The sequence below is a fragment of the Pseudomonas corrugata genome (assembly GCF_050920615.1).
GTDB lineage: Bacteria > Pseudomonadota > Gammaproteobacteria > Pseudomonadales > Pseudomonadaceae > Aquipseudomonas > Aquipseudomonas corrugata.
Genome location: NZ_CP130434.1, coordinates 1 through 57,374 on the forward strand (window position 1 = coordinate 1; position 57,374 = coordinate 57,374).

Genomic DNA, 57,374 nt, shown 5'->3' on the forward strand with positions numbered 1-57,374 from the left:
ATGTCCCGACTCAACCCCCGGCAGCAAGAAGCCGTGAACTATGTCGGCGGCCCTCTTTTGGTGCTCGCCGGTGCTGGCTCCGGCAAGACCAGTGTGATCACCCGCAAGATCGCGCACCTGATCCAGAACTGTGGCATCCGCGCCCAGTACATCGTCGCCATGACCTTTACCAACAAAGCCGCCCGGGAAATGAAAGAACGGGTCGGCGGTCTGCTGCGCGCCGGCGAAGGCCGTGGTCTGACGGTCTGCACCTTCCACAACCTGGGCCTGAACATCATCCGCAAGGAACACGTGCGACTGGGCTACAAGCCGGGCTTCTCGATTTTTGACGAGACCGACGTCAAGGCCCTGATGACCGACATCATGCAGAAGGAGTACGCGGGCGACGACGGCGTCGACGAGATCAAGAACATGATCGGTGCCTGGAAAAACGACCTGGTGCTGCCCGCCGAAGCCCTGGAAAACGCCCGCAATCCCAAGGAACAGACCGCCGCCATCGTCTACACCCATTACCAGCGCACGCTCAAAGCGTTCAATGCGGTGGACTTCGACGACCTGATCCTGCTGCCGGTCAAGCTGTTCCAGGAACACGCCGACATCCTCGAGAAATGGCAGAACAAGGTTCGCTACCTGCTGGTGGACGAATACCAGGACACCAACGCCAGCCAGTACCTGCTGGTGAAACTGCTCATCGGCAAGCGCAACCAGTTCACCGTGGTCGGCGACGACGACCAGTCGATCTACGCCTGGCGTGGCGCGCGACCGGAAAACCTGATGCTGCTCAAGGAAGACTACCCGTCGCTCAAAGTGGTGATGCTGGAGCAGAACTACCGCTCTACCAGCCGCATCCTGCGCTGTGCCAACGTGCTGATTTCCAACAACCCCCACGAGTTCGAAAAGCAGCTCTGGAGCGAGATGGGCCACGGCGACGAGATCCGCGTGATCCGCTGCCGCAACGAAGACGCCGAAGCGGAGCGCGTGGCCATGGAAATCCTCAGCCTGCACCTGCGCACCGACCGGCCATACAGCGATTTTGCGATCCTGTACCGCGGCAACTACCAGGCCAAGCTGATCGAGTTGAAACTGCAGCATCACCAGGTCCCCTATCGTCTGTCAGGGGGTAACAGCTTCTTCGGCCGTCAGGAAGTGAAGGACCTGATGGCCTATTTCCGCCTGATCGTGAACCCGGACGACGACAACGCGTTCCTGCGGGTGATCAACGTTCCACGCCGGGAAATCGGCTCGACCACGCTGGAAAAACTCGGCAACTACGCCACCGAGCGCAAGATCTCGATGTACGCTGCCACCGACGAAATCGGCCTGGGCGAACACCTGGACAGCCGTTTCACCGACCGCCTGGCGCGCTTCAAGCGCTTCATGGACCGCGTCCGCGAGCAGTGCGCCGGGGAAGATCCGATCGCGGCCCTGCGCAGCATGGTCATGGACATCGACTACGAGAACTGGCTGCGCACCAACAGCTCCAGCGACAAGGCCGCCGACTACCGCATGGGCAACGTCTGGTTCCTGATCGAAGCCTTGAAGAACACCCTGGAAAAAGACGAAGACGGTGAAATGACCGTCGAGGACGCTATCGGCAAACTCGTACTGCGGGACATGCTCGAGCGTCAGCAAGAAGAGGAAGACGGTGCCGAAGGCGTGCAGATGATGACGCTGCACGCGTCCAAGGGTCTGGAATTCCCTTACGTGTTCATCATGGGCATGGAAGAGGAAATCCTGCCGCACCGTTCCAGCATCGAGGCCGACACCATCGAAGAAGAACGGCGCCTGGCCTATGTAGGTATTACCCGGGCCCGCCAGACGCTGGCCTTCACCTTCGCCGCAAAGCGCAAGCAATACGGTGAAGTGATCGACTGCGCGCCGAGTCGCTTTCTCGATGAGCTGCCGCCGGACGACTTGGCCTGGGAAGGCAACGACGACACCCCGACTGAAGTAAAAGCCGTTCGCGGCAACAGCGCTTTGGCCGATATACGAGCGATGCTAAAGCGCTAGAATCGACTACTTTTTCCCGCCTTCAGAGCCCTTGAGGCGTTATCAGAGGAGGCTTCATGGAAGCCCTGCATCAGAAAATCCGCGAGCAAGGCATCGTCCTTTCCGACCAGGTCCTGAAAGTCGACGCGTTCCTGAACCACCAGATCGATCCGCAGTTGATGAAACAGATCGGCGACGAGTTCGCCGCGCTGTTCAAGGACTCGGGCATCACCAAGATCGTCACCATCGAAGCCTCAGGCATCGCCCCGGCCATCATGACCGGCCTGAACCTTGGCGTGCCGGTGATTTTCGCCCGTAAGCAGCAATCCCTGACCCTGACGGAAAACCTGCTGTCGGCGACCGTGTATTCGTTCACCAAGAAGACCGAGAGCACCGTAGCCATCAGCCCTCGTCACCTGACCAGCAGTGATCGGGTACTGATCATCGATGACTTCCTGGCCAACGGCAAAGCCTCCCAGGCGCTGATTTCCATCATCAAACAGGCCGGCGCCACCGTGGCCGGGCTGGGGATCGTGATCGAGAAGTCGTTCCAGGGTGGCCGCTCGGAACTCGATGCCCAGGGCTATCGTGTCGAGTCCCTGGCGCGGGTGAAATCCCTGGCCGGTGGGGTAGTGACCTTCATCGACTGACCGCACAGACCCCCTTGTGGGTTAGGTTGATTGTTGTTGCGCCGTGGCCTTGAGACCCGCCAGCAACAAGCGCTGGAACAGATCTTCCTTCAGCCCCTCCGTGTTCGCCAGTTGCATCCGCTCCAGATGCTCGGGATACAGGGAGGGCTCCGGGGCATCCAGCGCAGCCTTGCCCAACTCGAGCATTTCGGTGAGCTTGAACTTGCTCTTGAGCCAGTTCAGCGCCCGCAACAGGTCCCGCTCCACCCCATCGAAGTCCGCGCCCAGCGGATACTCCGGAAACAGATGCGGATGCCGTGCCTGGATCGCCCGCAAGCGCTCCGAGGTGTTATCGGCGAAGCGTGGATCGAGGCGGAAATCCTTCGGTAGCTTCCCGGCATCCTGCGCCTGCTCGATCAGCCCCGGCTGGAAGCGTGAATCGCTGATGTTCAGCAACGCTTCGATCACCGCGGCATCGGTCTTGCCCCGCAGGTCGGCGATGCCGTACTCGGTGACCACAATGTCCCGCAGGTGCCGGGGAATCGTGCAGTGGCCATACTCCCAGACAATATTCGAGCTGATCTCGCCCCCGGATTCGCGCCAACTGCGCAGCAGCAAAATGGAACGGGCGCCTTCCAGCGCATGTCCCTGGGCGACGAAGTTGTACTGCCCGCCCACACCGCTGAGCACCCGCCCGTCTTCCAGCTGATCGGACACCCCGGCGCCCATCAGTGTCATGGTGAACACAGTGTTGATGAAGCGGGCATCGAGACGCTGCAAACGCTTGAGGCGCTCCTGACCATACAATTCGTTGATGTAGCTGATACGGGTCATGTTGAATTCGAGCCGACGGTTCTGCGGCAACTCGTGCAGGCGCTGGTAGAAACTGCGCGGACCGAGAAAGAAGCCGCCATGGACACAGACGCCGTCGGGCTGGGCCGCCTCGTCGAGCGTACCCGCGTTGGCCTGCTCTTGCGTCGGCTCATCGGGGTAGACCTTGCGCCGGATGATCCCGGCCTCCGCGAGCGCCAGCAAACCGTTGACGAACATTTCACTGCAACCGTACAGCCCCTTGGCAAACGGCTCGAGCCCACCCTCGTGCTCGATCAGTTGCGCCCACTGGCTGAGGTTCAGGTCCGCCAGTAGCGCCTGGTACCCGGCATTATCGGCCTGACGCGCCAACAGCGCCGCTGTCAGCGCATCGCCCATGGAACCAATACCAATCTGCAAGGTGCCCCCGTCACGCACCAGGCTGCTGGCGTGCAGGCCGATGAAATGGTCCTGGAACCCCACCGGCATGTTCGGTGTGGAAAACAGAGTGTGACTGTCCTTCTCGTCGATCAACAGATCGAAATCGTCAATGCCGATTTCCGCGTCCCCCGGCATGTAGGGCAGATCACTGTGAACCTGGCCGACTATCAAGATGGTTTCCCCAGCGGCTCGCCGCTTCTCGATCATCGGCAACAGGTCGAGGGTGATGTCGGGGTTGCAACTCAGGCTGAGGCGATCCGGGTATTGAGGGTCGCTCGCCACCAGTTGCGCGATCAGGTTCAGGCCGGCGGCGTTGATGTCCCGGGCAGCATGGCTGTAGTTGCTACTGACGTAGTTCTGCTGGGCCGAAGCACTGTGCAGCAGGCTACCTGGCTGCATGAAGAACTGCTCGACCCGGATGTTGAACGGCAGGCTGTCCCGTTGCAGATCGGCCAGATAATCGAGTTCCGGATAGTCGCCGAAAACCCGTTCGATAAAAGGCTCCAGAAAGCGCTTCTGCAAACCATCACCCATGTTCGGCCGGCCCAGGCTCAGGGCTGTATAGAGGGTCAGTTGTCGTTCGGGCAATTGGGCGATGCGCCGGTACAGCGCGTTGACAAACAGATTGGGCTTGCCCAACCCCAAGGGGATGCCAAGGTGGATATGCGCCGGCAGACGTTCGAGGACGTCATCCACCGCCTGCTCGATTGAACACAATTGCACCATCCTACCCTCCGGGTCGTTCCGAGAATGTGGGTTGGACCGAGCATGCCGGGTCTTGGTTGCGATGAACAGCCCTGAGTGGTCGTTTCCAAGGCGCAAAAAAGCCGCTCGTAAGCGGCTCTTTCGAAGGATGCTGGCTTTACTTCAGGCCAGACATCTTTTGGATGGCGCCCTTGAGCTCTTCATCCGAGCAATCTGCGCAAGTACCTTTAGGCGGCATGGAATTAATACCGGTAATGGCTTTCGCAAGAATGCCATCCAAACCGCCTTGATGGTCAGCGCGATCTTTCCAGGCTGCTGTGTCGCCTATTTTTGGAGCCCCCAGCAGACCGGTGCCATGGCAAGCGTTACAGTGTTTTGCAATTATCTCATCGGGCGTTTTCTTACCACCACCGCCCGCAGCAACGGCGACTTCCATGCCCTTGCATTCCTGCCCCTGAACGCAAACCTGGCCGACCGGCTCAAGGCGCTTGGCGATTTCGTCGTTGGTTGCCGCTTGGGCACTGACTGCCCAAAGGGCCAATACGGTTGCTGGTGCAGCCAGCATTTTCATAATTAGGTTCACGCGTACACCCTCATGGTGGCTAGTCACGCCTGCGGCCACGGTTGCAGGCGGGCGCAAGTATAGCGGTAAGCCTGTCACACTGAAACAACCCTAAAGTCACAAGGGTCTTGTTCATGGTCACAGCTTCCCCCCTGGCCGCCGTTGCCCGTGCGGGCTTGGCGCCTCTTCCTTAGAAATTGGCCGGTGTGGCTGCGCTGATCAGTCGCGCCGGCACATCGAACGGATTACGGAAACGGTGTGGCTTGGTGCTTTCGAAATAGTAGCTGTCACCGGCTTCGAGCACGAACGTTTCGGCGCCGACGACCAGTTCCAGTCGCCCTTCCACCAGAATCCCGGTTTCCTCGCCTTCATGGGTGAGCATCTCGTCACCGGTATCGGCACCAGGCGGGTAGATTTCATTCAGGAAGGCAATCGCCCGGCTCGGGTGTGCCCTGCCCACCAGCTTCATGGTCACGGCGCCGTCGGAGATATCGATCAGTTCGTTGGCTTTGTAGACGATCTGGGTCGGTTTCTCCTGGAGGATTTCTTCGGAGAAAAACTCGACCATGGACATGGGGATGCCGCCAAGGACCTTGCGCAGCGAGCTGATCGAGGGGCTGACGCTGTTTTTCTCGATCATCGAAATGGTGCTGTTGGTGACGCCCGCACGCTTGGCGAGTTCACGCTGGGAAAGGCCTTTGAGTTTACGAATGGCTTGCAGTCGTTCACCGACGTCCAATGCTGGAACCTCCAGGGGATCAGGTTGTGTGGAAAATGAGCGTTATCATGGCGACAGCGTTCAGTATTTACAACACTTTGACCCGAATCCTGTGCGGTGAAGCGACCTTCGGTCGATCCTATTGTGCGTCAGCCCGCGGAATAGAGCCGTGGCACCCGACGCAGGTTGCAGAAAATCTGATAGGGAATGGTGCCGGCAGCTTTCGCCACATCGCTGGCAAGCACATGTCTGCCCCACAATTCAACGGTGGAACCGAGGCCGGCATGGGGGATATTCGTCAGGTCGACGCACAGCATGTCCATCGACACGCGCCCGACCAATTGGCTGCGTTGGCCGTCCACCAGCACTGGCGTACCGCTCGGTGCCTGGCGCGGGTAGCCGTCGGCGTAGCCCATGGCAACCACCCCGACCCGGGTCGTCTGCGTGGTGACGAAATGGGCGCCATACCCCACCGGCTCGCCGGCGGGCAGTTCGCGCACACAGATGATCTTCGATTCCAGGGTCATCACCGGCTGCAGGCGCGAGGCGGTGGCGTTGGCTTCATCGAAAGGCGTCGCGCCATACAGCATGATGCCCGGACGAACCCAGTCGCTCGGCATCTGTGGCCAGCCCAATACCGCCGGGGAGTTACGCAGGCTGGTCTCGGCCGTCAATCCCTGGCAGGCGGCTTCAAACACTTCCAACTGCCGGGTGCTGGAAGGGTCGTGCAACTCATCGGCACGGGCAAAGTGGCTCATCAGCACGATTTTCGCGACTTTGCCGCTGGCCAGCAGACGACGATAGGCGGCCTGATAGTCCTGCGGATGCAGACCAACCCGGTGCATCCCCGAGTCCAGCTTGAGCCAGACCGTGATCGGCTTGCTCAACGTCACTCTTTCAATGGCTTCGAGCTGCCACAACGAATGCACGACGCACCAGAAATCGTGCTCGACGATCAACGACAGCTCATCCGCTTCGAAAAACCCTTCCAGCAACAACACTGGCGCACGGATACCGCCGGCCCGCAGTTCCAGGGCCTCTTCGATACACGCCACGGCAAATCCGTCCGCGGTGTCCTGCAAAGCCTCGGCGCAACGTACAGCGCCATGCCCGTAGGCATCGGCCTTGATCACCGCAAGGGCCCTGGCCCCCGTGACTTCGCGAGCCAGTTGGTAATTGTGACGCAGGGCTTGAAGATCGATCAGGGCACGGGCAGGACGCATGACGGCACGCTTCTAGGCAGACATGAAAAAACCGACGCCGGCTGATGGCGTGAACCACCAACAGCGCCGGGAGAGGGATCGTTTCGACAGCTTTTAAGGCAGCGCGGCCACGACTGACAGCTCCACCAGGATTTCCGGCTCGCACAGCTTGGCTTCTACCGTTGCGCGGGCCGGGGCTACCCCATTGGGCAACCACTTGTCCCAGATTGCGTTCATGCCCGCAAAATCGGCCTCGATGTCTTTCAGATAGATCGTGACCGACAGCAACCGGCTCTTGTCGGTCCCGGCCTGGTCCAGTAAACGCTCGATATTGGCCAGGGTTTCGCGGGTCTGTTGCTCGATACCGGCACTCATGTCGTCGCCGACTTGCCCGGCCAGGTAGACGGTGCCGTTGTGCACGACCACCTGGCTCATGCGGTCATTGGTGAGCTGGCGCTGGATTGACATGTTTTGCAGACTCCTGGTGTTTGCTGCCATAACGGGAAATATCGAGACCTTCGGCGCTGATCTGCGGCTTTTTCTTCGCCATCAGGTCCGCCAGCAAGCGGCCGGAACCACAGGCCATGGTCCAGCCGAGGGTGCCATGGCCGGTATTCAGGAACAGATTCTTGAACGGGGTGGCGCCGACGATCGGCGTGCCATCCGGCGTGGTAGGCCGCAAGCCGGTCCAGAAACTCGCCTGAGTCAGATCGCCGCCCTGAGGATAAAGGTCGTTGACGATCATCTCCAGGGTTTCACGGCGACGCGGATTGAGCGACAGGTCAAAACCGGCGATTTCCGCCATGCCGCCCACACGGATGCGGTTATCGAAACGGGTGATCGCGACCTTGTAGGTTTCGTCGAGAATGGTCGAGGTTGGCGCCATCGCCGGGTTAGTGATCGGCACGGTCAGGGAATAGCCCTTGAGTGGATACACCGGGGCACGGATACCAAGGGGCTTGAGCAGTTGCGGCGAATAGCTGCCCAGGGCCAGGACGTAGCGGTCGGCGGTTTCCAGCTTGCCATCGATCCAGACGCCGTTGATGCGGTCACCGGCCTGGTCCAGGCGCTGGATGTCCTGGCCGAAGCGGAACTCCACACCCAGTTTCACGGCCATTTCCGCCAAACGCGTGGTAAACATCTGGCAGTCGCCGGTCTGGTCGTTGGGCAGACGCAATGCGCCGGCCAGGATGTCGGTGACATTCGCCAGAGCCGGCTCGACCCGTGCGATGCCTTCGCGGTCGAGCACTTCGAACGGCACACCGGACTCCTTCAGCACGGCGATATCCTTGGCCGCGCCGTCGAGCTGTGCCTGGGTACGGAACAGTTGTGTAGTGCCCAGGCTCCGGCCTTCGTAGGCAATACCGGTTTCGGCGCGCAGTTCATCGAGGCAGTCACGACTGTACTCGGACAAACGAACCATGCGCTCCTTGTTGATGGCGTAGCGACTGGCGGTGCAGTTGCGCAGCATCTGCGCCATCCACAGGTACTGGTCGATGTCGGCGGTTGCCTTTATGGCCAGCGGTGCGTGACGCTGCAACAGCCATTTGATGGCCTTGAGCGGCACTCCCGGCGCGGCCCACGGCGAGGCATAACCCGGCGATACCTGGCCGGCGTTGGCGAAACTGGTTTCCATGGCAGGCGCTGGCTGACGGTCGACCACCACCACTTCGAACCCGGCACGGGCCAGATAGTAAGCACTGACGGTACCGATGACGCCGCTACCCAAGACCAGAACACGCATGTTGTCGCCCTCATCGCGGAGAACCGCTGACGTTTGTGTTGTACAAAACTGTAATGAGCGAAGTGTAAGAAAGAATAGGCAGTGCTTTTCACTATATAAATGCCTATATTTGGCGAGAATTCTCGGCAAAAACCCTTTTCACGGAGGCGCATCCCCTGTGCGTACCAATACCCAGACCAAGCGCGAGCTGGACAAGATCGACCGCAACATCCTGCGCATCCTCCAGGCGGACGGGCGGATCTCCTTCACCGAATTGGGGGAAAAGGTCGGTCTCTCCACAACGCCTTGCACCGAGCGGGTACGACGCCTGGAGCGCGAAGGAATCATCATGGGCTATAACGCCCGGCTCAACCCGCAACATCTGAAGGGCAGCCTGTTGGTGTTTGTCGAGATCAGCCTCGATTACAAATCCGGCGACACCTTCGAAGAATTCCGGCGAGCCGTGTTGAAACTGCCTCACGTGCTGGAATGCCATCTGGTGTCGGGAGATTTCGACTACCTGGTCAAAGCACGGATTTCCGAGATGGCCTCATACCGCAAGCTGTTGGGCGACATCCTGCTCAAACTGCCCCACGTGCGGGAGTCCAAGAGCTACATCGTGATGGAAGAGGTGAAAGAGAGCCTGAACCTGCCGGTTCCGGATTGAACCGCCTTCGCGAGCAAGCCCGCTCCCACATTAGATCGTTCCCACGCTCTGCGTGGGAATACAGCCAGGGACGCTCCGCGCTCCGGAAAAGCCGAACGCGCAGCGTCCGATGAGGCATTCCCACGCGGAGCGTGGGAACGATCTCGCTAGACCAACACCTGCCGATTAGCAGCCATGTACTCATGAATCTGCTTCTCGACCCGGGGATGGATCAACTCCACCGGTCGCCGCCCATTGGGGCACGGCAATGTCGCGGTGGTGCCGAACAACCGGCAGATCAGGGGCCGCTCGTCATACACGGTGCAACCGTTCGGCCCCAGGTGGACGCAATCGAGTGTTTCCAGGGCAGCGTCCTGCTCGGCGCGGGTCTTGCGCGGCAGGCGGGCCATCTCCTCGGGTGACGTGGTCACCGGTCCGCAGCAGTCATGGCACCCTGGTACACACTCGAACGAGGGAATCTGCTGGCGCAGCGTGCGGATTTTCTGACTGTTGCAGCTCATCGAGGCGGTTACCTGGGGAATTGATCCGGATTCTGCCCTAAAAGCCCTGCACCAGACAGCGCCAGCCGACCACTGTTGCTCACCGAGGAATCCGCGGCTTATGCTCCGTAAAATTTCTCAAACACAATAATCAGGATTACGCACATGAACGCCCGTGTTCAGCAACCTGGCCCGAGCCACGCGCACGCCGCCTCCTACTACGCCGCCAGCAGCCTGCCGCAACCGGACCATCCGCTGCTGCAAGGCGAGCTGCTGGCGGATGTCTGCGTGGTGGGTGGTGGGTTCTCGGGGCTGAACACGGCCATCGAACTGGCCGAACGCGGCATGAGCGTCGTGTTGTTGGAGGCACACAAGATAGGCTGGGGTGCCAGCGGGCGTAACGGCGGCCAGTTGATCCGCGGTGTCGGTCACGGCCTGGATCAGTTCGCCCCGGTCATCGGCACCGAGGGCGTCCGCCAGATGAAGCTCATGGGCCTTGAGGCAGTGGAAATCGTCCGACAGCGCGTCGAGCGTTTCCAGATCGCCTGCGACCTCACTTGGGGTTATTGCGACCTCGCCAACAAACCCGCCGACCTGCAAGGCTTCGCCGAGGACGCCGAAGAACTGCGCAGTCTGGGCTATCGTCACCCGACCCGGCTGCTGCAAGCCCATGAGATGCACAGCGTAGTGGGCTCGGACCGTTATGTCGGCGGCCTGATCGACATGGGCTCCGGGCATCTTCACCCACTGAACCTGGCCCTGGGCGAGGCCGATGCCGCGCAGCGACTGGGGGTCAGGCTGTTCGAGCAATCGGCGGTCACCCGGATCGATTACGGCCCTGAAGTGAAGGTGCACACCCAACACGGCTCGGTTCGCGCCAAGACCCTGGTGCTCGGTTGCAATGCCTATCTCAACGGACTCAACAAGGAACTCAGCGGCAAGGTACTGCCGGCCGGCAGCTACATCATCGCCACCGAGCCTTTGAGCCAGATTCAGGCCCAGTCATTGTTGCCACAGAACATGGCGGTCTGCGACCAGAGAGTGGCGCTGGATTATTACCGGCTTTCGGCGGATCGACGCTTGCTGTTCGGCGGGGCTTGTCATTATTCGGGCCGCGATCCACAGGACATCGCCGCTTATATGCGTCCGAAGATGCTCAAGGTCTTCCCGCAGTTGGCACAGGTGAAGATCGACTATCAATGGGGTGGAATGATCGGCATCGGCGCCAACCGCCTGCCGCAGATCGGCCGGCTCAAGGACCAGCCCAACGTGTACTTCGCCCAGGCCTATTCCGGCCACGGTGTGAACGCCACCCACCTGGCCGGCAAGCTGTTGGCCGAAGCCATCACCGGGCAGCAAGGCGGCGGGTTCGATCTGTTCGCCCAGGTCCCGCACATCACCTTCCCCGGCGGCCAGCACTTGCGCTCGCCGCTGCTGGCGCTGGGGATGTTGTGGCACAGATTGAAAGAGCTGGTCTGATCCGAATGACACTGTAGGTAAGCCTGGTGCTGTTTTTGTGGCGAGGGGATGAATCCCCTCGCCACGGATCAACTGCGCCAGAACGGCTTGAGGGCCTCCTCCCGCGCCTGCTGCGGATCCATCCCGATATCACGCAACTGTTCGGGTGTCAGCTCCAGCAAGACTCGACGTGTATGCAGACGATGCCAGAACAGGCCCCAGCGGCCCAGACAGGCAGGGGCATTTCCAAAGCTTGCGCCTCGAAGTTCCTTTTCCTGCCCTGCCTCCAGTTCCTGACTGTGTAGCGTCAGCCGCACATCGCTCAAGCCGTTCATTTCGTCGCTCCTGTTTACTTGGGTAGCCAGAGGTTTCATGATGCGCGGACGGCAAGAATCGATACAGATTCAACACCTGTATTTTATTTGCATACAGTTAAGGTATTTTTGCCACTGAATGCTGCTTTTATCGGCCAACTGTATTGGTTAACTGCTGTCCAACCTATCGAGAGCACGCCATGACCCTCTACGTGAACCTCGCCGAATTGCTCGGCACTCGCATCGAGCAGGGTTTCTATCGCCCCGGCGACCGGCTGCCGTCGGTGCGGGCATTGAGCACGGAACACGGCGTCAGCCTGAGTACGGTACAGCAGGCCTATCGCGTGCTGGAGGACAACGGGTTGGCAATGCCGAAGCCCAAATCCGGCTACTTCGTCCCGGTCAGCCGCGAACTTCCAGACCTGCCGGCGATAGGCCGTCCGGCCCAGCGCCCAGTGGATATTTCACAATGGGACCAGGTGCTGGAGCTGATACGCGCCGTGCCACGCAAAGATGTGGTGCAACTGGGGCGCGGCATGCCGGACATCCACTCGCCCACCATGAAACCGCTGCTGCGCAGCCTGGCGCAGATCAGTCGTCGGCAGGACATGCCCGGCCTGTATTACGACAACATCTACGGCAACCTCGCGTTGCGCGAACAGATTGCCCGCCTGTTGCTGGATTCAGGCTGCCAGCTGGGAGCCAACGACCTGATTGTCACTACCGGCTGCCACGAAGCGTTATCAGTCAGCATTCGCGCCACCTGTGAACAAGGCGACATCGTCGCGGTGGACTCGCCCAGCTTCCATGGCGCCATGCAAACCCTCAAGGGGCTGGGCATGAAGGCCATGGAAATCCCCACCGACCCACTCACCGGCATCAGCCTGGAGGCATTGGAACTGGCGTTGGAGCAATGGCCGATCAAGGCCATACAGTTGACGCCCAGCTGTAACAACCCGCTGGGCTACATCATGCCGGAAGCGAACAAACGAGCGCTGTTGACCCTGGCACAGCGCTTTGACGTGGCAATCATCGAAGACGATGTGTATGGGGATTTGGCCTACACCTACCCACGACCACGCACAATCAAATCCTTCGATGAAGATGGCCGCGTCCTGCTTTGCAGTTCTTTCTCCAAGACCCTGGCGCCGGGCCTGCGAGTGGGCTGGGTTGCGCCGGGCCGGTACTTGGAGCGGGCGCTGCACATGAAGTACATCAGCACCGGCTCCACCGCGCCGCAGCCGCAGATTGCTATCGCGGAGTTTCTCAAGAATGGGCATTTCGAACCCCATTTGCGGCGGATGCGCGCACATTACCAGCGCAATCGCGACATGATGATCGACTGGGTCAGCCGATACTTTCCGTCGGGCACCCGCGCCAGCCGCCCCCGGGGCAGCTTCATGCTGTGGGTCGAACTGCCCGAAGGTTTCGATACGCTGAAGCTCAACCGGGTCTTGCATGATCAAGGTGTACAGGTCGCGGTCGGCAGCATTTTTTCGGCATCGGGAAAGTACCGTAACTGCCTGCGGATGAACTACGCTGCCAAGCCAACGGCACAGATCGAGGACGCCGTGCGTAAGGTCGGAGCCGCCGCTATCGCGCTGTTGAACGAAACCTGGGACGACGGCGTCTGAATGCTAGGCTCGGTACGAAAAGCCTAAGCGGGAAGCAGCACCCGACAGCCAATCAACGCCAACAAGCGGAACGATCCTACGTGAGATCCAAACCGATCCTGCCTGCGCTACTGCTTGTCGCCTCACTGTTGGGAGGCTGTGCCAGCGTTGATATTACCCGCGAGCCGTCCCAGGCACTGCCGGCTTCCGAATCTTCATTCGGACGCTCGGTCCAGGCCCAGGCCGCACCGCACGAAGGGCGCTCGGGATTCCGCCTGCTCTCCGACAGCACCGATGCCTTCACCGCCCGGGCCGAGCTGATTCGCAACGCGCAAAGCAGCCTGGACTTGCAGTACTACATCGTTCACGACGGCATCAGCACCCGGATGCTGGTGGATGAATTGCTCAAGGCCGCCGACCGGGGCGTGCGCGTGCGGATTCTGCTGGACGACACCACCAGCGATGGCCAGGACCAGATCATTTCGACCCTCGGCGCCCACCCGCAAATCCAGATCCGCCTGTTCAATCCGTTGCACCTGGGACGCGCCACCGGGGTGACCCGCGGCCTCGGCCGACTGTTCAACCTTTCGCTGCAACACCGGCGAATGCACAACAAGCTATGGCTGGCGGACAACAGCATGGCCATTGTCGGTGGGCGCAACCTGGGAGATGAGTACTTCGATGCCGAACCTCACCTGAACTTCACGGATATCGACGTGCTCGGCGTCGGCCCGGTGGCCGAACAGTTGGGACACAGTTTCGACCAGTATTGGAACAGCGCCCTGAGCAAGCCCATCGAACAGTTCCTGTCCCATCGGCCCAGCGCCAAGGACTTGGCCAACAGCCGCCTGCGCCTGCAAGAATCCCTGGAGCAGACACAAAAGGAAAATCACGCCTTGTACCGGCAGTTGACCACCTACCGGACCCAGCCGCGCCTGGATATCTGGCGCAACGAGTTGGTCTGGGCCTGGAACCAGGCGCTCTGGGATGCACCGAGCAAAGTACTGGCCGAGGACGAGCCGGATCCACAGCTGTTGCTGACCACGCAACTGGGCCCTGAACTGGCGGGCGTCAGCAAGGAACTGATCATGATTTCGGCTTACTTCGTGCCGGGCCAGCCCGGACTGGTGTATCTGACCAGCCGCGCCGATGCCGGCGTGTCGGTGAGCCTGCTGACCAACTCCCTGGAGGCTACAGACGTGCCGGCGGTACACGGCGGCTACGCGCCCTATCGCAAAGCACTGCTGCAACACGGTGTACGGCTGTTCGAGTTGCGGCGCCAGCCCGGGGATACGGGAGGCAGCGGCCCTCACCTGTTCTACAGCAAGTCCTATGGTGAATCGGACTCGAGCCTGCACAGCAAGGCGATCATTTTTGATCGACAGAAATCGTTCATCGGCTCATTCAATTTCGATCCACGCTCAGTGCTGTGGAACACTGAGGTTGGCGTCTTGGTGGACAGTCCCGAACTCGCTGGACAGGTCCGTGACCTGGCCCTGCAGGGCATGGCACCGGCCCTGAGCTACCAGGCACGACTGGAGGATGGAAAGCTCGTCTGGAGAACCGAAGACAACGGCAAACTCCATGACCTGGATCGCGAGCCAGGTAGCTGGTGGCGCCGGTTCAATGCCTGGTTTGCGACGACTGTCGGGTTGGAAAAAATGTTGTAGGGCTGCCCCTCGCCACAAAAGCTCCTCGCCATAGGTGTTTCAGGGTTTTCAGGCAGACTGCGTAGCACCGAACGCACCTTGGCGCAGCAACAGAATCACCAGCCCGAACGCCCCCGCAGCCATGAACAACGGCAACGCATGCCCACTGATCCATTGGCTGCCCGCTCCCGCCACCAAGGGACCGATCAGGCAACCGATTCCCCACAGCTGTGCAATATGGGCGTTGGCCCGCACCAGCGCATCGTCGCGGTAACGCTCACCGATCAGGATCAGCGACAAGGTGAACAAACCACCCGCGCTTGCGCCAAACAGCACCCACAGCGGCCAGATCAGTACAGTATCGATCAGCAGCGGGACTGCCAGGCTCGACAAGGTCAGCACCACCGCGCAGCCCGTGAGCAAGGCCCTTCGAGACCAGTGATCGGCCAGGGCACCGATGGGCAGCTGCAGCAAGGCATCACCGACCACCACGGTACTGACCATCGCCAGCGCAATGTCGGCACTGAAGCCCTGGCGCAGGCAATACACCGGCAGCAATGTCAGGATCATCGCCTCGAAAGCCGCGAACAACGACACCGCCCAGGCGATTGCCGGCAAACCTCGGCAAAATGCCCACAAATCGCCAAAAGTGACGCTACTGGCTTCACTGCTAGGTGCACCGCTACGCCCGAGCAACAGCAACGGCGCGACCACCAGCAGACCGACCCCCACCCAGAACCCATAGTCATGAACGGTACCCAGCGCACCGAGCAACAACGGGCCGGACAACTGGCTCAGCGCATAACTGGCGCCATACAGCGCCACCAGCCGCCCGCGCCATTGTTCGACCACCAGTTGATTGATCCAGCTCTCACCGAGGATGAACACCAGGGTCAGGACCACCCCGATCACCAGCCGCAGCACCAGCCAGACCGGATAACTGGGCAGCAGCGCCAGCAACCCGATGGACACTGCCCCGCCCCAAAGGCACAGGCGCATCAAGTTCGCCGTCCCAAACCGCGCCGCCAGGCGGCTCGACACCTTGGCCCCGAGCAACACCCCAACGGCGGGCATGGCCGCCATCACGCCAATGGCGAACGAGCCATAACCCCAGCCCTCCAGGCGCAGCGACACCAGCGGCATGCTTACCCCCAGGGCAAGACCGACGCTCAGGACAGAGGCCAACACGGCGAAATAAGTCGCCCAACGCATTTCCACGCTCCTGTGGGTCGTCATCGATTATGGGCATCCCTCAAACAATGTGGGAGCGAGCCCGCTCGCGAAGCGGCGCAACATTCAACAAAGCTGTCGACTGTCATACCGTTATCGCGAGCAGGCTCGCTCCCACAGGGATCAGCGCTGTGCTGTTACAGCTTGATCCAGGTCGACTTCAGCTCGGTGTATTTGTCGAAGGCATGCAGCGACTTGTCGCGGCCATTACCCGACTGCTTGAAGCCGCCGAACGGCGCGGTCATGTCGCCGCCATCGTACTGGTTCACCCACACGCTGCCGGCGCGCAAGGCCTTGGCGGTCAGGTGGGCCTTGGAGATGTCCCGGGTCCATACCGCTGCCGCCAGGCCATATGGCGTGTCGTTGGCAATCTGGATGGCTTCTTCGGCGGTATCGAAGGCAATCACCGACAACACCGGACCGAAAATCTCTTCCTGGGCAATTTTCATGGCATTGCTCACACCGTCGAAAATCGTCGGCTCGACATACGTACCACCGGTTTCCTCGAGGATCCGCTTGCCACCGGCCACCAGCTTGGCGCCGTCGCTGTGACCGGCTTCGATGTAGGACAGCACGGTATTCATCTGCTGGGTGTCCACCAGGGCACCAACATTCGTCGCCGGATCCAGCGGGTTGCCTGGCTTCCAGCCCTTGAGGGCTTCGATCACCAGCGGCAGGAAGGTGTCCTTGATGGAGCGCTCCACCAGCAGTCGCGAGCCGGCAGTGCAGACTTCGCCCTGGTTGAACGCAATGGCGCTGGCCGCGGCTTCGGCGGCTGCTTGCAGGTCCGGGGCGTCGGCGAAGACGATGTTCGGGCTCTTGCCGCCGGCTTCCAGCCAGATGCGTTTCATGTTGGATTCGCCGGAGTAGATCATCAGTTGCTTGGCGATCTTGGTGGAGCCGGTGAATACCAGCGTGTCGACATCCATGTGCAGCGCCAGGGCCTTGCCGACGGTGTGGCCGTAGCCTGGCAGCACGTTGAGCACGCCTTTCGGAATTCCGGCTTCGACGGCCAGTGCGGCGATGCGGATGGCAGTCAGCGGGGATTTTTCCGACGGCTTGAGTATCACCGAGTTACCGGTGGACAGTGCCGGACCGAGCTTCCAGCAGGCCATCAACAGCGGAAAGTTCCATGGCACGATAGCGCCCACCACACCTACGGGCTCGCGGGTGACCAAGCCCAACTGGTCGTGCGGGGTCGACGCCACTTCGTCGTAGAGCTTGTCGATGGCTTCACCACTCCAGCTCAACGCCTGTGCCGCGCCGGGCACATCGATGTTCAGGGAGTCACTGATCGGCTTGCCCATGTCCAGGGTTTCGAGCAGGGCCAGCTCTTCGACGTGCTGCTTGAGCAGGCCGGCGAAACGAATCATGGTCGCTTTGCGTTTGCTCGGCGCCAGGCGCGACCAGGCACCCGAGTTGAAGACCGCACGCGCGTTTTCGACGGCACGCTGGGCGTCGGCAGCATCGCAACTGGCGACCTTGCCCAACAGGCGGCCATCGACCGGGCTGAGGCAATCGAAGGTTTCGCCGGACACCGCATCGGTGTATTCGCCGTTGATGAAGGCGCGGCCTTCGATAGTCAGATCGCGGGCGCGTTGTTCCCAGTCGGCACGAGTCAGGGTGGTCATGCGAGTGTCCTCCTCTTATTGGGGTATGAGCGTCGCAGGGATGCGCCCACTCAGGAATTCTGCCCGGCCAGCCGGTTTTCGCGCATGTTTTCGGCACAGGGCACCCGCCACCCTAAACCAGCCGCCCCTCAAGTTTCAATATATTTGACACAAGGCCAACAAACAGCCTTGCGATGTTCGTTTTAATAAACATAGACTCGAGCCTTCCAAGCAATTACCGGGGGGATTACGGACATGAGCATCCAGGACATCGTCGACTTCGGCCAAGCCAGCACCGTCGCCGATCGCTATCGCCCGGACCCGGCCAAGGTTCTCAAAGGCGATCCCGAACAAGCCGTGTACAACCACTACAACAGTCCCTGCGGGCAGATGAATGCCGGCGTCTGGGAGGGCGCGGTCGGCCAGTGGACGGTCAACTACACCGAGCATGAATATTGCGAGATCGTCCAGGGGGTTTCCGTGTTGCGGGACAACGAGGGTAATGCCAAGACATTGCGCGCAGGCGACCGCTTCGTGATTCCAGCGGGCTTCAAGGGCACCTGGGAAGTGCTGGAGCCGTGCCGCAAGATCTATGTGGTGTTTGAGCACAAGGCTTGAGTTTTCATTGGCCGGGCTGGCCCCATCGCGAGCAGGCTCGCACACAGGGATTGGACCAGGGCTGGAAGCCAGCCACAAAAAAGGCCCGTATCTCGCGATACGGGCCTTTTTCGTAAAGAGGGAAAAATCAATTACTTGATTTTGCCTTCCTTGTAGATCACGTGCTTGCGAACAACCGGATCATATTTCTTGATCTCGATTTTGTCCGGGGTAGTACGCTTGTTCTTGTCGGTAGTGTAGAAGTGACCAGTACCGGCGCTCGAGATCAAACGAATCAATTCACGCATGATTAGCTCCCTTAAACCTTGCCATCGCGACGAAGTTCGGCCAGCACGACACTGATGCCACGCTTGTCGATGATACGCATGCCCTTGGCAGATACGCGCAGACGCACAAAACGTTTCTCTTCTTCAACCCAGAAGCGGTGATGCTGCAGGTTCGGCAGGAAACGACGACGGGTTTTGTTGTTTGCGTGGGAAATGTTATTCCCAGTCACCGGACCCTTACCGGTAACTTGACAGACTCTAGACATGCCTCAGCCCTCTAAAACCACATGCCCAACCCGGCATGGGTTGGCCGCTTAATCTCTCAGTCATTTGGCGCCAGGCGCCGCGTTTCTTTAAGGGTCTTACCGGCTACACCTACAGTGAAGGAACCGGGCCCCTAGAAAAGAGCGCTGCTTTATACCAGAAAGACCTCAGTGCAACAACAGCCCGTGTGATTTGTCTTTACCTGGAATCCTCGGACAACCGCGCCGAACGGCTGCGGCAAAGGCTGGCGATGGCTATGACCGCTCGTCGCGGCACGCCGGCTTTTTTCGACGCTGACAGGTTTTAACGCTCGATACGCTGGAGCAGCGTGCCGGAAAAAGCAAAAAGGGGATAGTCATTTGGCAACGAGCCCACTAGGGTAGGCCTTTTCCAGACTGCACTCGCAGATGGGCCTTCGACCTGACAAGGAAACCGATCATGCGCCTCGCTGCCCTCTCACTGTTGCTCGCACCTCTGCTGATCAGCCCTTTGGCCCAGGCCGCCGCCCTGAGCGTCTGCACCGAGGCCAGCCCGGAGGGGTTCGATGTCGTCCAATACAATTCGCTGACAACCACCAACGCCTCCGCCGACGTGTTGATGAACCGACTGGTGGATTTCGACACCGCCAGCGGCAAGGTAGTCCCGAGCCTGGCCGAGCGCTGGGACGTCTCGCCTGATGGACTGACCTACGTGTTCCAGCTGCGTCCAAAGGTCAAGTTTCACCAGACCGAATATTTCACGCCGCACCGTGACCTGACGGCCGAAGACGTGAAGTTCAGCTTCGAGCGCATGCTGGACCCTGCCAACCCCTGGCATAAAGTCGCCCAGAGCGGCTTCCCTCACGCCCAATCCATGCAACTGCCGGCGCTGATCAAGAAAATAGACGCCCTGGACCCGCTGACCGTGCGCTTTACCCTCGATCACGCGGACTCCACTTTCCTGGCCACCCTGAGCATGGGATTCGCCTCGATCTATTCGGCCGAATACGCCGATCAGTTGATGAAGGCCGGCACGCCGGAAAAACTCAACAACCAGCCCATCGGCACCGGCCCCTTCATCTTCAACCGGTTCCAGAAGGACGCCTCGATTCGCTACAAGGCCAACAACGACTATTTTGCCGGCAAACCCCAGGTCGATCAGTTGATCTTCGCCATCACACCGGATGCGAACGTGCGCCTGCAGAAACTGCGGCGCAACGAATGCCAGATCGCCCTGTCGCCCAAGCCGCTGGATGTGCAGGCCGCCCGGCAGGAACCGACCCTGAAGGTTGAGCAGACCGACGCCTTCATGACTGCTTTCGTGGCAATCAACAGCCAGCATCCGCCTCTGGACAAACCCGAGGTACGCCAGGCCATCAACCTCGCCTTCGACAAGGCCAGCTACCTCAAGACCGTCTTCGAAGGCACCGCCGAAGCGGCCAACGGCCCCTACCCGCCAAACACCTGGAGCTACGCCAAGAACCTGCCCGGCTATGCCCATGACCCGGCCAAGGCCCGCGAGCTGCTGGCCAAGGCCGGCTTGAAAGAGGGTTTCCAGACCACAATCTGGACCCGCCCTTCCGGCAGCCTGCTGAACCCCAACCCCAGCCTCGGCGCGCAACTGTTGCAATCCGACCTGGCGGAAGTGGGCATCCAGGCGGAAATCCGGGTGATCGAATGGGGGGAGCTGATCCGTCGCGCCAAGGCCGGCGAGCATGACCTGCTATTCATGGGCTGGGCTGGCGACAACGGCGATCCGGACAACTTCCTCACGCCACAGTTTTCCTGCGCGGCGGTCAAGTCCGGCACCAACTTCGCGCGTTATTGTAATCAAGACCTGGACAAGCTGATCAGCGCCGGCAAGACCACCGGCGAACAGGGTGTGCGCACCAAGCTTTACGAACAGGCACAAGCACAGATCCGGCAACAGGCCCTGTGGCTGCCGCTGGCGCACCCGACCGCGTTCGCCCTGGTTCGCAAGGACCTGCAGGGTTATGCGGTCAGCCCGTTTGGGCGCCAGGATTATTCGAAGGTCAGCCTCAAGTAATGCGGTGAACCTTGTGGGAGCGAGCCTGCTCGCGATTGCGGCGTGTCAGAACAGACAATGTCACTGACGAACCGCTATCGCGAGCAGGCTCGCTCCCACAAAGGATTTCTCTGGGCACCAGATTTCGCTCACATCCACCCATACTCCGCCATCGACAGCGGCTCCCCATCACCAACGATGAAGTGATCGAGCACCCGCACATCAATCAGCTCCAGCGCCTCTTGCAGTCGCTCGGTGAGCAACCGGTCGGCCTGGCTGGGCTCGGTGTTGCCGGAAGGATGGTTGTGGCACAGGATCAGCGCGGCGGCGTTGTGGGCCAGGGCGCGCTTGACCACTTGCCGGGGATGAACGCTGGCATTGTCGATGGAGCCGCGAAACAGCGTTTCGAAACCCAGCACCTGATGCCTGGAATTGAGAAACAGACAGCCAAACACTTCATGGGGCTCGTGGCGCAGCATCGACTTCAGGTACTCACGGACGACCCCCGGGCTTTCCAGCGTCGTTCTTTGCCGCGCCCGCTCGGCCAGATGCCGCCGGCTCATTTCTTGGGCCGCCTGCAACTGCGCAAATTTCGCCGGGCCCAACCCCATATGGCTGCTGAACGTGATCTGGTCGGCTTCAAGCAGCGCGCGCAGGCTGCCAAATTGAGTCAGCAGTTGTCGCGCCAGATCGACCGCGCTTTTGCCCGACACGCCGGTTCGCAAGAAAATCGCCAGTAATTCTGCGTCCGAAAGACTTCCCGCCCCCGATGCCAGCAACCTCTCCCGTGGACGCTCGGCCACGGGCCAATCCCGAATACTCATAGGCTCTCCCTGATAGTGGGCACCGCTGTTCCATAGCGGTCGCTGTGATATCGTAGCCCATCTTTTTTTGCAGGCGATTTGCACCCCGGCAGGCTGCTGTCGAGAGGTTCGTCCTGCATTGACCACTGAAATCCAAAGGCAGGCTTATGCAGCGGCTGTATCGGAAACGCATCGTTCTGGGCGTCGGCGGCGGCATTGCCGCCTACAAGAGCGCCGAGCTGGTTCGCCGACTCATCGACCAGGGCGCGGAAGTGCGGGTCGTCATGACCCGTGGCGGCAGTGAATTCATTACCCCGCTGACCATGCAGGCCCTGTCCGGGCACCCGGTCCACCTGGATCTGCTCGACCCGGCGGCCGAAGCCGCCATGGGCCATATCGAACTGGCCAAGTGGGCCGACCTGGTGCTGATCGCCCCGGCCACGGCCGACCTGATTGCCCGCCTGGCCCAGGGCATCGCCAATGACCTGCTGACCACCCTGGTGCTCGCCACCGACGCCGTGGTTGCTGTCGCACCGGCCATGAATCAGGCCATGTGGCGCGATCCGGCCACCCAGGCCAATCTGCAGCTGCTTGAAAGCCGCGACCTGAAAGTCTTTGGCCCGGCCTCCGGCAGCCAGGCCTGCGGCGATGTCGGCATGGGCCGCATGCTCGAAGCCACCGACCTGGCCCAATGTGCCGCCGACTGCTTCCAGCGCCACGCCCTGACCGGCAAACACGTGCTGATCACCGCCGGACCGACCCAGGAAAACATCGACCCGGTGCGCTACATCACCAACCACAGCTCCGGGAAAATGGGCTTCGCCCTGGCCGAGGCCGCGGTGGAAGCTGGCGCGCGGGTAACATTGATCACCGGCCCGGTGCACCTGCCGACGCCGGATCGGGTGACCCGCATTGACGTGGTCAGCGCCCGGGACATGCTCGCGGCCTGCGAAGCAGCCATCCCCTGCGACCTGTTCATCGCCTCGGCGGCGGTAGCGGACTACCGCCCTGAAGTCATCGCCCCGCAAAAACTGAAGAAAGACCCTACGAGCGGCGACGGCCTGTTATTACAAATGGTCCGTAACCCGGATATCCTTGCCACCATCGCCACCCGTTCCGACCGTCCCTTCAGTGTCGGCTTCGCCGCCGAAACCGAGAACCTGCTCGATTACGCCGCGCGCAAACTCAAGGACAAGAATCTGGACTTGATCGTTGCCAACGACGTCGCCAACCCGAGCATCGGCTTCAACAGCGAAGAAAACGCCTGCAGCGTGATCGACCGCCAGTTGCACGCCACCCTTTTCGCCCAGACCAGCAAGGGCAAGATCGCCCGCCAACTGATCACTTTCATCGCCGAACGGCTGAACCAGGTTTAATTTTCCATGCACGCTCTACAAGCCAAGATCCTCGACCCCCGCATCGGCAATGAATTCCCGCTGCCGCAATACGCCACACCGGGCTCCGCCGGTCTCGACCTGCGGGCCATGCTCAAGCAGGACACCGTTCTGGAGCCGGGCCAGACACTGCTGATCCCCACCGGCCTGTCGGTGTACATCGGCGACCCGGGCCTGGCCGCGCTGATCCTGCCGCGTTCGGGCCTGGGTCATAAGCACGGTATCGTGCTGGGCAACCTGGTGGGCTTGATCGACTCCGACTACCAGGGCGAGCTGATGGTGTCGTGCTGGAACCGTGGTCATACGACATTCAACATCGCGGTGGGCGAACGCATCGCCCAGCTGGTGCTGGTACCGGTGGTCCAGGCCCACTTCGAACTGGTCGAGGAGTTCGACGAGAGCCAGCGCGGCGCAGGCGGTTTCGGGCATTCCGGCAGCCATTGACAGGCGGGAACAGGCCGGGTGTGCTGCCCGGCCGGTTTATTAAGCTTCTGTTTCAGGGCAAAAAATGCGCAATGGCTTTCTGCTAGGTTTCCCATCCGGAATCAAGGTATTAGGCGACCCAGGGCGGGATAACGCTGTCTCATGGCACTTTCCCACCACGAACTCTCTGTCAAAAACGCCGTCATACCCTTCAGCTTGAGCCTGCCGACGCTGACAGTCGGCCTGTCCAGTCACTTTCTGAATAGAGCGTCCCGCCATGAACACCCCAGCCGCAATCGCACCGATCTTTCCTGACAGCATCTTCCGCGCCTACGACATCCGTGGCGTGGTACCGGAAACCCTGACCGGCGAAACCGCCTACTGGATCGGCCGCGCCATTGGCTCCCAGAGCCTGGCCCAGGGCGAACCGAACGTGTGCGTCGGCCGCGATGGCCGCTTGTCCGGCCCCGAGCTGGTAGAACAGCTGATCAAGGGCGTTGCCGACAGCGGCTGCCACGTCAGCGACGTCGGCCTGGTCCCGACCCCGGCGTTGTATTACGCCGCCAACGTATTGGCCGGCAAATCCGGCGTGATGCTTACCGGTAGCCACAACCCGTCGAACTACAACGGCTTCAAGATCGTCATCGCCGGCGACACCCTCGCCAACGAGCAGATCCAGGCCCTGCACACCCGTCTCAAGACCAACGACCTGAGCAGCGGCAAGGGCACCGTCACCAAGGTCGATATCCTCGAGCGCTACAGCGACGAAATCGTCAAGGACGTGAAGCTGGCCCGTCGCCTGAAAGTGGTGGTCGACTGCGGCAACGGCGCGGCCGGCGTGATCGCCCCGCAACTGATCGAAGCCCTGAACTGCGAGGTCATCCCGCTGTTCTGCGAGGTGGACGGCAACTTCCCCAACCATCACCCGGACCCGGGCAAGCTGGAAAACCTTGAAGACCTGATCGCCAAGGTCAAGGAAACCAACGCCGACCTGGGCCTGGCCTTCGACGGCGACGGCGACCGCGTGGGCGTGGTGACCAATACCGGCAGCGTCGTGTTCCCTGACCGCCTGCTGATGCTGTTCGCCAAGGACGTCGTGGCCCGTAACCCCGATGCGGAGATCATTTTCGACGTTAAGTGCACCCGTCGCCTGGTGCCGCTGATCAAGGAATACGGTGGTCGTCCGCTGATGTGGAAGACCGGCCATTCGTTGATCAAGAAGAAAATGAAGCAAAGCGGCGCCCTGCTGGCCGGCGAGATGAGCGGCCACATCTTCTTCAAGGAGCGCTGGTTCGGTTTCGACGACGGCATCTACAGCGCCGCACGCCTGCTGGAGATCCTCAGCAAGGAACAATCCAGCGCCGAAGACCTGTTCGCGACCTTCCCGAACGATATTTCTACGCCGGAAATCAATATCCATGTGACCGAAGAGAGCAAATTCAGCATCATTGATGCACTGCACGACGCTCAATGGGGCGAAGGGGCCGAACTGACCACCATCGACGGTGTGCGGGTCGACTATCCCCATGGCTGGGGCCTGGTTCGCGCATCCAACACCACACCGGTGCTGGTCTTGCGTTTCGAGGCCGATGACGAAGCCGAGCTGCAGCGCATCAAAGATGTGTTCCACACCCAACTCAAACGTGTTGCACCCGATCTTCAACTACCGTTTTGATTTTTTGAAGCGCCACTGGAGCCCTGAATGACCCTCGAACGCGAAGCCGCCACCAACACCGCCAAGGTCCTGTCCGAAGCGTTGCCTTATATCCGACGCTACGTCGGCAAGACCCTGGTGATCAAATATGGCGGCAACGCGATGGAAAGCGAGGAGCTGAAGACCGGCTTCGCCCGCGACATCGTGCTGATGAAGGCCGTGGGCATCAACCCGGTGGTGGTGCATGGCGGCGGCCCGCAGATCGGTGACCTGCTCAAGCGGCTGTCGATCGAGAGCCACTTCATCGACGGCATGCGCGTCACCGACGCGCAGACCATGGACGTGGTGGAAATGGTCCTCGGCGGCCAGGTCAACAAGGACATCGTCAACCTGATCAACCGCCATGGCGGCAGCGCCATCGGCCTGACGGGCAAGGATGCCGAGCTGATCCGGGCGAAGAAACTCACCGTCACCCGCCAGACCCCGGAAATGACCCAGCCGGAAATCATCGACATCGGCCATGTGGGCGAAGTGGTCGGTATCAACACCGACCTGCTGAACCTGCTGGTCAAGGGCGATTTCATCCCGGTGATCGCGCCTATCGGCGTGGGTGCCAACGGCGAGTCGTACAACATCAATGCCGACCTGGTGGCCGGCAAGGTCGCCGAAGCACTGAAAGCTGAAAAGCTGATGTTGCTGACCAACATCGCCGGCCTGATGGACAAGTCGGGCAAGGTCCTGACCGGGCTGTCGACCCAACAAGTCGACGATCTGATCGCGGATGGCACCATCTATGGCGGCATGCTGCCGAAGATCCGTTGTGCACTGGAAGCGGTGCAAGGCGGCGTCGGCAGCTCGTTGATCATCGACGGCCGGGTGCCGAATGCGATCCTGCTGGAGATCTTCACCGACACTGGCGTGGGTACGTTGATCAGCAATCGCAAGCGTCCATAAGCCACATCCCAAAAAAAGACCCCGCTCAGCCTGGCTGAGCGGGGTCTTTTTTTGCACCGGCCACCTGCGAGATACCCCCTGTGGGAGCGAGCCTGCTCGCGATGGCGGAATGACTGATCCACCGCTATCGCGAGCAGGCTCGCTCACACAGGGGAATGTGCAAGCCGATCAGACGCCGAACTGCGCCCGATAAGCCTCGACCGCCGGCAAATGCTGCTTGAGCTGCGGATCGTCGGCCAGGAACTCCAGGACCTGGGTCAGCGAAACGATGCTGATGACCGGAATGCCGAAGTCGCGCTCCACTTCCTGGATCGCCGACAATTCGCCGTTGCCACGCTCCTGACGGTTCAGGGCGATCAGCACGCCGGCGGCCTTGGCGCCTTCCTGGGAAGCGATGATCTGCATCACTTCGCGGATGGCGGTACCGGCGGTGATCACGTCGTCGATGATCAGTACTTCACCGGTCAGCGGCGCGCCCACCAGGCTGCCGCCTTCACCGTGAGCCTTGGCTTCCTTGCGGTTGAAGCACCAGGGCACGTCGCGGTCGTGGTGTTCAGCCAGAGCCACGGCGGTGGTGGCAGCCAGCGGGATGCCTTTATAGGCCGGGCCGAACAGCACGTCGAACGGGATGCCGCTCTCGACAATGGCCGCCGCATAGAAACGCCCCAGCTGGGCCAGGGCGGAACCGCTGTTGAACAGGCCGGCATTGAAGAAGTACGGGCTCGTGCGCCCGGACTTGAGGGTGAACTCACCGAAGCGCAAAACCCCGCGATCGATGGCAAAGCGAATGAAATCGCGCTGATACGCCTGCATGAAAAAAAGCCTCAAATACCGCGGATTTAGCTAAATAGGTACACGGCGTGTATCATACACGCACGTGATTTTTGGGGCCATTTATGCGGATCATCAGTGTGAACGTCAATGGTATTCAGGCTGCAGTGGAGCGAGGTTTGCTCAGTTGGCTGCAAGCACAGAATGCCGACGTCATCTGCCTGCAGGACACCCGCGCCTCCGCCTTTGAACTGGACGATGCAGCCTTCCAACTGGATGGTTACTTCCTTTATGCCTGCGATGCCGAAGTCCCCGCCCAGGGTGGCGTGGCTCTGTACTCGCGGCTGCAACCGAAGGCTGTCATCAACGGTCTCGGTTTCGAGACGGCGGACCGCTACGGGCGCTACCTGCAAGCCGATTTCGACAAGGTCAGCATCGCGACCTTACTGCTCCCGTCGGGGCAGAACGGCGATGAAGATTTGAATCAGAAATTCAAGTTGATGGACGACTTCGCCCGTTACCTGGATAAGCAGCGGCGCAAACGTCGCGAGTACATCTATTGTGGCTCGCTGTACGTGGCGCAACAGAAGCTGGACATCAAGAACTGGCGCGACAGCCAGCAATCTCCAGGTTTCCTGGCGCCTGAACGGGCCTGGATGGACGAGATCATCGGCAACATGGGCTATGTCGACGCCCTGCGCGAAGTCAGCCGCGAAGGCGACCAGTACAGCTGGTGGCCGGACAACGAGCAGGCCGAGATGCTCAACCTCGGCTGGCGTTTCGACTACCAGTTGCTGACGCCCGGGCTGCGCCGCTTCGTACGCAGCGCCCGCTTGCCGCGCCAGCCACGATTCTCGCAGCATGCGCCGCTGATCGTGGACTACGATTGGACGCTGACGATCTAAACGCCGTTAAGCAAACACAAAAAAACCGACAGCAATGTCGGTTTTTTGTGGGCAATCCATTTTCCCTGTGGGAGCGAGCCTGCTCGCGATGGCGGAATGGGCTTCAACACTGATGTGACTGATCCACCGCTATCGCGAGCAGGCTCGCTCCCACACGGGACATGCGTTGATCGTTATTTGATCAACCGCCAGGTGAACGGATACCGGTACGGCTGCCCTTCGTTGGCCTTGATCCCGCCGATGATGGTCAGCACCAGCGCGCCGATGGCAATCAGCCCGAACAGGAAGAAGCCAATCACCACGATCATCAACAGGAAGCTGATGAGCGAGGCAATCGCCACGGTGATCTGGAAGTTCAGCGCTTCCTTGCCCTGGGCATCGATGAACGGATCGGATTCGCGCTTGATCTGCCAGAGCACCAGCGGCCCGATCAAGGTACCGAACGGAATCACCAGCCCCGACAAGGCGGACAAGTGACAAAACATCGCCCATTGACGCGCCTCCCTGTCCGGCTGAGGCAGTAGCACTTGCTCATCACTCATGACGCTCTCCTTGTCTGAAGCGCTTTAGATCAATCGGCCAGGGCGGCCTTCTGCAGTTCGAAAATCTCGCTCATGCCTTTCTTCGCCAGCTCCAGCATAGCGTTCAGCTCTTCAGGCTGGAATGGCGCGCCTTCGGCGGTGCCCTGGACTTCGATGAAGCCGCCGGCGCTGGTCATGACAACGTTCAGGTCGGTCTCGGCGGCGGAGTCTTCCAGGTAATCCAGGTCCAGCACCGGCTCGCCCTGGTACATGCCCACGGACACCGCGCCGATCATCTGCTTGAGCGGGTCGCCACCCTTGAGGCCGCCGCGCTTCTTGATCACCTTCAGGGCATCGACCAGCGCGACCATGGCACCGGTAATGGAGGCGGTGCGAGTGCCGCCGTCGGCCTGAATCACATCGCAATCGACATACAGCGTCACGTCGCCCAGCTTGGACATGTCCAGGGCAGCGCGCAGCGAACGGCCGATCAGGCGCTGGATTTCCAGGGTGCGCCCGCCTTGCTTGCCACGGCTGGCTTCGCGCTGGTTCCGCTCACCGGTGGCGCGTGGCAGCATGCCGTACTCGGCCGTCAACCAGCCTTGGCCCTGGCCCTTGAGGAACCGGGGCACACCGTTTTCGACGCTGACAGTGCAGATGACCTTGGTATCACCGAACTCGACCAGTACGGATCCCTCGGCGTGTTTGGTGTAGTTGCGGGTAATGCGGATCGAGCGGAGCTGATCGGCAGCGCGACCACTTGGACGTTTCATAGGGAACACCTGTACAGAGGACGGAAAACTGCCGGCATTATAAAGCCGCGAATCATCCTAGGGCAGTTTAAAACGTCGCGCAGTTTTAAAAACCGCCGCGCAACAAGCCACTCAAAGGCCCGCCCGACGGGCTGCAGCGCTTTGTCACCGGCACGGTTTGGGGGCATGCGCCTCACTGCGCTACAATCCTGCGCCTTTGCTGCCCGTCGGCTTTTTATCCACAGACTTCAGGCGCCACGACCCCCGGTCGTGCACGGCCTGCATTGCGAGGAACCTCCATGGTGCACAGCATGACCGCCTTCGCCCGCGTCGAAAAGGCCGGTGCCCAAGGCACGCTGAGCTGGGAACTGCGCTCGGTCAACAGCCGTTACCTGGAACCACACCTGCGCCTGCCCGAGTCCTTCCGCGACCTGGAAGGCAGCGTGCGCGAAGCCCTGCGCCAGGGGTTGTCCCGGGGCAAGCTGGAATGCACCCTGCGCTTCACCGAGGAAAGCACCGGCAAGACATTGCAGGTGGACCGCGAGCGCGCCGCCCAACTGGTGGCCGCTGCCGAAACCGTCGCCAGCCTGATCAAGAACCCAGCCGCCCTGAACCCGCTGGAAGTCCTGGCCTGGCCCGGCGTGCTGGTGGGTGATGCCAGCGATCCCCAGGCCCTGAACGCCGAGGCGCTGGCGCTGTTCAACCAGGGGCTCAAGGAGCTCAAGGCCGGCCGTGAGCGCGAAGGTGCGGAACTGGCCCGGCTGATCAACGAGCGCCTGACCTCCATCGAAGAAGACGTGACGACCCTGCGCGAACTGGTCCCGCAGATGCTCGCCACCCAACGCCAGAAAGTCCTGGATCGCTTCGCCGACATGAAGGCCGAGCTGGATCCGCAGCGCCTGGAACAGGAAATGGTCATGCTCGCCCAGAAAAGCGACGTGGCCGAAGAACTGGATCGCCTGAGCACCCACATCATCGAAGTCCGCCGGGTGCTCAAGTCCGGTGGTGCGGCCGGTCGCCGCCTGGACTTTTTGATGCAGGAACTCAACCGCGAAGCCAATACACTGGGCTCCAAGGCCTTCGACCCGCGCAGCACCCAGGCTGCGGTCAACCTCAAGGTGTTGATCGAGCAGATGCGCGAACAAGTGCAGAACATTGAGTAAGGCTAACCCGACATGACCCACAGCACCGGCACTCTCTACATCATTTCCGCGCCCTCGGGCGCCGGCAAGACCAGCCTGGTCAAGGCCCTGATCGACGCCGAGCCGCAGATCCGCGTCTCGGTCTCCCACACCACCCGCGCCATGCGCCCTGGTGAAGTGAACGGCGTGAACTACCACTTCGTCGACCGCGAAGAGTTCGTGAAGATGGCCGAGCACGGCGACTTCCTGGAGCGCGCCGAAGTCTTCGGCAACCTCTACGGCACCTCGCAGAGCTACTTGCAGCAGACCCTGGACGAAGGCCACGACCTGATTCTGGAAATCGACTGGCAAGGCGCCGAACAAGTGCGCAAGCTGATGCCCCAGGCCCGTTCGATCTTCATCCTGCCACCGAGCCAGCAAGCCTTGCGCCAGCGCCTGACCAACCGTGGCCAGGACAGCGACGAGATCATCGAAGGCCGGATGCGTGAAGCGGTCAGCGAAATGAGCCACTACGTGGACTACGATTACCTGATCATCAACGATGATTTCGCCCAGGCGCTGGACGACCTGAAAGCGGTTTTCCGCGCCAACCAGCTGCAACAGAAACGCCAGCAGCAACGTTTCGGTAAATTACTGGCCGAACTGCTGGGCTGACCGCCCCTTCCCAAAACCGCTGCAACGGCTTTACATTGGTACTTGCAGCGCGCCGAGGGGTTTGTTCAAAAAAACAGCGCTTCCCTAAACGCTGGTGTTTTTTTAAACTGTCGAGTCCGCTCGCCCAACCGGGCAGCGCGCATATCGCATTCGCTCCGAGGAATACCATGGCCCGCGTAACCGTTGAAGACTGCCTAGAACACGTGGAAAACCGCTTTGAGCTGGTCATGCTCTCTACCAAGCGTGCCCGTCAACTGGCCACCGGCGGCAAAGAGCCATTGGTCCAGTGGGAAAACGACAAGCCTACCGTGGTAGCGCTGCGTGAAATCGCCGAAGGCCTGATGAGCTACGAGTTCATCGCCAACGCTGAAATCGTTGAAGACGAACCGCTGTTCGCAGCGTTCGAGGACGAGTCCAACGAGGCGGTCTAAATCTATGCCTGGTCGACGTAGCACGGCGCGGGGTCACAGCAAACGGCAGGAGTCATCATCATGCCGAGCATAGACGCCCTCGCCGATCGCTTATCGGCCTACCTCGGCACGGACCAGGTCAATCTGGTCCGCCGAGCCTACTTCTACGCTGAACAAGCCCACGACGGCCAACGCCGCCGCAGCGGCGAGGCGTATGTCACGCACCCGCTCGCGGTGGCGGGCATCCTTGCCGACATGCACATGGACCATCAGAGCCTGATGGCGGCCATGCTCCATGACGTGATCGAAGACACCGGCATTGCCAAGGAAGCGCTGCAAGCGCAGTTCGGCGAAACCGTGGCCGAACTGGTCGACGGGGTCAGCAAACTGACCCAGATGAACTTCGAGACCAAGGCCGAGGCCCAGGCCGAAAACTTCCAGAAAATGGCCATGGCCATGGCCCGCGACATTCGCGTGATCCTGGTCAAACTCGCCGACCGCCTGCACAACATGCGCACCCTGGAAGTGCTGTCCGGCGAAAAACGCCGACGCATCGCCAAGGAAACCCTGGAAATCTACGCGCCCATCGCCAACCGCCTGGGCATGCATGCAATCCGTATCGAATTCGAAGACCTCGGCTTCAAGGCCATGCACCCGATGCGTTCGGCGCGCATCAACCAGGCCGTCAAGCGCGCCCGGGGCAACCGCAAGGAAATCGTCAACAAGATCGAAGAGTCCCTGAGCCATTGCCTGGCCATCGACGGCATCGAAGGCGAAGTCAGCGGGCGGCAGAAACACCTCTACGGCATCTACAAGAAAATGCGCGGCAAGCGCCGGGCCTTCAACGAGATCATGGACGTCTACGCGTTCCGGATCATCGTCGACAAGGTCGATACCTGCTACCGCGTGCTGGGTGCTGTGCATAATTTGTACAAACCGCTGCCGGGACGCTTCAAGGACTACATCGCGATTCCCAAGGCCAACGGCTACCAGTCGCTGCACACCACGCTGTTCGGCATGCACGGTGTACCAATCGAGATCCAGATCCGTACCCGTGAAATGGAAGAAATGGCCAACAACGGCATCGCCGCCCATTGGCTGTATAAATCCAGCGGTGACGAACAACCCAAGAGCACCCATGCCCGGGCCCGACAGTGGGTCAAGGGCGTGCTGGAAATGCAGCAGCGGGCCGGCAACTCCCTGGAGTTCATCGAGAGCGTCAAGATCGACCTGTTCCCGGACGAGGTCTACGTCTTCACGCCCAAGGGCCGGATCATGGAGCTGCCCAAAGGCTCCACGGCGGTGGACTTCGCCTACGCGGTGCACACCGACGTCGGCAACAGCTGCATCGCCTGCCGGATCAACCGTCGCCTGGCGCCGCTGTCCGAACCGCTGCAAAGCGGCTCCACGGTGGAAATCGTCAGCGCCCCCGGTGCGCGGCCGAACCCGGCGTGGCTCAACTTCGTGGTCACCGGCAAGGCCCGTACCCACATCCGCCACGCCCTGAAACTGCAACGCCGCTCCGAATCCATCAGCCTCGGCGAACGCCTGCTGAACAAGGTGCTGAACGGTTTCGACAGCTCGCTGGAAAAAGTCCCGGCCGAGCGCGTGCAAGCGATGCTCCAGGAATACCGCCTCGAACTGGTGGAAGACCTGCTCGAAGACATCGGCCTGGGCAATCGCATGGCCTATGTCGTCGCCCGCCGCCTGCTGGGCGAAGGCGAACAACTGCCAAGCCCTGAAGGCCCACTGGCGATCCGCGGCACCGAAGGCCTGGTGCTCAGCTACGCCAAGTGCTGCACGCCGATCCCGGGCGACCCGATTGTCGGCCACCTGTCCGCCGGCAAAGGGATGGTGGTGCACCTGGACAACTGCCGCAACATCAGCGAAATCCGCCACAACCCGGAAAAATGCATCCAGCTCTCCTGGGCCAAGGATGTCACCGGCGAATTCAACGTCGAGCTGCGGGTCGAGCTGGAACACCAGCGTGGCCTGATCGCCCTGCTGGCCAGCAGCGTCAACGCCGCCGACGGCAACATCGAGAAAATCAGCATGGACGAGCGCGACGGCCGCATCAGCGTCGTCCAACTGGTGGTCAGCGTGCACGACCGCGTACACCTGGCCCGCGTGATCAAGAAACTGCGAGCCCTGACCGGCGTTATCCGCATCACCCGCATGCGCGCATAACCCCCAATAGCCCAGCCATTACAAGGAGTCATACATGACCAAAACCGTCATCACCAGCGACAAGGCCCCGGCCGCCATCGGTACTTATTCCCAGGCGATCAAGGCGGGCAACACCGTGTACATGTCGGGCCAGATCCCCCTGGACCCGAAAACCATGGAGCTGGTGGAAGGCTTCGAAGCCCAGACCGTACAGGTCTTCGAAAACCTCAAGGCCGTGGCCGAAGCCGCCGGCGGGTCGTTCAAGGACATCGTCAAGCTCAACATCTTCCTCACCGACCTGAGCCACTTCGCCAAGGTCAACGAGATCATGGGCAAGTACTTCGAGCAGCCCTACCCTGCCCGCGCCGCCATTGGCGTAGCGGCCCTGCCAAAGGGCGCGCAGGTCGAGATGGATGCCATCCTGGTCATCGAGTAACAAGGCCGGCGCAGCGTCCCCCGCTGCGCCGTTTTCGTTTTGAAAGGATTCCACCATGCGCAAAGCGCTTGCTCTCCCGCTGCTCGCCCTCCTCCTGGCCGGCTGCGCCAGCGACCCTGCCGACCGTGACATCAGCGGCACCTGGATCAACCAGGCCGCCATCGACGCTGCCGCCAAGGGTGGCCCCCTGCGCGAAGCGCTGCAGGCCTATGGCCCCAACCTGGAATGGGACATCAACACCCGGGCCGGCCAGGCACGCTACACCAACGGTTTTGAAAACGTCGAAGGCAAGTTGCTGGCCGAAGAAGACGGCCTGTGGAAAGTCGACATCTACGGCAGCGCCGCCAGCGAACTCAAGCGCGACGGCAACCAACTGAGCCAGGCCGCCACCGAGAACGAGCCGCAGCAAGTGTTCGACCGCGCGCAACTCCAGGTCCCGGAAGGCGCCCCCATCGGCGCGAGCTTCGAGCGTGCGCTATACGCCGCCTACCTGAGCGGCACCTGGAACATCGTCAACGGCCCCGGCCAAGGCGCCACCGTACAGTTCCAACCCGACGGCCAAGTCAGCGGCCTGCCGGGCGTCGACCGCTACGCCCTGTGCCTGGCAGGCGACTGCGCCACCATGAGCAACGGCAACGACACCATCTGGCTGCAACAGAAAGGCCATGGGAATACCTGGATCTTTGCTCGGGATGGGAAGCAACTGGAAATCTTCCAGACGGTGAATGCGTCGTTGGCGGATGAGATACCGTCTTATACGGCGGGGCCTCGGCAGTGGGTGCTGGAAAAGCAGTAAGCTCGCTCTCTGTACCAGTCCGCCCGTCTCAACGACGGGCCGTCACGCTATCACCGGGAGCATGCTCAGCGCCCGCAAGGCTGCCCTCTCAACCACAAGCCTCGGGAAACTAAAAATCTAATTCGCGAGGGTGCTACAGCCGCTTTCGGGCGAACGGCTACAGACCTGAACCCATTTTCCTCACCCCACTTATGTCCCTTCAACTGTTCTGTAATTTTCCGTGAACACGAGCAGCACCAATAGGCTGAGGTATCCTCGGCCTTTTTAATACCTTACTATGTCAGGATTGATGCGTATTCGACACCCAGAGTGATTCATGCCCAAGGCAATCGTTATTGAAGATGAACAACTTGAACATGCTGTAGAGGTCGCCAAAGTAAGCAGTCCCGAGAACGGCGGTCGTGATGCGGCGTTGTTGCTGACGTGCTTTGGCACTGGCATGACCGTGACGGAGATTTGCCGTCTACGCGTGAGCGATTACCTGACTGAGTCCGGCGCTGTACTGATCGACTCCCAGGTACGAGCAGAGATTGCTTATAACCATCGTTCAAGACCGCTGTGCTGGACCAGTAAGAAACTGACCAATGCGATAGATGCGCACCTCGCAGAACGGCTGGTGCGTGGTCACGGAGTTTCAACCAGAGTGATGGCTTTCCGTGGCCTCGATCCTGAGTCGCCGCTGTTTGTCTCCGGGAGAACCGGCGAAGGCTTGAAGATCAGCAGCCAGCGCCGTGACGGAAAGACGTACTACAGCGCGAACCAGCTCAGTCGTTTGTACACTAGGCTATTCGCTCAAGCAGGTATTGAGGGAGCCAGCGCACAGTCGGGGCGGCGAACCCTTGCCGTCAAGCTTAAGCGCCAGGGTATCGATCCACGGCATATCAGCAAAATACTGGGCGTCGAAAGCCTTGAAGCAGTCAAGAAGCTCTGCGCCGGAGACCCTGTGCGCTTGGGCGACATTGTACGGAGAATTATTTAATGACGCTTATACGAGCATCAGAAGTATGTTGATTTCGATTGAGCTGAAAAACTTCAAGAGTTACGAGAGGGCGAGCCTGCCTTTGTCGGCCATGACCTTTTTGATCGGCGCCAATGCCTCAGGCAAGAGCAACGTGCTTGAGGCTATCCGCCTGCTTAACTGGCTGGCCAAGGGCAGTCGTCTTGATGACATTACGCGCTCCATTCAGAGTGGAGATGCGGTAGTCCGTGGACAGGCAAATGATTTGTTACGCGACCCTCTTGTCAGCTTTAGCCTAGGAGGTCGATTCGAGAGTATGCCTCAGGGCTGGGGCAAATTTGAGATATCGATCGGCCTGGTGGCCGATCAATTGGTAGTCACGGCGGAAAGTGTTGCAAAGCCAGGCGAAGCAGTTCCTTTGTATCAAGTGGACGGTTTGCCGAACACCCACACTGATGAGATCAGTGTGGCTTATAACAATTTTAAGCGAGGGAGAAATAAACCCCATATTCCTTGCTCGAACCGGCAAGCAATTTTTTATCAGCTTGAAACACCCGGTCGATTTGAATCGGGTCACCAAGACTCACAGCGCGTGATCCCAGCAGTGACAAAGGCCATACGCGAGACCTTGCGTAATGTCGTGTTTCTTGATCCGCGTCCTGCGCTGATGCGTGACTATGCATATGTGAAAGACGACCTCATCAAGGAGGACGGCAGCAACCTTTCCGCTGTGCTGTATCAAATCTCTCAAACGTCGGCACAGAAGACCAAGCTGCTTGCGTTCATCAAGTCTTTACCCGAACAAGACATCACTGACATCGATTTCATCAAGACTGACCGCAACGACGTTATGGTTCGACTGGTCGAATCCTTTGGCCAGAAAAGCAGGACGGTGGATGCACCGTTACTTTCTGACGGTACGCTTCGTGTTCTGGCTATCGGAGCCGCTCTGTTGACTGCTCCGGTGGGGGCTTTGGTGATTATCGAAGAAATCGACAATGGTGTTCACCCCAGCAGAGCGGAAACCTTGGTAAGGCAACTCCAGGCCATTGCCTCCGAGAGAGGGCTGCGGGTTCTGCTCACTTCACACAACCCTGCCCTGTTGGACGCATTGCCTGATAGTGCTTTGGCTGATGTCGTTGCTTGTTATCGCGATCCTGAAGAAGGTGACAGCCGTCTGGTGCGCCTGGGTGACCTTGACCGCTACCCCGAACTGGCAGCTCAGGGGCCATTAGGTCAGTTAATGACGCGGCGCGTTCTTGATCGCTTTTTAAAGGACAGCACAACCCCAGAAGATCGTAAGTCAGAGGCGCTGGATTGGTTAAATGAGCTTCGCCAGAGCACGCAAGGAGGTGGTGAGTGACTGCAGTTTGCTTGGTAGATACGTCAATCTTCGTCGAAATCCTTAACGTGCCCATTAAGGCCCAACAACACAATGAGACACTTCAACAGTTAGAACAACGCATACGTGATGGAGAATCTCTGTTCTTACCGATGGCAACAATACTCGAAACGGGCAATCACATAGGACAGAACGGCGACGGTGGTGCTCGGCGCGGTTGTGCAGAACAGTTTACTCGGCAGGTTGGCGCAGCATTAGAAGGTCGTTCACCGTTCAAAGCGATCAGCTTCTTGCAGGAAGATGAGATGCGCGCTTGGTTGTTGGAATTTCCGGCGCACGCAATGCGTGGCAGTGGGCTCGGTGACCTATCCATTATTCATGACTGGCAACGACTTTGCTCTCTGAATCCGGCAAGACGAGTCTATATCTGGTCCTCGGATATACATCTCAGTGCTTTTGATCAGCCACCTCGACTGTAATTCCATCAATAACGAATGTCCTGCTTCGCCAATACGTTCCTTTTTTTGACGAGTGGCTGTTGTCGTCAGGCAAGGCGCCGCGACGAGTCATAGCCCGCTACGGCAAGGAATGGCAACGCAGTCTGGCAAATCCTGGCGCCGAAGTTGAGTGCACGAATTAGCCACACAGGCCGTTAGATAACACGGGCTACTAAACCCGACCACTGATGGGCAGTGGCAGGAAAACGATAGAGCCCTGGGACAAGCCGCGCAGGCGGGCGGATTCTGGCGTAGTTGTAGGCAACGACGCAAGGATGTGTGGCTTGGCGGAAGCACGACGGTCAGTAGTTGAGCCGCGACCCGGGATTGCCTGGGTTTTGTGGGAACGGGCCGGATCGGAATGCACCTGAACTCAACGGCTGCTGGGATCCTTGTGGGAGCGGGCTTGCTCGCGCAGGCGTCAGCACATCCAGCATCATTGCAAGCTGGACCAACGCTTCCGCGAGCAAGCCCACTCCCACAAAGGAAGTGGTGTTCGGAGAATTGAGCTTCGAGGACAGCAGCCCAATCAACCCATTACCTGCTGAAGAATGCCCTCACCTTTATAAGCAAGTGAATGCAACACTCTGCCTGTAAGAAATTGTAACCCCTCAAAAATCCATCCAATAGTTAACGGAAAGTTATCTCACATTTAAAAGTTCCTTTTGACGAACTCTTTTACAGAATAATCCTACATCGCCCATTTTTTATTTTTGGCATTCTTGGCACCGAGCACAGCCCCCGCATTTGAATAGACTGCGGCTCAAGGCATTCGGTTATGCGATGCGAAAACTCCTACGTGTAATTCTGAAAATACGCATTGAAGTTCGTAGCCATTTGCTGACTGCCGAAAGTTCCAATAACCGTACCACCCCAAAAGGCCATGGATTGTCCTACGCAAACAAACTGTCCGCCCATTACCTTGATCTCGCCAGAACACCTGTTTCCAAGGACAGCTTCGCGGGTGTGGACGTACGTTTTTCAAATGAATTCGAAGCGTTGGAATGCGAACTGGGGAAAGCTCAATCAATCCATGTGTGCGGTCAGGTCGATTGGCTGAAGATCCTTGAACAAAGTGAAGCCATGTTGCACACCCAGTCGAAGGACTTGCGGGTGGCGGCTTGGCTGACATGGGCGTTGTACCAGCTTGAGTCTTTCCAGGGTTTGTTGGCCGGTCTTTGCCTCCTGCACTACTTGTGTAAACACCATTGGCCCGAGATCCATCCGGCCAAGGCAAGAACCCGTGCAGCCAGTATCAGTTGGTTGTTGCCGCGCCTGGAGCAGGCGTTAGGTGAAGATGTTGCGATCAAAGAGCAATTGCCGCTATTCCAAGATCTGCTGGAACAGCTGAAAGGCCTTGAGGCTGTGTGCACTGCTCACCTCGGGAATGAAGCCCCGCTGATACTGCCGATGAGCCGTCGGCTCGACAATATGATCCGGCGCGTGACTGAACACGCATCACAACCCGCCGTCATCGAAACGGTGGTGGCTCAGGTCAAGCAAGCCGCCACCCAACTGCTCAACCCCGGCGCTCATATCGAAACCGAAAAAGAAGCCCACAAGGCGCTGCGTGCCCAACAGGAAAGTGCGCGCGCGCTGTGCGCCTGGTGGCTCAAGCAAAAAGCTACCGACGTTCGTGCCCTGCGGCTGAATCGCGTCCTGCCTTGGCTGGCCATCGACGCAATACCCGAGCGCAACGCCGAACAGATCACCCTGTTGCGCGGGCTGCCCCCGGACAAGCTCAGGGGTTATCAAGACAGCCTCCAACGAGGCAACTATGCGGATCTGCTGGTAGAGATCGAGGCCAGTCTGGCGAAAGCACCGTTCTGGCTCGACGGCCAAAGGCTCGCCTGGGAATGCCTGCAAGGCCTGGGCGCAGAGCTGGCCATGCGTGAGCTGGAGATCCATTTCGCACTGTTCATCCAGCGTTTGCCGGGCATAGTCGAGTTGCGCTGGCATGACGGCGTGCCGTTCGCCGATCCAGCCACCCGGACGTGGATCGCCGCTCAGGTCATGCCCCGTCTGCAATACCCCACCGACTCGCCCGCCGTCGATATCGCCGACAGTCATGCGCCTTGGGAGCAGGCTCTGGAAGAGGCTCAGGCGGCCTTGCTCAGGGAGGGGCTCAAACCTGCCGTGCAATCGCTCCGTCAGGGAATGCAGGCCGCCAAGGGTGCTCGCGAGCGGTTTCTCTGGCGGTTCGCAATGGCTCGGCTGTGCTTTTCGGCCAAAAAATACGAACTCGCCAAGATCCAGCTCGAAGCACTCGATCAGCGACTGCAAAGCCCGGAGTTGAATGCGTGGGAGCCCGAGCTGGCGTTGCAGGTATTGCACCTGCTGCACCACTGCTGCGAGTTGCTGCCGCAGAACCACCCCGTACGTGAACGCAAGGAAGAGACATTCCGCAGGTTGTGTCACCTCGACCTGGAACGAGTCATTGAATAGGCCTCCGGGTCCCCATCGTAAGGAGAAAATCATGGCCAAAGAAGGCTCGGTCGCACCCAAGGAACGCATCAACGTCACCTTCAAGGCTGCCACTGGCGGCGCTCAGGAAGAAATCGAACTGCCGCTCAAGCTACTGGCGATCGGTGACTACACCCACCGCAAGGACGATCGCAAGATCGAAGATCGCAAGCCGATCAGCGTCGACAAGATGACTTTCGACGAAGTCCTGGCCAAGCAAGAGCTGAGCCTGACCCTGAGCGTACCGAACCGTCTTCAGGAGGACAGCGATGCTGACGAATTGGCCGTGCAACTGCGCTTGAATTCGATGAAGGACTTCACCCCCGCCAACGTGGTGGAGCAACTGCCAGAGCTCAAGAAACTGATGGCACTGCGTGATGCCCTGGTGGCGCTCAAAGGACCACTGGGCAATACGCCGGCATTTCGCAAGGCCATCGAAGATGTACTGACCGACGATGAATCCCGTGGACGCGTACTGGACGAGCTGGGCCTGAACGCCCCGGCTACGGACGCTTGACGCAGACAGACAAGGAAGCCGAGACATGAGTACCCAAGCAGCCCTCCAACCGCGCCAGGACACTGGCGAATACAGCATTCTTGAAAGCATCATCGCCCAGACCCGCCTGACTCCGGACGATGAAGCCTATGACATTGCCAGACGCGGCGTGTCGGCCTTCATCGAGGAGTTGCTCAAACCACAGAACAACGGCGAGTCCGTCAAGAAGGCCATGGTCGACCGCATGATTGCCGAAATCGATGCCAAGCTCAGCCGCCAGATGGACGAAATCCTCCATCATCCGGAGTTCCAGGCACTGGAGTCCGCGTGGCGCGGTCTGCAGCTATTGGTTGATCGCACCAATTTCCGCGAAAACATCAAGATCGAAATGCTCAATGTCTCCAAGGGTGATTTGCTGGATGACTTCGAAGACTCACCGGAGGTCATGCAATCGGGCCTTTACAAACATATCTACACCGCCGAATACGGTCAGTTCGGCGGACAGCCCGTAGGAGCGATCATTGCCAATTACTTCATGTCCCCAAGCTCGCCGGACGTGAAATTGATGCAGTACGTCGCCAGCGTGGCCTGCATGGCCCATGCGCCGTTCATCGCCGCGGCCGGCCCGAAGTTCTTCGGCCTCGAAAGCTTCACTGGCCTGCCGGATCTCAAGGACCTGAAAGACCACTTCGAAGGCCCGCAATTCGCCAAGTGGCAGAGCTTCCGTCAGTCGCAGGACGCTCGCTACGTCGGCCTGACAGTACCGCGCTTCCTGCTACGCACCCCGTACGATCCCGAAGAGAACCCGGTGAAGTCGTTCGTGTACAAGGAAACCGTTGCCAACAGCCACGAGCATTACCTCTGGGGCAACACGGCGTTTGCATTCGGCACACGGTTGACCGACAGCTTCGCCAAATTCCGCTGGTGCCCGAACATCGTCGGCCCGCAAAGCGGAGGCGCGGTTGAAGACCTGCCGTTGCATCACTTCGAAAGCATGGGCGAAATCGAAACCAAGATACCGACCGAGGTGCTGGTTTCCGATCGTCGCGAATACGAGCTGGCCGAAGAGGGGTTCATTTCCCTGACCATGCGCAAGGGCAGCGACAATGCTGCGTTCTTCTCCGCCAGCTCTGTGCAGAAGCCGAAGTTTTTCGGCATCAGCGCCGAAGACAAAGAGGCCGAGCTCAACTACAAACTGGGCACCCAGCTGCCGTACATGATGATCGTCAATCGCCTGGCTCATTACTTGAAGGTCTTGCAGCGCGAGCAGTTGGGATCATGGAAGGAGCGTACGGACCTGGAGCGTGAGCTCAATAACTGGATCCGCCAATACGTTGCCGACCAGGAGAATCCCAGCGCCGAAGTCCGTGGCCGTCGTCCACTGCGCGCGGCCAGGATCATCGTCAGCGATGTCGAAGGCGAGCCCGGCTGGTACCGGGTCAGCCTCAATGTTCGTCCTCACTTCAAGTACATGGGAGCCGATTTCACCTTGTCGCTGGTCGGCAAACTGGACAAGGCGTAAGCGCAGCCCATGACTTACGGCAGTCTTTTCGAACGCCTGAACGGCGATACCGAGGACCGGGCGGGCTTGAGCCGCGAGGCCTGCGTCATAGCCTCCGTGGCGGCTCATCTGGCCAGGATGCTGGGTACGCGCGCAGGTAGTGCGCAGACATCACCCGATTATGGCTTACCGGACCTCAACGACATGCGCCGGAGCTTGCATGACGCACGGAGCCAAGCCATTACCGCGATCAGGACGCTCATCGAGACTCATGAGCCACGGCTCCACAACGTCCGTGTCACCTCGATACCGAATGACGCCAATCCGCTTTGCCTGTTCTTCAGCATCGATGCCTTGCTTGATACGCAGGGCCTGAAGCGACGGATGAACTTGTCCGTTTGCCTGGACGGCAACGGTCAAGTCAAGGTCAGCCAAGGATAGCCAACCATGTCATTCAACCACTACTACCAGAGCGAACTGACCGCGCTTCGTCAGTTGGGCAGGCGTTTTGCCGAGCGCAACCCGGCCCTGGCACCGTTCCTGGGCCAGGCCGGACGGGATCCGGATGTGGAGCGTTTACTCGAAGGGTTCGCGTTCCTGACCGGACGCTTACGCCAGAAGCTCGATGACGAACTGCCAGAGCTGAGTCATTCGCTGATGCAACTGTTGTGGCCAAACTACATGCGGCCGCTGCCGGCTTTCAGCATTCTGCAATTCGATCCGCTTGGGCGATCCGGCCCCCCGTTGCGGGTGGAACGCGATACGCCGGTCGAGAGCAAGCCTGTCCTGGGGGTGCGATGCCGTTTCCGTACATGCTATCCGACTGAGGTATTGCCACTGGATCTGACCGACGTGGGTTATTCGGTAAAGGGCGATGGCTCACTGCTGAACCTGCGCCTGGAGATGCAGGGCGACGGCCACCTGGGTGAGGTGCAGTTGAGCCGCTTGCGCTTGCACTTTACTGGTGAGCGCTACATCAGCCAGATGCTCTATCTCAGCATCCTGCGCAACCTTGAGGGGATCGAGCTGATCCCGCTGGACGGTGCCGGCAAGCCTGTCAACGCGGCCAACGGCACGCCAGTGACGTTCAGCATCCCTGCCAACCATGTCCAACCGGTGGGGTTCGCCGAAGAGGAAGCACTGGTACCGTATCCATTGAATACCTTCCGTGGCTATCGCTACCTTCAGGAGTACTTCGCCTTTCAGGACAAGTTCCTGTTTGTCGACGTCACAGGCTTGAACGTGCTCGACACCTTGCCGGTATCCATCCTGGAACAGATGCGCGGCCTGGATCTGCGCTTCGATATCGGCAAGAACGCAATCCAGCGGCTGCGTCCGACACTGGACAACGTGAAGCTTTATTGCACCCCTATCGTCAACCTGTTCAAGCATGACGCAGAGCCGATCAGGCTGGATGGAAAGCAGGACGAGTACCTGCTGTTGCCGGCCGGTTACGATCGAGAGCACTGCGGCGTGTATTCAGTGCACAGCGTGACCGGCTGGAACCCCGGCGGCTTGGGGTATCGAACCTATGTACCGTTCGAGTCCTTCGAGCACGACTCAAGCTTTGATGTTCAGAGCAGTCCTTATTACAGCGTTAAGCAACGGTCTTCGCTGCTGTATGACGGCTTGGACACCTGCCTGGGCTTTGGTATCCGGGACGTTGAGCGCCATGAAACCCTGTCGATCGAACTGACGTGCACCAACCAGAACCTGCCGCGTCAACTCAAACTGGGTGACATCGACCAACCCGGTGAAAGAAGCCCTCAGTCGCTTGGCTTTCGCAATATCAGCCCGGTCACCTCCAGCTTCGCACCGCCGCTCAATCAGGATTTCCTCTGGAAGCTGATCAGCAACATGTCACTCAACTACCTGTCGCTGGCAGACGTGAACGCGCTCAAGGTGATTCTCGAAACCTACGACTTTCCCCGCTATTACGACGAGCAGGCAGAAAGAACCAGCAAATGCCTGTTGGACGGGCTCAAGTCGATCAGGCATCGACATGTCGACCGATTGCACCGAGGCCTGCCGGTTCGCGGCTTGCGCACTGAATTGACCATCGACCCGCAGGGCTATCTCGGTGAAGGGGACCTGTTCGTTTTCGCGTCGGTTCTCAATGAGTTCTTCGCGCTTTATGCCAGCCTCAATTCGTATCACGAACTGCGGGTGAACAGCACACAGGGAGAGGTGTACCAATGGACACCCCGCATGGGCCAGCAACCACTTCTATAAGCGCACTGACGCGGGGAATACGCGAGTACTCGCTGTTCCAGGCCGTGTTGCTGGTCATCGGCCGGCTCCGCGAGGCCCATCCGCTTATGAGCGACGAGCATTTGTACGAGCGACTGGAATTCCAGGCCAACCCAAGCCTCGGGTTTGCGGCCAGTGATATCGATCGCGTGGAGTTTTTCGAAGAGCATGGACAACTGCGAGCGCGCCTGCGCCTGAATCTGCTCGGTCTTGTGGGTGCAGGCTCACCGTTGCCCGCGTTCTATGGCGAACAGGCCCTGGGAGATGACGGGGACGGTAATCCGACTCGTCACTTTCTCGACCTGTTTCACCATCGTCTTCAACGGTTGATGCTGCCGATCTGGCGTAAATACCGCTATAGCGCAAGCTTCCAGAGCGGTGCCCGGGACCCGTTTTCCGAGCAGCTATTTGCCCTGGTTGGCCTGGGTGGCGATGCCATCCGCCAGGCCACTCAACTGAACTGGAGACGACTGCTGCCCTACCTGGGCCTCCTGAGCCTTCGCGCTCACTCGGCGGCGCTGTTCGAAGCGGTGTTGCGCTATTACTTCAAACACGCCGAGCTGAATCTCGAGCAGTGCATCGAGCGCCGCGTGCACATCATCGATGAACAACGCAATCGCCTGGGGCTCACCAACAGTCTGTTGCATGAGGACCTGGTACTGGGCGAACAGGTGCGAGACCGCAGCGGCAAGTTCCGCATCCATATCCGCAACCTGGATTGGCAACGTTTCCACGAGTTCCTGCCGATCGGTGTCGGTTACCAGCCGCTGTGCGCGCTGGTGCGATTCATCCTGCGCGATCCACTCGAATATGACATCCGCCTGGTCCTGCACCAGCAGGAAATACGCGCACTCCGCATTGGCGAACACAACACCTGCCACCTGGGGTGGACCAGTTGGCTGGGCCACGAACGCGCCGATGGCGCGGTGATCCTGGGCAGTAAAACTCAATGGGAATGGATGACATGATCAACGTAGACCTGCAGCAACTCATCCAGGCACTGGATGCCGACACCAGGAACGACCTGGAGTGCTCGGCCGGGCAATGCGTGGCCCGTGGCGCTGACAAGGTCCTGGTGGAAGACCTGCTGCTGGGCCTTCTGGAGCGCCCGGACAGCCTGCTCACCCGCGCCCTGCAGGATGCCCGCATCAATCCGGACGAATTGATCGCTACCCTGCAACCACGCCCCGGGCACAGCGTCTCGTGCAATCCGTCATTTGCCCCGGAGCTGGTGCGATGGCTGCAAGACGCCTTGCGAGTGGCCAGTCTGGAGTTGGGTGAGAGCCGGGTCGGACAAGCCGCACTGATCCTGGCGTTGCTGCGCCACCCGGCTCACCATACCGACACGCCCTATCAAGCGGTGCTTGCCGAACTCAACATCGGCCGGTTGAAAGATTATGTCTTGGCGCAACTGGCCAGACCGATCGCCAGTTCATCCACCACCAAGGACGAAACCCTACTGGAGCGCTTTACCCAAGACCTGACCCAACAGGCCCGCGAAGGTCGGTTAGACCCGGTGCTTTGTCGGGATGCTGAAATCAGGCAACTGATCGACATCCTGACACGCCGTCGCAAGAACAATCCGATTGCGGTAGGTGAAGCAGGAGTAGGCAAGACGGCCATCGTGGAAGGACTGGCCTTGCGCATCGTTGCGAAGGAAGTACCGGCGGTACTTGAAGACGTCGAACTGCGTTCGCTGGATATGGGACTGCTGCAGGCCGGAGCCAGTATCAAAGGTGAATTCGAGCGCCGTCTCAAGGGCGTTATCGATGAGGTCAAGGCTTCGCCCAAGTCCATCATCCTGTTCATTGACGAAGCCCACACATTGATCGGCGCGGGCGGCAACGCCGGTGGTTCCGACGCAGCCAATCTGCTCAAGCCGGCCTTGGCCAGGGGTGAGCTGCGTACCATCGCCGCCACCACGTGGAGCGAGTACAAAAAATACTTTGAAAAAGATCCAGCCCTTTCTCGCCGATTCCAGCCGGTTCAGTTGCACGAGCCGACCGTCGATGAGGCGGTCACCATCCTGCGCGGCCTCGCCCCGGTCTACGAGAGTAGCCATGGCATCTATCTGCGCGATGACGCGGTAGTCGCGGCCGCGCAATTATCGGCCCGTTACCTGACCGGCCGTCAACTGCCGGACAAGGCCGTTGATGTGCTCGACACCGCCTGCGCTCGCGTTCGTATCAGCCTGGCCGCTGCGCCGCAAAGCCTCGAGCGGCTGCGCAGCGAGTTGGCTGAAGGTGAGCGCCAGCGCCAGGCAATGCGTCGCGACGCCCAGGCCGATTTGCCGATTGATCTCCAAGCGCTGGAAGCGCTGGAAACGCGTCTGGACACCATCGAAAAAGAGCGCCAGACACTGGAAGCAGACTGGAGCGAGCAGCGCATCCTCGCTGAACGCTTGCTGTCGCTACGTCAGCAACTGACTGCAGCGCAGGAAACACTGGCGGATCAAGGGGAGGACATCGAGATCCTGAAGTCGGTGCTGCGCGAAACCCATGATGCACTAATGGCCTCGCAAGCTCGGGAGCGCCTGGTCAGTTTCGAAGTCTGCCCAAGATTGGTGGCCGAAGTCATCAATGCCTGGACCGGCGTACCGCTGGCCCAACTGGCGCGGGAACACAGCACGAGCGTTGCCGGTTTCGCCGCAGATTTGCGTGCCCGTATTCGCGGCCAGGAACAAGCCGTACAGGCCCTTGACCGCGCGATGCGCGCGGCCGCCGCAGGTCTGAACAGACCCGGCGCCCCGGTGGGCGTGTTCCTGCTGGTGGGGCCGAGCGGGGTCGGCAAGACCGAAACGGCGCTGGCGCTGGCTGACCTGTTGTATGGCGGCGAGCGTTTCATCACCGTAATCAACATGGCTGAGTTCCAGGACAAACACACCATTTCCCGACTGATCGGCGCACCGCCGGGCTATGTAGGCTTTGGCGAGGGCGGCATGCTCACCGAAGCCGTGCGGCATAAACCCTATTCAGTGATCCTGCTCGATGAGGTCGAAAAAGCTGATCCGGACGTACTGAACCTGTTCTACCAGATCTTCGACAAAGGTCTTGCCAATGATGGCGAAGGACGGGAAATCGATTTTCGCAACACGCTGATTCTGATGACGTCGAACCTGGGCAGTAAGCGCATCAGCGAGCAGTGCGGAGGCGGCGCACGACCGAGTGCCGAACGCCTCGAGGAAAGCATTCGTCCGATACTCAGCCGGCATTTCCAACCGGCACTCCTGGCGCGCATGTGTGTGGTGCCCTACTACCCGATCAGCGGCCCGGTGCTGCACGAGCTGGTGGAAATCAAACTGAACCGCCTGGGCAAGCGTCTGCAGGCTCGTCGGCTGGGTTTCAGCTACTGCAAACACCTTTTGGAACACCTGGTTGAACATTGCATTCGCGACGACAGTGGCGCGCGTGCAATTGACCGCCTGCTCGACCTGTATCTGATGCCTCAGGTAACCGATCGCCTGCTCGCAGCCATGGCCAGCGGCGAATCGTTGCGACAGGTGCACGTCACCCTGGATGGCAACAGCGACATCGTCTGTGAGTTCACCTGAAATGGGCGCGATGTTTGAGCAGGTACCGCGACCGCTGGCCTATGCCGAGGCTCTGCTGACTCAATTCTCCAGCCTGTCGGGCGCAACGGATGTCGCCATGTTGCTCGCAGACTTTATCCACGCCGCAGCCCGCCTCAGCGGTTGCGAGCTGACGCAGTTGTATTTGCTCGATGCCACCCATGCCCATCTGCAAATGCACACCGAATGCCTGGAAGGCCAGTTGTGGTTCCGTGACCGGACGTTGCTTCCCTCCGACTACAGCGGCGAGCAACTGCTGCAATTCGCCCTCTGCCAGAACCGTGTAATCAGCCTCGACGCGTTGAACTCAAGTCTTTATGAAACCGGCTTCCTGCCGAGCCGGTCGACACCCTGGCAGTCGCTGCTCTGCGTGCCACTTCTCAATCCACACAAAACCGTTGAGGGCCTGTTGTTATGCGCCACCGGCAAGCACCTCAAGCTGCATGGGTTTTCCAGGTCCCTGAGTCAACTTGGGGCTTTCGCGCTTGGCCAGAAGCACCTGTTGCAGCGCGTGCAGCGTCCCGCCAGCGCCCCCGACTCCGTCACCACGACCATGCCTGGTATCAATGGCTACGGCCTGATCGGCAAGAGCCCGGCGATGCGCCAGACCTGCCTGTTGATCAGCAAAGTCCTGCACAGCCCCTACACCGTTCTGCTACGTGGCGAGACGGGCACCGGTAAGGAAGTGGTGGCCAAGGCCATTCACGATTGTGGTCCGCGTCGAACCAAGGCGTTCATTGTGCAGAACTGCGCAGCGGTCCCCGAAAACCTGCTGGAAAGCGAGCTGTTCGGCTATCGCAGAGGCGCGTTCACTGGGGCTGACCGGGATCGTCTCGGGTTGTTCGATGCGGCAGAAGGAGGCACGCTGCTGCTCGATGAAATCGGCGACATGCCATTGTCCCTCCAGGCCAAGCTGCTGCGGGTGTTGCAGGAAGGCGAGATCCGTCCATTGGGATCTAACAAAACCCACAGGATCGACGTTCGCATCATCGCCGCGACTCACCGCGACCTGAGACAACGGGTAGAGGAAGGTCAGTTTCGCGAAGACTTGTACTACCGACTCGCCCAGTTCCCGATCCAGTTACCGGCGTTGCGTCAGCGTGAAGGCGACATCATCGAACTGGCGCGGCACTTCGCCGACAAGGCCTGCACTTTCTTGCGGCGCGACCCTGTGTATTGGTCCAACGCAGCCCTCGACCATCTGGCTGCCTACGGTTTCCCTGGAAACGTGCGCGAACTCAAAGCCATCGTGGAAAGGGCCGTATTGCTGTGCGAAGGCGATGAGCTGCAGGTCGAGCATTTTGCGCTGCACACCGACACGCCGCCCGCCCGGGCTCCCATGAGCCTGCGTGAGCGGCTGGCGCAGATCGAACGAGGCCTGCTGATCGATTGCTTGCGCAAGAACGCTGGCAACCAGACGCTGGCCGCCCGCGAACTCGGCTTGCCACGCCGCACCCTGCTCTATCGCCTCGGCCGCCTGAGGATTCAGCCGAGGGACTTCGATGACTGCCCCCCAGCGCCTGTTCCTGGTACCCGACCTTTTCAATCCTGGAGACCTTCCAATGCCTGATTTTTCCTGGCAAGTCGTCCTGCTGGCCATCGTCGTGTCATTCGGCCTCGGCGGCTGCAACGGCAATTACAAATTCAGTGACAGCAGTTATCGCCCCTTGGGGGATCCCCAAGCCGTCAATCGCGGCAAGTGACCGCAAGGAGTATCGATGGAGCTCGTTCTTGAAATGCTGAACGCCAGACAGTTCATTCCGGCGCCGTTGTGCCGCAAGACGTTCGGGGCGGCTGGCGGCGTGATTGGCCGGGGCGAAAGCTGTGATTGGAGCATTCCCGACCGCCAGCGCCTTTTATCCAAACGTCACGCGCAGATCAGCTCGCGCGAAGGTGCATTTTTCCTGACCGACACCAGTGGCAACGGCGTGAGCCATCAAGCAAGTGGTGAACGCTTGCCCAAAAGCGAGCCGGTACGCATCCAGGACGGCGATGTCTTCCTCATGGGGGATTTCGAAATCCTGGCGCGGCTGGCTTCCGGTGCAACGAGCAGCACCGCAACGGCAGACCCATTGTCGATCGATAGTCTGATTCCGGACGATGCCTTTCTGGATCTCGACCCACTGAAGGCGCTGGAGCAACCACCCGGTGTGTTTTCGGAAACAGATGAACTGATCAGCCCCTCTGGCATACCCGAGGACGCTTTCAAATGCTCAGATTACGCGCCCATCGACATGGAGAACCTGCTGCTGCCGGAGCTGGTCGAAGCGTCGCCCGAAGCCAACCTGGAGCCGGTCTCGCCGGCCACCGCAACCCATCATCCACATGAAGACTTCTGGGAACGTTTCGGCACAGCGCTAGGCATGGACCTTGGAAACCTGAACAACGAGGCCCGTGAGACCCTGGCATTGAATGCCGTGAAGTTGCTCAGGCAAAGCATCCAGGGATTGCAGCAAAGTCTGCATACCCGGTCGGAGTTGAAGAATGAACTGCGTCTGGCCCGGACGCTCATCCAGGTTGATCCGAAGAACCCGTTGAAGGTCGCCGACGACGCCCGGCACGCCTTGCAGATGCTATTGCAACCGAACACACCGGCCCAGTCGGCCGCCGACCAGTCCATTGCCCGCGCCTTCCGCGATCTGCAGGCCCATCAAGTGGCTCTGCTCACCGCAAGCCGCGCCACGTTGCGCGCGACGCTGGAACATTTTTCACCCCAACGACTGATGTTCCGACTGGAACGCGACCACAAGCCGCTGATCAGGACGAGTGGGCGCTATTGGAAGGCCTACATCCGTTATCACCAGGCCTTGTGCCAGGACGACGACTGGGCAGGACGATTGCTTGCCCGAGATTTCGCCCAGGCCTACGACGAACAGGTTCGCCTGGTCTCCACCCTGCACACCGATCACCATGGATGATGCACATGTCTCGTTGCACGATGCTTTTCCTCACGGCATTGATGGCCGTTGTCACCACGCATCTGTTGGCCGGTTGCGCCACGTTGTCGCCCTTTTCGGCGATGACCAAGCTCAACCTCACGCTGACGGCCAGCGATCAACTCAACCCGGACCTCAACGGACGAGCATCGCCAGTGGTGGTGCGGCTGTTCGAGCTCAGGCGCCCGGTGGCCTTCGAAAATGCGGACTTCTTCAGCCTTTATGAACGCCCCAGGGAGACGTTGGCGCCAGATCTGCTTTCCAGCGAAGAGCTGGAGCTGCGTCCGGGTGAAACCCTGGAACTGAAGCTCGACATCGCTGGGGGTGGTCGTTACGTCGGTGTCGTCGCAGCGTACCGTGACCTGCCACAAGCTCGCTGGCGTTATACCTTGCCAGTCACTGTGGCGCAGATCACCGAGGCAAGCCTGACCCTCGATCAGGTTGGGATTGCCAACGGTGTTAAACCATCTGCCTGGGCCGACGCCCGATGAATCACGATAAAGTCATCTGGCAGGAAGGCATGCTGCTGCGCCCGCAACATTTGCAGCACAACGATCGCTACTTCGACCACCAGTTGAAATTCCGCACGCGCTTCCTGACCCAGTACACCTGGGGATTCCTGGCGCTGGAAATCGATTCCCAGTTTCTCAACATGGGTCAGTTGGTGATCAGCCAGGCCTCTGGGGTCCTGCCGGATGGCAGCCTGTTCGAGCTGAACAGCAGCGCCGCCCCCCTGGTCCTGGAAATCCCTCCCAATACCAGCAACACGCCGATCTATCTTGCTTTGCCGCTGGTAACCGGCAATCGCGTCGAGTCCCGCCGCCCGGAGCAATCTGATGTACTGGCGCGCTACATCACCTACGAAATGCAGGTGGCCGACTGCAACGCCGCAGACGCGCTCAGCAGCCAGATCAGTTGTGGCCGCCCGGATCTGCGCTTGCTGCTCGGCGAACAGCAGACCGATCAGGCGTTCGTAAAGCTCAAGCTCTGCGAGGTACTCGATGCCACATCCGATGGCGTGATCAGGCTCGACCCGGACTTTGTCCCGTCTTTCATCCAGGTCAGTTCGTCCAGTTATCTACGCTCGTGCCTCAAGGAGGTCATCGGCATGCTGGGCCACCGGGGGGACAGTCTCGCTGAACGGATTCGCTCCAACGGCAAGGCAGGAGGTACGCAAGTCGGCGACTTCATGATGCTGCAGTTGATCAACCGTAACGAACTGCTGTTGCGCCATGACCTGAACCTGGAGCAGATACATCCCGAACGGCTGTACCGCACCTTGCTGACCCTGCTGGGTGAGTTATCGACGTTTTCCGGGGAGAGCAAACGCCCACCGTTCAACAACCATTATCGTCACAGTGATCAAGGTGGTTGCTTCCGAAGCTTGATGCAGGGCATTCGCCAAATGCTTTCCATGGTGCTTGAACAGCATGCGATTGAACTGCCGTTGCAGGCGCGCCAATACGGAATCATCGTCTCACCGGTCCACGATCTTTCACTGCTGGGCTCGGCTTCGTTCGTCCTGGCGGCGAGCGCCCATTGCGATGGCGAAGAGCTGCGTCAGCGCTTGCCTTCGCAGCTCAAGGTCGGTCCGGTGGAACGCATCCGCCAACTGGTCAATCTGCACTTGCCAGGCATCCGGATCAGACCCCTGCCCGTGGTACCGCGGCAGATTGCGTTCCATGCCAACAAGACCTACTTCATCCTCGAGCCCAACCCCGAAGACCTGTCCCAACTGAAGCGCTCCGCAGGCTTTGCCTTCCATGTTTCCGGAGACTTCACCGAGCTTGAACTGAACTTCTGGGCTATCAGGAACTGACCGAAATGGACAAGGAAAATCCTCAGGACGAAACCACAGTCCTGCTCGACCACTACGGACAACGCCCGGCTTCGCAGCCATTGACCGACGCCGCCACGCCGCCGCGTATCGAGCAGTTGCAGGAGCGCATGATCTACGCCGCGCACCAACCATCCACACGAACATCAACAGCGGGCCTCAATCCGCTGGTGGCGGCGGCATCCGGGTTGCTGTCGCGGCTGGCAAGGCTTAAACACGGTCGCGACCGTGAGGAGTTGCAGACCCTCAAGCGCGAGCTGACCCGGGATCTGGAGCAGTTCGAGGCCCGAGCGGTGCAAAGCGGTATCGAAAGCAGCCAATTGGTCGCTGCCCGTTACGTGCTTTGCACAGTGATCGATGAAGCGGTGGTCACTACATCGTGGGGCAATGGAAGCGGTTGGTCGCAAATGAGCCTGCTCAGTACCTTCCATAACGAAACCTTCGGCGGCGAAAAGGTTTTCCAGTTGCTGGATCGCTTGTCGAAAAATCCCACCAGGCACTTGCCGATGCTCGAGTTGCTGTACCTGTGCCTGTCTCTCGGTTTCGAGGGTAAATACCGGGTCCAGGCGCGCGGATCACTGGAGCTCGAAGGCGTCCGTGACAGCCTCTACCGGCTGATCCGCCAAGTACGTGGCGAGGTTCCCAGCGAACTATCACCCCATTGCGAAAGCCTCGATGGGGTACGCCGCGACCCGGTTCGCATCGTTCCGGCCTGGACCGTAGCGCTCTCGACCCTGGTGTGCCTGGGGATGATGTACTCGAGCTTTACCTGGGTTCTGGCCGAGCAACGCAAGATTGTCCTGCACCCTTATCGATCACCAGAACCGGTCACCGCTCAGTCGTTGCCATAACAGGGATGTGTCATGAAATTTCTTTTCAGAAAAGTGGGCGCCTGGGTGCGTCCAGCCTGGGTCTGGACGTTGCTGCTGGTCCTCTGCGCGACACTGCTGGTCTGGTTCCTCGGGCCGCTGCTGGCAGTCGATGACTATAAGTTCTGGGCAAGCCCGACGGCACGTTTGCTGACCATCAGTGCACTGCTGCTGGGTTGGGGGCTGGCAATGGTATTCATCAGCGGGCGTACTGCCGCTGGCACGGAGCCCCAGGCAATCGACATCGACCGGCATCACCGCCTTCGCCAGGCCAGCATGGATGATGAACGACGCGAACTGCACTCGCGCTTCAAGGAAGCGTTGCGCACACCCAGGGCTTCACCTGTGCACTCCGGCCACAACCTGAACCTGCACAACAGGCTGCCCTGGTACTTGCTGATAGGCCCGCCAGCCTGCGGCAAGACCAGCCTGCTCGACCGCTCAGGCATTGAGTTCTTCATCAACAAGCCAGAACGCAAGCCTACGGACGACGCGCCGGCCACCCGGTATTGCGACTGGTACTTTTCCGAGCAGGCGGTGTTGGTCGATACCGCAGGGCGCTATCTGACCCAGGAGGACGCCGAAGTCGATGGCAGTGCATGGAACACCTTGCTCGGACGGCTACGCAAGCGTCGCCGCAATCGGCCCCTGAGTGGCGTGCTGGTCACTGTACCAATCGAGCTCCTGCGTAGCGGGAGCGAGGATGAGGTCATCACCCTGGCCAGTCACATCCGTGGTCGTTTGCAGGATATGCAACGGCAACTGCACGTGGATGCACCGATTTACCTGGTACTGAGCAAGGCAGACTGTGTGCCGGGCTTCAACGAGTTCTTCGATTCGCTGACTCGTGAGGACAGTGATCAGGTGCTGGGGGCGACGTTCGGTCGGAACCAGCGAGGCACTGACGTGACTGTGCTGCGGGATGAACTCGAGACACTGCTGCACCGGCTTAACAGCCAGGTAATCATGCGAATGCATGAGGAGCGCGACCTCCAGCGTCGCAGTCATATTCTCGACTTTCCTCATCAGTTGGGACAGATCAGCGCCAACCTGTGCCTGCTGGTCGAAAAAGCTTTCACCGGTAGCGTCTGCCCGCTGCGTGGGTTCTACCTGACCAGCGCCTCGCCGTCCGGCCGCCCACGGTTCATCCAATCACTCCTCAATCGGGTCATTTTCCCCGAAGCCGATCTGGCTGGCCTAGATAAGCGCGAGCGCAGCCGTATCCACTGGGGCCAGCGAGCCCTGTACCTGGGGGCACTGTCAGCACTCGGCCTGTTCGGGCTGTTGTGGGCGAACGGTTTTTCGACCAACCATGAACGCCTGGAACACTTGCGTACATTGGCACAACGCTGGGAGCAACAGCACTCCGCCCTGCAACCGAATGATGATTGGCTCGCTCCGAGGGAATCACTCGATACACGTTTCGCAGCCACGCGGATTTTCCCTCCCGCCGCAGAGATGCCACTGCATGAGCGCACCGGCTTGTATCAGGGCGAACTGAGCGAACCGGCCGTGACTGATGCCTACAGGCGTGAATTGCAAGAGCAATTGCTGCCACGGGTCACGCGGATGCTTGAAGGACATATCCGAGACAATCTGGATAACCGCGAGCATCTGTTCAACAGTCTGCGCGCGTATCTGATGCTGAACCTGCCTGAACGACGCGATGGCCCGTGGCTCAAGGATCGGGTTGCTCGCGATTGGTCCTTGCGTTACCCCGGCAACACGGCACTCCAGGATGGTTTGAGTGGTCACCTCGAGCGCTTGTTGCAACAACCGTTTACCCAACTGCTCAATGAATCGCTAGTGACTGAGGCCCGGGAAGTTCTGCGCAGCGAGTCCATGGCCGCCGTGGCTTATCGCATGCTGCGCGAGCAGGCCAGACACCTGCCGCAATACCGGCTCAGCCAGCACCTGGGCCCACAAGGGCCGCTGTTGGTCGGCATCGACCATCCGATTCCCGGCTTCTATACACGCCGAGGGTATGAGCACTACTTCTCGGTTCAGGGCATGACACTGATCACCGAACTGCTGCGGGACAACTGGGTATTGGGCGAAGGAACAACCCTCAGCGGCGGGGACTTGCGACGCCTGATAACCGAACTCGAACAGCTGTATTTTCACGACTACGCCGACCATTGGAGCGAAGCCATCGGACAGGCAGCCTTGCAATCGCTCGGCGGCACTGGCGAAGGGGCCGAACAACTGGCGGGGCTGACATCCGCCCATTCGCCGATTCTGCAGATGCTGGTGCAGGTACGCGATAACACGCGGCTCCAGACCGCTGCCGAACGTATCGACGAGGCGATGCCTGGAGTCGGAGATGGCGCTGGCGTGCAACTGGTTGCCACCACTCAAAAAATCTCCGGGAGCCTCGTCGAGAAATTACCGAACACCGCACACAAATCCCTGCAGCGGCGCTTCGAACCCTTGCACCGTCTGCTGGCCCCCGACAACGGCCCTTCTGCCGACCTGACCCAAGCCCTGCGTGCCCTCGACGAAGTCCAGCTGCAATTGGCGAGCGTGGCCCGTGCCAGCGTACCAGAGCAGGCCGCATTCGAACTGGCCAGGAGCCGTATGAGCGGCAAGCGTGACGCCCTGAGCAACCTGCGTGATGCCTCCACTCGTCTGCCCCGGCCGATCAGCGCGTGGTTCAACAGGCTGGCCGACGACAGCTGGCGTCTGGTGCTCAACGACTCATACCGTTTTGTGAACCAGCGCTATCAGAGCGAGCTGTACGGTTTCTACGGCAAAGCAATCAACAAGCGGTATCCGTTCAGCGCCCACAGCGCCAGTGACGTTGCGATCAATGACTTCCGGGAGTTCTTCAAGGACGAAGGTATTGTCGATCGCTTCTTCGAGCGTTACCTGCAACCTTTCGTCAGCGGCGCTGCTGGGCACTACCGACTTCGCGGCGTCGACGGCCAGAGTTTGCCGATGTCCCGAGCCTTCCTGGATCAACTGACCGCGGCGCACACCATCCGCCGGAGTTTTTTCGCCGAGAACCCGGCCGAGCCGCAGGTACAGTTCAAACTTGAGCCGTACACGCTCGACCCGGCAGTGAGCCGCTCCGAATTCCGCTTCGGTGACAAGGCGCTTGAGTACCGTCACGGCCCGATCCTGCCCATAGCGTTCACCTGGCCGAGTGACGCGCAAGACGGTCGGGCCGCCCTGGTACTGGAAAAATGGGTCGGGCGCGGCGTGGGCATCGAGAAAAACACCGGACCGTGGTCGCTGTTTCGTCTCTTTGACCTGATGGAAACCGAATACCTGACCGGACGCGACGTACGGGTGCTCAAGGCAGACCTGGGGGGCCTGCGGGCCAACTTCCTGTTGATGAGCCAACGCACGCCAAACCCTTTCGACATGAGCGCACTGCGTACATTCCGAATGCCGGTACAGCTCTGATGCATGGCGCAGATACCTGGCGCAGCGCGGCGCGCACGGACCCTGGCAAACTCCGGTCACGCAACGAGGATGCCTTTCTCGACTACCCGCAGCAGGGGTTGTGGGCGGTAGCCGACGGGATGGGTGGGTATGGCGGCGGTGATATCGCCAGTCAGTTGATTGTCGCCAACCTGGCGGCGCTGCCGCTGCACCAAGACCTGAGGGAGCGTTCCAAGGCCGTGCGCCAATGCCTGCGCTGGACCAATCGACGACTCAGCCAGGAACTGACCATCACCGCCGAACAGCATCCCGCCATCATGGGCAGCACCGTAGTGGTATTGCTCCTGGAAGGTGATCGGGGTGCGTGCATCTGGGCAGGCGACAGTCGTTGTTACCTATGGCGTGGTCGACGGTTGTACCAACTATCCAAGGACCACTCGTTGCAACAACAACTGATCAGCAAGCAACACCTGAGCGTCGACGAGGCCAGCGCCCATCCCGCGGCCAAAGCGTTGACCCGTGCGGTGGGCGCCGCGCC

52 protein-coding genes and 1 pseudogene (1 of these 53 running past the window's edge) are annotated in these 57,374 nt (G+C 60.1%); 37 read left to right on the plus strand and 16 right to left on the minus strand.

Going from position 1 to position 57,374, the window contains the following annotated elements:
• Both rep and QZH45_RS00010 read left to right on the plus strand, forming a co-directional pair.
• Positions 1-2,010 carry a DNA helicase Rep gene (gene rep, locus QZH45_RS00005; RefSeq protein WP_024780572.1) on the plus strand — a complete coding sequence of 670 codons (2,010 nt, stop codon included), beginning with the start codon at positions 1-3 and terminating at the stop codon, positions 2,008-2,010.
• 56 nt (positions 2,011-2,066) lie between these two features.
• Complete coding sequence (locus QZH45_RS00010; protein WP_024780573.1) at positions 2,067-2,639, plus strand: xanthine phosphoribosyltransferase; 573 nt, start codon at positions 2,067-2,069, stop codon at positions 2,637-2,639.
• Between the two features lie 21 nt (positions 2,640-2,660).
• Here QZH45_RS00010 and QZH45_RS00015 read toward each other — a convergent pair whose 3' ends face one another.
• From QZH45_RS00015 to dadA, 6 genes are all read right to left on the minus strand, one after another.
• Positions 2,661-4,595, minus strand: coding sequence for an acetyl-CoA hydrolase/transferase C-terminal domain-containing protein (locus QZH45_RS00015; RefSeq protein WP_024780574.1), 1,935 nt, complete (start codon positions 4,593-4,595; stop codon positions 2,661-2,663).
• A gap of 136 nt (positions 4,596-4,731) precedes the next feature.
• Positions 4,732-5,145 carry a c-type cytochrome gene (locus tag QZH45_RS00020; RefSeq protein ID WP_053192123.1) on the minus strand — a complete coding sequence of 138 codons (414 nt, stop codon included), beginning with the start codon at positions 5,143-5,145 and terminating at the stop codon, positions 4,732-4,734.
• Between the two features lie 181 nt (positions 5,146-5,326).
• Positions 5,327-5,875, minus strand: a complete 549-nt coding sequence (locus tag QZH45_RS00025) for a cupin domain-containing protein (protein ID WP_024780576.1) — start codon at positions 5,873-5,875, stop codon at positions 5,327-5,329.
• Positions 5,876-6,003: 128 nt separating this feature from the next.
• On the minus strand, positions 6,004-7,077 hold the full coding sequence (gene alr, locus QZH45_RS00030) for an alanine racemase (protein WP_024780577.1): 1,074 nt from the start codon (positions 7,075-7,077) through the stop codon (positions 6,004-6,006).
• A gap of 93 nt (positions 7,078-7,170) precedes the next feature.
• Positions 7,171-7,524: a RidA family protein gene (locus QZH45_RS00035; RefSeq protein WP_053192109.1), complete on the minus strand. Its 354-nt coding sequence runs from the start codon at positions 7,522-7,524 to the stop codon at positions 7,171-7,173.
• On the minus strand, positions 7,496-8,800 hold the full coding sequence (dadA, locus tag QZH45_RS00040; RefSeq protein ID WP_053192107.1) for a D-amino acid dehydrogenase: 1,305 nt from the start codon (positions 8,798-8,800) through the stop codon (positions 7,496-7,498). Before dadA ends, QZH45_RS00035 begins: the two co-directional genes overlap by 29 nt.
• Before the next feature lie 157 nt (positions 8,801-8,957).
• Here dadA and QZH45_RS00045 point away from each other — a divergent pair, with 157 nt between their 5' ends.
• Entirely contained in the window at positions 8,958-9,446 is a 489-nt protein-coding gene (locus tag QZH45_RS00045; RefSeq protein ID WP_024780580.1) for an Lrp/AsnC ligand binding domain-containing protein, read from the plus strand.
• Between the two features lie 146 nt (positions 9,447-9,592).
• Here the strand turns inward: QZH45_RS00045 and QZH45_RS00050 are convergent, their stop codons facing one another.
• Positions 9,593-9,946 (minus strand): YkgJ family cysteine cluster protein, encoded by a 354-nt coding sequence (locus QZH45_RS00050; protein ID WP_024780581.1) that lies wholly within the window; start codon positions 9,944-9,946, stop codon positions 9,593-9,595.
• 144 nt (positions 9,947-10,090) lie between these two features.
• Between QZH45_RS00050 and QZH45_RS00055 the strand changes: the two genes are divergently transcribed.
• Positions 10,091-11,404 (plus strand): NAD(P)/FAD-dependent oxidoreductase, encoded by a 1,314-nt coding sequence (locus tag QZH45_RS00055; protein WP_053192105.1) that lies wholly within the window; start codon positions 10,091-10,093, stop codon positions 11,402-11,404.
• Between the two features lie 68 nt (positions 11,405-11,472).
• On the opposite strand, the gene QZH45_RS00060 is transcribed toward QZH45_RS00055, so the two are convergent.
• Positions 11,473-11,718: a DUF1127 domain-containing protein gene (locus tag QZH45_RS00060; RefSeq protein WP_024780583.1), complete on the minus strand. Its 246-nt coding sequence runs from the start codon at positions 11,716-11,718 to the stop codon at positions 11,473-11,475.
• 179 nt (positions 11,719-11,897) lie between these two features.
• On the opposite strand from QZH45_RS00060, the gene QZH45_RS00065 reads away from it, so the two are divergent.
• Both QZH45_RS00065 and QZH45_RS00070 read left to right on the plus strand, forming a co-directional pair.
• The gene (locus QZH45_RS00065; protein ID WP_055135685.1) at positions 11,898-13,331 is read left to right on the plus strand and encodes a PLP-dependent aminotransferase family protein; all 1,434 of its coding nucleotides are present in this window, start codon (positions 11,898-11,900) and stop codon (positions 13,329-13,331) included.
• Between the two features lie 80 nt (positions 13,332-13,411).
• Complete coding sequence (locus QZH45_RS00070) at positions 13,412-14,980, plus strand: phospholipase D family protein (protein ID WP_024780585.1); 1,569 nt, start codon at positions 13,412-13,414, stop codon at positions 14,978-14,980.
• A 48-nt stretch (positions 14,981-15,028) separates the two neighbouring features.
• On the opposite strand, the gene QZH45_RS00075 is transcribed toward QZH45_RS00070, so the two are convergent.
• Together QZH45_RS00075 and QZH45_RS00080 are read right to left on the minus strand one after the other, a co-directional pair.
• Positions 15,029-16,171, minus strand: coding sequence for an MFS transporter (locus QZH45_RS00075; RefSeq protein WP_024780586.1), 1,143 nt, complete (start codon positions 16,169-16,171; stop codon positions 15,029-15,031).
• A gap of 155 nt (positions 16,172-16,326) precedes the next feature.
• Positions 16,327-17,820, minus strand: coding sequence for an aldehyde dehydrogenase (locus tag QZH45_RS00080; RefSeq protein WP_024780587.1), 1,494 nt, complete (start codon positions 17,818-17,820; stop codon positions 16,327-16,329).
• Between the two features lie 234 nt (positions 17,821-18,054).
• Between QZH45_RS00080 and QZH45_RS00085 the strand changes: the two genes are divergently transcribed.
• On the plus strand, positions 18,055-18,417 hold the full coding sequence (locus tag QZH45_RS00085; RefSeq protein ID WP_024780588.1) for a cupin domain-containing protein: 363 nt from the start codon (positions 18,055-18,057) through the stop codon (positions 18,415-18,417).
• Positions 18,418-18,548: 131 nt separating this feature from the next.
• On the opposite strand, the gene rpmG is transcribed toward QZH45_RS00085, so the two are convergent.
• Both rpmG and rpmB read right to left on the minus strand, forming a co-directional pair.
• Positions 18,549-18,704: a 50S ribosomal protein L33 gene (gene rpmG, locus QZH45_RS00090; RefSeq protein WP_003177274.1), complete on the minus strand. Its 156-nt coding sequence runs from the start codon at positions 18,702-18,704 to the stop codon at positions 18,549-18,551.
• A gap of 11 nt (positions 18,705-18,715) precedes the next feature.
• Positions 18,716-18,949 carry a 50S ribosomal protein L28 gene (gene rpmB, locus QZH45_RS00095; RefSeq protein WP_003177273.1) on the minus strand — a complete coding sequence of 78 codons (234 nt, stop codon included), beginning with the start codon at positions 18,947-18,949 and terminating at the stop codon, positions 18,716-18,718.
• Positions 18,950-19,385: 436 nt separating this feature from the next.
• Between rpmB and QZH45_RS00100 the strand changes: the two genes are divergently transcribed.
• Entirely contained in the window at positions 19,386-20,972 is a 1,587-nt protein-coding gene (locus QZH45_RS00100) for an ABC transporter substrate-binding protein (protein WP_024780589.1), read from the plus strand.
• Between the two features lie 128 nt (positions 20,973-21,100).
• Here the strand turns inward: QZH45_RS00100 and radC are convergent, their stop codons facing one another.
• Positions 21,101-21,775 (minus strand): RadC family protein, encoded by a 675-nt coding sequence (gene radC, locus QZH45_RS00105; protein WP_024780590.1) that lies wholly within the window; start codon positions 21,773-21,775, stop codon positions 21,101-21,103.
• 146 nt (positions 21,776-21,921) lie between these two features.
• On the opposite strand from radC, the gene coaBC reads away from it, so the two are divergent.
• The 4 genes and pseudogenes from coaBC (at position 21,922) to argB (ending at position 26,179) form a co-directional block, all read left to right on the plus strand.
• Positions 21,922-23,130 (plus strand): bifunctional phosphopantothenoylcysteine decarboxylase/phosphopantothenate--cysteine ligase CoaBC, encoded by a 1,209-nt coding sequence (gene coaBC / locus QZH45_RS00110; RefSeq protein WP_024780591.1) that lies wholly within the window; start codon positions 21,922-21,924, stop codon positions 23,128-23,130.
• Between the two features lie 6 nt (positions 23,131-23,136).
• Complete coding sequence (gene dut / locus QZH45_RS00115; protein WP_024780592.1) at positions 23,137-23,592, plus strand: dUTP diphosphatase; 456 nt, start codon at positions 23,137-23,139, stop codon at positions 23,590-23,592.
• 244 nt (positions 23,593-23,836) lie between these two features.
• Positions 23,837-25,246 (plus strand): annotated as a pseudogene (locus tag QZH45_RS00120) (phosphomannomutase/phosphoglucomutase); the annotation flags it as partial.
• Between the two features lie 27 nt (positions 25,247-25,273).
• Positions 25,274-26,179, plus strand: a complete 906-nt coding sequence (argB, locus tag QZH45_RS00125; RefSeq protein WP_053192101.1) for an acetylglutamate kinase — start codon at positions 25,274-25,276, stop codon at positions 26,177-26,179.
• A gap of 168 nt (positions 26,180-26,347) precedes the next feature.
• Here the strand turns inward: argB and pyrE are convergent, their stop codons facing one another.
• The gene (gene pyrE / locus QZH45_RS00130; RefSeq protein ID WP_024780595.1) at positions 26,348-26,992 is read right to left on the minus strand and encodes an orotate phosphoribosyltransferase; all 645 of its coding nucleotides are present in this window, start codon (positions 26,990-26,992) and stop codon (positions 26,348-26,350) included.
• Between the two features lie 83 nt (positions 26,993-27,075).
• On the opposite strand from pyrE, the gene QZH45_RS00135 reads away from it, so the two are divergent.
• On the plus strand, positions 27,076-27,855 hold the full coding sequence (locus QZH45_RS00135) for an exodeoxyribonuclease III (RefSeq protein WP_013694557.1): 780 nt from the start codon (positions 27,076-27,078) through the stop codon (positions 27,853-27,855).
• A 173-nt stretch (positions 27,856-28,028) separates the two neighbouring features.
• On the opposite strand, the gene QZH45_RS00140 is transcribed toward QZH45_RS00135, so the two are convergent.
• Positions 28,029-28,397 carry a DUF4870 domain-containing protein gene (locus tag QZH45_RS00140; RefSeq protein ID WP_024780255.1) on the minus strand — a complete coding sequence of 123 codons (369 nt, stop codon included), beginning with the start codon at positions 28,395-28,397 and terminating at the stop codon, positions 28,029-28,031.
• A 29-nt stretch (positions 28,398-28,426) separates the two neighbouring features.
• Positions 28,427-29,149, minus strand: coding sequence for a ribonuclease PH (gene rph, locus QZH45_RS00145; protein ID WP_024780256.1), 723 nt, complete (start codon positions 29,147-29,149; stop codon positions 28,427-28,429).
• A 278-nt stretch (positions 29,150-29,427) separates the two neighbouring features.
• Here rph and QZH45_RS00150 point away from each other — a divergent pair, with 278 nt between their 5' ends.
• The 24 genes from QZH45_RS00150 to QZH45_RS00265 all read left to right on the plus strand — a co-directional run.
• Entirely contained in the window at positions 29,428-30,291 is an 864-nt protein-coding gene (locus tag QZH45_RS00150; protein WP_053192099.1) for a YicC/YloC family endoribonuclease, read from the plus strand.
• 12 nt (positions 30,292-30,303) lie between these two features.
• Positions 30,304-30,924, plus strand: a complete 621-nt coding sequence (gmk, locus tag QZH45_RS00155; RefSeq protein WP_024780258.1) for a guanylate kinase — start codon at positions 30,304-30,306, stop codon at positions 30,922-30,924.
• 167 nt (positions 30,925-31,091) lie between these two features.
• On the plus strand, positions 31,092-31,355 hold the full coding sequence (gene rpoZ / locus QZH45_RS00160; protein WP_003177259.1) for a DNA-directed RNA polymerase subunit omega: 264 nt from the start codon (positions 31,092-31,094) through the stop codon (positions 31,353-31,355).
• A 60-nt stretch (positions 31,356-31,415) separates the two neighbouring features.
• Positions 31,416-33,521, plus strand: coding sequence for a bifunctional GTP diphosphokinase/guanosine-3',5'-bis pyrophosphate 3'-pyrophosphohydrolase (gene spoT, locus QZH45_RS00165; RefSeq protein ID WP_055135215.1), 2,106 nt, complete (start codon positions 31,416-31,418; stop codon positions 33,519-33,521).
• 34 nt (positions 33,522-33,555) lie between these two features.
• Positions 33,556-33,936, plus strand: coding sequence for a RidA family protein (locus tag QZH45_RS00170; RefSeq protein WP_024780260.1), 381 nt, complete (start codon positions 33,556-33,558; stop codon positions 33,934-33,936).
• A 55-nt stretch (positions 33,937-33,991) separates the two neighbouring features.
• A complete protein-coding gene (locus tag QZH45_RS00175) occupies positions 33,992-34,732 on the plus strand; it encodes a hypothetical protein (RefSeq protein WP_055135216.1) in 741 nt (246 codons plus the stop codon).
• Between the two features lie 316 nt (positions 34,733-35,048).
• Positions 35,049-35,711: a site-specific integrase gene (locus QZH45_RS00180; protein ID WP_024780262.1), complete on the plus strand. Its 663-nt coding sequence runs from the start codon at positions 35,049-35,051 to the stop codon at positions 35,709-35,711.
• Between the two features lie 25 nt (positions 35,712-35,736).
• Positions 35,737-37,053 carry an AAA family ATPase gene (locus QZH45_RS00185; protein WP_024780263.1) on the plus strand — a complete coding sequence of 439 codons (1,317 nt, stop codon included), beginning with the start codon at positions 35,737-35,739 and terminating at the stop codon, positions 37,051-37,053.
• Positions 37,050-37,511, plus strand: coding sequence for a hypothetical protein (locus QZH45_RS00190; RefSeq protein ID WP_055135217.1), 462 nt, complete (start codon positions 37,050-37,052; stop codon positions 37,509-37,511). Before QZH45_RS00185 ends, QZH45_RS00190 begins: the two co-directional genes overlap by 4 nt.
• 906 nt (positions 37,512-38,417) lie before the next feature.
• Complete coding sequence (gene tssA, locus QZH45_RS00195) at positions 38,418-39,974, plus strand: type VI secretion system protein TssA (protein WP_024780264.1); 1,557 nt, start codon at positions 38,418-38,420, stop codon at positions 39,972-39,974.
• A gap of 31 nt (positions 39,975-40,005) precedes the next feature.
• Positions 40,006-40,509: a type VI secretion system contractile sheath small subunit gene (gene tssB, locus QZH45_RS00200; protein ID WP_024780265.1), complete on the plus strand. Its 504-nt coding sequence runs from the start codon at positions 40,006-40,008 to the stop codon at positions 40,507-40,509.
• 25 nt (positions 40,510-40,534) lie between these two features.
• Positions 40,535-42,010: a type VI secretion system contractile sheath large subunit gene (gene tssC, locus QZH45_RS00205; RefSeq protein WP_024780266.1), complete on the plus strand. Its 1,476-nt coding sequence runs from the start codon at positions 40,535-40,537 to the stop codon at positions 42,008-42,010.
• Between the two features lie 9 nt (positions 42,011-42,019).
• Positions 42,020-42,430: a type VI secretion system baseplate subunit TssE gene (gene tssE / locus QZH45_RS00210; protein WP_024780267.1), complete on the plus strand. Its 411-nt coding sequence runs from the start codon at positions 42,020-42,022 to the stop codon at positions 42,428-42,430.
• Between the two features lie 6 nt (positions 42,431-42,436).
• Complete coding sequence (gene tssF / locus QZH45_RS00215) at positions 42,437-44,221, plus strand: type VI secretion system baseplate subunit TssF (RefSeq protein WP_024780268.1); 1,785 nt, start codon at positions 42,437-42,439, stop codon at positions 44,219-44,221.
• Positions 44,185-45,207, plus strand: coding sequence for a type VI secretion system baseplate subunit TssG (gene tssG / locus QZH45_RS00220; RefSeq protein WP_055134942.1), 1,023 nt, complete (start codon positions 44,185-44,187; stop codon positions 45,205-45,207). The genes tssF and tssG overlap by 37 nt, the downstream gene beginning before the upstream one ends.
• A complete protein-coding gene (gene tssH / locus QZH45_RS00225) occupies positions 45,204-47,789 on the plus strand; it encodes a type VI secretion system ATPase TssH (RefSeq protein WP_053192097.1) in 2,586 nt (861 codons plus the stop codon). The genes tssG and tssH overlap by 4 nt, the downstream gene beginning before the upstream one ends.
• A 10-nt stretch (positions 47,790-47,799) precedes the next feature.
• A complete protein-coding gene (locus QZH45_RS00230; RefSeq protein WP_024780271.1) occupies positions 47,800-49,377 on the plus strand; it encodes a sigma-54 interaction domain-containing protein in 1,578 nt (525 codons plus the stop codon).
• Entirely contained in the window at positions 49,370-49,510 is a 141-nt protein-coding gene (locus tag QZH45_RS00235; RefSeq protein ID WP_024780272.1) for a hypothetical protein, read from the plus strand. Before QZH45_RS00230 ends, QZH45_RS00235 begins: the two co-directional genes overlap by 8 nt.
• A 15-nt stretch (positions 49,511-49,525) precedes the next feature.
• Positions 49,526-50,725, plus strand: a complete 1,200-nt coding sequence (gene tagH, locus QZH45_RS00240; protein ID WP_055134941.1) for a type VI secretion system-associated FHA domain protein TagH — start codon at positions 49,526-49,528, stop codon at positions 50,723-50,725.
• A 5-nt stretch (positions 50,726-50,730) separates the two neighbouring features.
• The gene (tssJ, locus tag QZH45_RS00245) at positions 50,731-51,234 is read left to right on the plus strand and encodes a type VI secretion system lipoprotein TssJ (protein ID WP_055134940.1); all 504 of its coding nucleotides are present in this window, start codon (positions 50,731-50,733) and stop codon (positions 51,232-51,234) included.
• On the plus strand, positions 51,231-52,562 hold the full coding sequence (gene tssK, locus QZH45_RS00250; protein WP_024780275.1) for a type VI secretion system baseplate subunit TssK: 1,332 nt from the start codon (positions 51,231-51,233) through the stop codon (positions 52,560-52,562). The genes tssJ and tssK overlap by 4 nt, the downstream gene beginning before the upstream one ends.
• A gap of 5 nt (positions 52,563-52,567) precedes the next feature.
• The gene (gene icmH, locus QZH45_RS00255; RefSeq protein WP_055134939.1) at positions 52,568-53,431 is read left to right on the plus strand and encodes a type IVB secretion system protein IcmH/DotU; all 864 of its coding nucleotides are present in this window, start codon (positions 52,568-52,570) and stop codon (positions 53,429-53,431) included.
• 12 nt (positions 53,432-53,443) lie between these two features.
• A complete protein-coding gene (gene tssM / locus QZH45_RS00260; RefSeq protein ID WP_055134938.1) occupies positions 53,444-56,857 on the plus strand; it encodes a type VI secretion system membrane subunit TssM in 3,414 nt (1,137 codons plus the stop codon).
• Positions 56,857-57,374, plus strand: the 5' portion of a protein-coding gene (locus QZH45_RS00265) for a PP2C family protein-serine/threonine phosphatase (RefSeq protein ID WP_024780278.1). It continues 211 nt past the right edge of the window; 518 of the gene's 729 nt are visible here — the first part of the coding sequence; the start codon lies at positions 56,857-56,859; its stop codon lies off the right edge, out of view. The genes tssM and QZH45_RS00265 overlap by 1 nt, the downstream gene beginning before the upstream one ends.

Bases quoted from the DNA above. Each gene is read 5' to 3' on its own strand.
- QZH45_RS00235 (WP_024780272.1), top strand. From the start codon at position 49,370: ATGCCTGATTTTTCCTGGCAAGTCGTCCTGCTGGCCATCGTCGTGTCA.
- rpmB (WP_003177273.1), bottom strand. From the start codon at position 18,949: ATGTCTAGAGTCTGTCAAGTTACCGGTAAGGGTCCGGTGACTGGGAAT.
- QZH45_RS00060 (WP_024780583.1), bottom strand. From the start codon at position 11,718: ATGAACGGCTTGAGCGATGTGCGGCTGACGCTACACAGTCAGGAACTG.
- QZH45_RS00230 (WP_024780271.1), top strand. From the start codon at position 47,800: ATGTTTGAGCAGGTACCGCGACCGCTGGCCTATGCCGAGGCTCTGCTG.
- icmH (WP_055134939.1), top strand. From the start codon at position 52,568: ATGGACAAGGAAAATCCTCAGGACGAAACCACAGTCCTGCTCGACCAC.
- QZH45_RS00010 (WP_024780573.1), top strand. From the start codon at position 2,067: ATGGAAGCCCTGCATCAGAAAATCCGCGAGCAAGGCATCGTCCTTTCC.
- tssK (WP_024780275.1), top strand. From the start codon at position 51,231: ATGAATCACGATAAAGTCATCTGGCAGGAAGGCATGCTGCTGCGCCCG.
- spoT (WP_055135215.1), top strand. From the start codon at position 31,416: ATGCCGAGCATAGACGCCCTCGCCGATCGCTTATCGGCCTACCTCGGC.
- tssG (WP_055134942.1), top strand. From the start codon at position 44,185: ATGGACACCCCGCATGGGCCAGCAACCACTTCTATAAGCGCACTGACG.
- pyrE (WP_024780595.1), bottom strand. From the start codon at position 26,992: ATGCAGGCGTATCAGCGCGATTTCATTCGCTTTGCCATCGATCGCGGG.
- QZH45_RS00140 (WP_024780255.1), bottom strand. From the start codon at position 28,397: ATGAGTGATGAGCAAGTGCTACTGCCTCAGCCGGACAGGGAGGCGCGT.
- QZH45_RS00015 (WP_024780574.1), bottom strand. From the start codon at position 4,595: ATGGTGCAATTGTGTTCAATCGAGCAGGCGGTGGATGACGTCCTCGAA.
- alr (WP_024780577.1), bottom strand. From the start codon at position 7,077: ATGCGTCCTGCCCGTGCCCTGATCGATCTTCAAGCCCTGCGTCACAAT.
- QZH45_RS00035 (WP_053192109.1), bottom strand. From the start codon at position 7,524: ATGTCAATCCAGCGCCAGCTCACCAATGACCGCATGAGCCAGGTGGTC.
- QZH45_RS00020 (WP_053192123.1), bottom strand. From the start codon at position 5,145: ATGAAAATGCTGGCTGCACCAGCAACCGTATTGGCCCTTTGGGCAGTC.
- tagH (WP_055134941.1), top strand. From the start codon at position 49,526: ATGGAGCTCGTTCTTGAAATGCTGAACGCCAGACAGTTCATTCCGGCG.
- tssF (WP_024780268.1), top strand. From the start codon at position 42,437: ATGTCATTCAACCACTACTACCAGAGCGAACTGACCGCGCTTCGTCAG.
- rpmG (WP_003177274.1), bottom strand. From the start codon at position 18,704: ATGCGTGAATTGATTCGTTTGATCTCGAGCGCCGGTACTGGTCACTTC.
- rpoZ (WP_003177259.1), top strand. From the start codon at position 31,092: ATGGCCCGCGTAACCGTTGAAGACTGCCTAGAACACGTGGAAAACCGC.
- dadA (WP_053192107.1), bottom strand. From the start codon at position 8,800: ATGCGTGTTCTGGTCTTGGGTAGCGGCGTCATCGGTACCGTCAGTGCT.
- QZH45_RS00180 (WP_024780262.1), top strand. From the start codon at position 35,049: ATGCCCAAGGCAATCGTTATTGAAGATGAACAACTTGAACATGCTGTA.
- tssH (WP_053192097.1), top strand. From the start codon at position 45,204: ATGATCAACGTAGACCTGCAGCAACTCATCCAGGCACTGGATGCCGAC.
- tssM (WP_055134938.1), top strand. From the start codon at position 53,444: ATGAAATTTCTTTTCAGAAAAGTGGGCGCCTGGGTGCGTCCAGCCTGG.
- QZH45_RS00050 (WP_024780581.1), bottom strand. From the start codon at position 9,946: ATGAGCTGCAACAGTCAGAAAATCCGCACGCTGCGCCAGCAGATTCCC.
- tssB (WP_024780265.1), top strand. From the start codon at position 40,006: ATGGCCAAAGAAGGCTCGGTCGCACCCAAGGAACGCATCAACGTCACC.
- QZH45_RS00150 (WP_053192099.1), top strand. From the start codon at position 29,428: ATGGTGCACAGCATGACCGCCTTCGCCCGCGTCGAAAAGGCCGGTGCC.
- tssC (WP_024780266.1), top strand. From the start codon at position 40,535: ATGAGTACCCAAGCAGCCCTCCAACCGCGCCAGGACACTGGCGAATAC.
- coaBC (WP_024780591.1), top strand. From the start codon at position 21,922: ATGCAGCGGCTGTATCGGAAACGCATCGTTCTGGGCGTCGGCGGCGGC.
- QZH45_RS00135 (WP_013694557.1), top strand. From the start codon at position 27,076: ATGCGGATCATCAGTGTGAACGTCAATGGTATTCAGGCTGCAGTGGAG.
- QZH45_RS00185 (WP_024780263.1), top strand. From the start codon at position 35,737: ATGTTGATTTCGATTGAGCTGAAAAACTTCAAGAGTTACGAGAGGGCG.
- radC (WP_024780590.1), bottom strand. From the start codon at position 21,775: ATGAGTATTCGGGATTGGCCCGTGGCCGAGCGTCCACGGGAGAGGTTG.
- QZH45_RS00100 (WP_024780589.1), top strand. From the start codon at position 19,386: ATGCGCCTCGCTGCCCTCTCACTGTTGCTCGCACCTCTGCTGATCAGC.
- QZH45_RS00055 (WP_053192105.1), top strand. From the start codon at position 10,091: ATGAACGCCCGTGTTCAGCAACCTGGCCCGAGCCACGCGCACGCCGCC.
- dut (WP_024780592.1), top strand. From the start codon at position 23,137: ATGCACGCTCTACAAGCCAAGATCCTCGACCCCCGCATCGGCAATGAA.
- QZH45_RS00075 (WP_024780586.1), bottom strand. From the start codon at position 16,171: ATGCGTTGGGCGACTTATTTCGCCGTGTTGGCCTCTGTCCTGAGCGTC.
- argB (WP_053192101.1), top strand. From the start codon at position 25,274: ATGACCCTCGAACGCGAAGCCGCCACCAACACCGCCAAGGTCCTGTCC.
- QZH45_RS00175 (WP_055135216.1), top strand. From the start codon at position 33,992: ATGCGCAAAGCGCTTGCTCTCCCGCTGCTCGCCCTCCTCCTGGCCGGC.
- QZH45_RS00085 (WP_024780588.1), top strand. From the start codon at position 18,055: ATGAGCATCCAGGACATCGTCGACTTCGGCCAAGCCAGCACCGTCGCC.
- QZH45_RS00080 (WP_024780587.1), bottom strand. From the start codon at position 17,820: ATGACCACCCTGACTCGTGCCGACTGGGAACAACGCGCCCGCGATCTG.
- rep (WP_024780572.1), top strand. From the start codon at position 1: ATGTCCCGACTCAACCCCCGGCAGCAAGAAGCCGTGAACTATGTCGGC.
- QZH45_RS00065 (WP_055135685.1), top strand. From the start codon at position 11,898: ATGACCCTCTACGTGAACCTCGCCGAATTGCTCGGCACTCGCATCGAG.
- tssE (WP_024780267.1), top strand. From the start codon at position 42,020: ATGACTTACGGCAGTCTTTTCGAACGCCTGAACGGCGATACCGAGGAC.
- gmk (WP_024780258.1), top strand. From the start codon at position 30,304: ATGACCCACAGCACCGGCACTCTCTACATCATTTCCGCGCCCTCGGGC.
- tssJ (WP_055134940.1), top strand. From the start codon at position 50,731: ATGTCTCGTTGCACGATGCTTTTCCTCACGGCATTGATGGCCGTTGTC.
- QZH45_RS00170 (WP_024780260.1), top strand. From the start codon at position 33,556: ATGACCAAAACCGTCATCACCAGCGACAAGGCCCCGGCCGCCATCGGT.
- rph (WP_024780256.1), bottom strand. From the start codon at position 29,149: ATGAAACGTCCAAGTGGTCGCGCTGCCGATCAGCTCCGCTCGATCCGC.